Origin of the sequence: Clostridium sp. AUH-JLR23 (assembly GCF_964238065.1) — a bacterium.
Taxonomy (GTDB): Bacteria; Bacillota_I; Bacilli_A; order Erysipelotrichales; family Coprobacillaceae; genus Allocoprobacillus; species Allocoprobacillus merdigallinarum.
Genome location: NZ_CAXSKY010000001.1, coordinates 173,015 through 223,177, shown reverse-complemented (window position 1 = coordinate 223,177; position 50,163 = coordinate 173,015). Strand labels below are relative to the sequence as shown.

The 50,163-nt window shown below is 31.3% G+C and carries 53 protein-coding genes, 1 tRNA gene and 1 other annotated feature (1 of these 55 running past the window's edge); of the genes, 8 read left to right on the top strand and 46 right to left on the bottom strand.

What is annotated here, in order from left to right:
- Positions 1-114: 114 nt before the first annotated feature.
- The 9 genes from ACESR5_RS01190 to ACESR5_RS01150 all read right to left on the bottom strand — a co-directional run bounded on the left by ACESR5_RS01190 (position 115) and on the right by ACESR5_RS01150 (position 9,030).
- Positions 115-191 (bottom strand) — tRNA-Arg (locus ACESR5_RS01190).
- Positions 192-279: 88 nt separating this feature from the next.
- The gene (locus tag ACESR5_RS01185) at positions 280-750 is read right to left on the bottom strand and encodes a metallophosphoesterase (protein ID WP_087244974.1); all 471 of its coding nucleotides are present in this window, start codon (positions 748-750) and stop codon (positions 280-282) included.
- A 34-nt stretch (positions 751-784) separates the two neighbouring features.
- Positions 785-1,669, bottom strand: a complete 885-nt coding sequence (locus ACESR5_RS01180; RefSeq protein ID WP_373153829.1) for a GerMN domain-containing protein — start codon at positions 1,667-1,669, stop codon at positions 785-787.
- A gap of 262 nt (positions 1,670-1,931) precedes the next feature.
- Entirely contained in the window at positions 1,932-2,717 is a 786-nt protein-coding gene (gene murI, locus ACESR5_RS01175) for a glutamate racemase (protein ID WP_373153828.1), read from the bottom strand.
- Positions 2,718-2,719: 2 nt separating this feature from the next.
- Positions 2,720-3,868, bottom strand: coding sequence for a M15 family metallopeptidase (locus ACESR5_RS01170; protein ID WP_373153827.1), 1,149 nt, complete (start codon positions 3,866-3,868; stop codon positions 2,720-2,722).
- 65 nt (positions 3,869-3,933) lie between these two features.
- Positions 3,934-4,137, bottom strand: a complete 204-nt coding sequence (locus ACESR5_RS01165) for a LuxR C-terminal-related transcriptional regulator (RefSeq protein WP_087244970.1) — start codon at positions 4,135-4,137, stop codon at positions 3,934-3,936.
- 33 nt (positions 4,138-4,170) lie between these two features.
- The gene (gene uvrC, locus ACESR5_RS01160; protein ID WP_087297828.1) at positions 4,171-5,943 is read right to left on the bottom strand and encodes an excinuclease ABC subunit UvrC; all 1,773 of its coding nucleotides are present in this window, start codon (positions 5,941-5,943) and stop codon (positions 4,171-4,173) included.
- Positions 5,943-8,252: an endonuclease MutS2 gene (locus ACESR5_RS01155; protein ID WP_373153826.1), complete on the bottom strand. Its 2,310-nt coding sequence runs from the start codon at positions 8,250-8,252 to the stop codon at positions 5,943-5,945. Before ACESR5_RS01155 ends, uvrC begins: the two co-directional genes overlap by 1 nt.
- Before the next feature lie 4 nt (positions 8,253-8,256).
- Positions 8,257-9,030 carry a CvpA family protein gene (locus ACESR5_RS01150; protein ID WP_373153825.1) on the bottom strand — a complete coding sequence of 258 codons (774 nt, stop codon included), beginning with the start codon at positions 9,028-9,030 and terminating at the stop codon, positions 8,257-8,259.
- Between the two features lie 96 nt (positions 9,031-9,126).
- On the opposite strand from ACESR5_RS01150, the gene rnhC reads away from it, so the two are divergent.
- A complete protein-coding gene (rnhC, locus tag ACESR5_RS01145; RefSeq protein WP_087244966.1) occupies positions 9,127-10,035 on the top strand; it encodes a ribonuclease HIII in 909 nt (302 codons plus the stop codon).
- Positions 10,036-10,166: 131 nt separating this feature from the next.
- Here rnhC and ACESR5_RS01140 read toward each other — a convergent pair whose 3' ends face one another.
- From ACESR5_RS01140 to ACESR5_RS01125, 4 genes are all read right to left on the bottom strand, one after another.
- Positions 10,167-10,634, bottom strand: coding sequence for a dCMP deaminase family protein (locus ACESR5_RS01140; RefSeq protein WP_087244965.1), 468 nt, complete (start codon positions 10,632-10,634; stop codon positions 10,167-10,169).
- Positions 10,635-10,636: 2 nt separating this feature from the next.
- The gene (locus tag ACESR5_RS01135; RefSeq protein ID WP_087298180.1) at positions 10,637-11,557 is read right to left on the bottom strand and encodes an RluA family pseudouridine synthase; all 921 of its coding nucleotides are present in this window, start codon (positions 11,555-11,557) and stop codon (positions 10,637-10,639) included.
- Positions 11,533-12,039: a signal peptidase II gene (gene lspA, locus ACESR5_RS01130; protein ID WP_087244963.1), complete on the bottom strand. Its 507-nt coding sequence runs from the start codon at positions 12,037-12,039 to the stop codon at positions 11,533-11,535. The genes ACESR5_RS01135 and lspA overlap by 25 nt, the downstream gene beginning before the upstream one ends.
- A 72-nt stretch (positions 12,040-12,111) precedes the next feature.
- Entirely contained in the window at positions 12,112-12,762 is a 651-nt protein-coding gene (locus ACESR5_RS01125; protein WP_087298179.1) for a hemolysin III family protein, read from the bottom strand.
- Between the two features lie 129 nt (positions 12,763-12,891).
- Here ACESR5_RS01125 and ACESR5_RS01120 point away from each other — a divergent pair, with 129 nt between their 5' ends.
- Positions 12,892-13,446 carry a DUF1836 domain-containing protein gene (locus tag ACESR5_RS01120; protein WP_129738654.1) on the top strand — a complete coding sequence of 185 codons (555 nt, stop codon included), beginning with the start codon at positions 12,892-12,894 and terminating at the stop codon, positions 13,444-13,446.
- A 38-nt stretch (positions 13,447-13,484) separates the two neighbouring features.
- On the opposite strand, the gene ACESR5_RS01115 is transcribed toward ACESR5_RS01120, so the two are convergent.
- The 14 genes from ACESR5_RS01115 to ACESR5_RS01050 all read right to left on the bottom strand — a co-directional run bounded on the left by ACESR5_RS01115 (position 13,485) and on the right by ACESR5_RS01050 (position 27,501).
- The gene (locus ACESR5_RS01115) at positions 13,485-14,132 is read right to left on the bottom strand and encodes a hemolysin III family protein (RefSeq protein WP_087244977.1); all 648 of its coding nucleotides are present in this window, start codon (positions 14,130-14,132) and stop codon (positions 13,485-13,487) included.
- 16 nt (positions 14,133-14,148) lie between these two features.
- The gene (locus ACESR5_RS01110) at positions 14,149-15,906 is read right to left on the bottom strand and encodes a hypothetical protein (protein ID WP_373153822.1); all 1,758 of its coding nucleotides are present in this window, start codon (positions 15,904-15,906) and stop codon (positions 14,149-14,151) included.
- Complete coding sequence (locus ACESR5_RS01105; protein WP_373153821.1) at positions 15,903-16,385, bottom strand: GNAT family N-acetyltransferase; 483 nt, start codon at positions 16,383-16,385, stop codon at positions 15,903-15,905. The genes ACESR5_RS01110 and ACESR5_RS01105 overlap by 4 nt, the downstream gene beginning before the upstream one ends.
- Positions 16,386-16,423: 38 nt before the next feature.
- The gene (locus ACESR5_RS01100; protein WP_373153820.1) at positions 16,424-17,275 is read right to left on the bottom strand and encodes an undecaprenyl-diphosphate phosphatase; all 852 of its coding nucleotides are present in this window, start codon (positions 17,273-17,275) and stop codon (positions 16,424-16,426) included.
- A gap of 251 nt (positions 17,276-17,526) precedes the next feature.
- Complete coding sequence (locus ACESR5_RS01095; RefSeq protein WP_087298174.1) at positions 17,527-17,844, bottom strand: cupin domain-containing protein; 318 nt, start codon at positions 17,842-17,844, stop codon at positions 17,527-17,529.
- Positions 17,845-17,897: 53 nt separating this feature from the next.
- On the bottom strand, positions 17,898-18,323 hold the full coding sequence (locus tag ACESR5_RS01090) for a hypothetical protein (RefSeq protein WP_373153819.1): 426 nt from the start codon (positions 18,321-18,323) through the stop codon (positions 17,898-17,900).
- Positions 18,324-18,718: 395 nt separating this feature from the next.
- Positions 18,719-19,195, bottom strand: coding sequence for a Mov34/MPN/PAD-1 family protein (locus tag ACESR5_RS01085; protein ID WP_204864619.1), 477 nt, complete (start codon positions 19,193-19,195; stop codon positions 18,719-18,721).
- Positions 19,188-21,008: a ThiF family adenylyltransferase gene (locus ACESR5_RS01080; protein WP_204864609.1), complete on the bottom strand. Its 1,821-nt coding sequence runs from the start codon at positions 21,006-21,008 to the stop codon at positions 19,188-19,190. The genes ACESR5_RS01085 and ACESR5_RS01080 overlap by 8 nt, the downstream gene beginning before the upstream one ends.
- Positions 21,009-22,118 (bottom strand): nucleotidyltransferase, encoded by a 1,110-nt coding sequence (locus ACESR5_RS01075; protein ID WP_373153817.1) that lies wholly within the window; start codon positions 22,116-22,118, stop codon positions 21,009-21,011.
- Between the two features lie 13 nt (positions 22,119-22,131).
- A complete protein-coding gene (locus tag ACESR5_RS01070; RefSeq protein WP_373153816.1) occupies positions 22,132-23,523 on the bottom strand; it encodes an SAVED domain-containing protein in 1,392 nt (463 codons plus the stop codon).
- A 68-nt stretch (positions 23,524-23,591) separates the two neighbouring features.
- On the bottom strand, positions 23,592-25,028 hold the full coding sequence (gene rlmD, locus ACESR5_RS01065; RefSeq protein ID WP_373153814.1) for a 23S rRNA (uracil(1939)-C(5))-methyltransferase RlmD: 1,437 nt from the start codon (positions 25,026-25,028) through the stop codon (positions 23,592-23,594).
- A gap of 9 nt (positions 25,029-25,037) precedes the next feature.
- Entirely contained in the window at positions 25,038-26,471 is a 1,434-nt protein-coding gene (pepD, locus tag ACESR5_RS01060) for a beta-Ala-His dipeptidase (protein WP_373153813.1), read from the bottom strand.
- A 51-nt stretch (positions 26,472-26,522) separates the two neighbouring features.
- Entirely contained in the window at positions 26,523-27,248 is a 726-nt protein-coding gene (locus tag ACESR5_RS01055; RefSeq protein ID WP_239386219.1) for a 16S rRNA pseudouridine(516) synthase, read from the bottom strand.
- The gene (locus ACESR5_RS01050; protein ID WP_087244941.1) at positions 27,217-27,501 is read right to left on the bottom strand and encodes a hypothetical protein; all 285 of its coding nucleotides are present in this window, start codon (positions 27,499-27,501) and stop codon (positions 27,217-27,219) included. The genes ACESR5_RS01055 and ACESR5_RS01050 overlap by 32 nt, the downstream gene beginning before the upstream one ends.
- A 106-nt stretch (positions 27,502-27,607) precedes the next feature.
- Between ACESR5_RS01050 and ACESR5_RS01045 the strand changes: the two genes are divergently transcribed.
- Positions 27,608-28,357 (top strand): hypothetical protein, encoded by a 750-nt coding sequence (locus ACESR5_RS01045; RefSeq protein WP_087244940.1) that lies wholly within the window; start codon positions 27,608-27,610, stop codon positions 28,355-28,357.
- A 59-nt stretch (positions 28,358-28,416) separates the two neighbouring features.
- Here ACESR5_RS01045 and ACESR5_RS01040 read toward each other — a convergent pair whose 3' ends face one another.
- The 4 genes from ACESR5_RS01040 to ACESR5_RS01025 all read right to left on the bottom strand — a co-directional run bounded on the left by ACESR5_RS01040 (position 28,417) and on the right by ACESR5_RS01025 (position 32,232).
- Positions 28,417-29,202, bottom strand: a complete 786-nt coding sequence (locus ACESR5_RS01040; RefSeq protein WP_087936234.1) for an ABC transporter ATP-binding protein — start codon at positions 29,200-29,202, stop codon at positions 28,417-28,419.
- Entirely contained in the window at positions 29,196-30,062 is an 867-nt protein-coding gene (locus ACESR5_RS01035; protein WP_129736256.1) for an ABC transporter permease, read from the bottom strand. The genes ACESR5_RS01040 and ACESR5_RS01035 overlap by 7 nt, the downstream gene beginning before the upstream one ends.
- 15 nt (positions 30,063-30,077) lie before the next feature.
- On the bottom strand, positions 30,078-31,052 hold the full coding sequence (locus tag ACESR5_RS01030; RefSeq protein ID WP_087303824.1) for an ABC transporter substrate-binding protein: 975 nt from the start codon (positions 31,050-31,052) through the stop codon (positions 30,078-30,080).
- A gap of 119 nt (positions 31,053-31,171) precedes the next feature.
- Positions 31,172-31,408 (bottom strand) — a binding site (T-box leader).
- 77 nt (positions 31,409-31,485) lie between these two features.
- Positions 31,486-32,232, bottom strand: a complete 747-nt coding sequence (locus ACESR5_RS01025; protein WP_165352210.1) for an A24 family peptidase — start codon at positions 32,230-32,232, stop codon at positions 31,486-31,488.
- Between the two features lie 215 nt (positions 32,233-32,447).
- Here ACESR5_RS01025 and ACESR5_RS01020 point away from each other — a divergent pair, with 215 nt between their 5' ends.
- On the top strand, positions 32,448-33,800 hold the full coding sequence (locus tag ACESR5_RS01020; RefSeq protein ID WP_087245864.1) for an MATE family efflux transporter: 1,353 nt from the start codon (positions 32,448-32,450) through the stop codon (positions 33,798-33,800).
- A gap of 134 nt (positions 33,801-33,934) precedes the next feature.
- Here ACESR5_RS01020 and ACESR5_RS01015 read toward each other — a convergent pair whose 3' ends face one another.
- Positions 33,935-34,201, bottom strand: a complete 267-nt coding sequence (locus ACESR5_RS01015) for a hypothetical protein (RefSeq protein WP_168080521.1) — start codon at positions 34,199-34,201, stop codon at positions 33,935-33,937.
- A 34-nt stretch (positions 34,202-34,235) separates the two neighbouring features.
- The gene (locus tag ACESR5_RS01010) at positions 34,236-35,141 is read right to left on the bottom strand and encodes a hypothetical protein (RefSeq protein WP_373153810.1); all 906 of its coding nucleotides are present in this window, start codon (positions 35,139-35,141) and stop codon (positions 34,236-34,238) included.
- Between the two features lie 138 nt (positions 35,142-35,279).
- On the opposite strand from ACESR5_RS01010, the gene ACESR5_RS01005 reads away from it, so the two are divergent.
- Complete coding sequence (locus ACESR5_RS01005) at positions 35,280-35,876, top strand: LexA family transcriptional regulator (RefSeq protein WP_087245870.1); 597 nt, start codon at positions 35,280-35,282, stop codon at positions 35,874-35,876.
- 74 nt (positions 35,877-35,950) lie between these two features.
- Here the strand turns inward: ACESR5_RS01005 and ACESR5_RS01000 are convergent, their stop codons facing one another.
- Genes ACESR5_RS01000 through ACESR5_RS00985 form a run of 4 tightly spaced genes read right to left on the bottom strand, consistent with a single transcriptional unit; the run spans position 35,951 to position 40,138 of the window.
- Positions 35,951-36,880, bottom strand: a complete 930-nt coding sequence (locus ACESR5_RS01000; protein ID WP_373153808.1) for a GNAT family N-acetyltransferase — start codon at positions 36,878-36,880, stop codon at positions 35,951-35,953.
- 44 nt (positions 36,881-36,924) lie between these two features.
- On the bottom strand, positions 36,925-38,688 hold the full coding sequence (gene dnaK, locus ACESR5_RS00995; RefSeq protein WP_289528176.1) for a molecular chaperone DnaK: 1,764 nt from the start codon (positions 38,686-38,688) through the stop codon (positions 36,925-36,927).
- A gap of 13 nt (positions 38,689-38,701) precedes the next feature.
- Positions 38,702-39,304, bottom strand: a complete 603-nt coding sequence (locus tag ACESR5_RS00990; RefSeq protein WP_087297540.1) for a J domain-containing protein — start codon at positions 39,302-39,304, stop codon at positions 38,702-38,704.
- Positions 39,305-40,138: a DUF5685 family protein gene (locus ACESR5_RS00985; RefSeq protein WP_373153806.1), complete on the bottom strand. Its 834-nt coding sequence runs from the start codon at positions 40,136-40,138 to the stop codon at positions 39,305-39,307.
- A 119-nt stretch (positions 40,139-40,257) separates the two neighbouring features.
- Between ACESR5_RS00985 and ACESR5_RS00980 the strand changes: the two genes are divergently transcribed.
- A complete protein-coding gene (locus ACESR5_RS00980; RefSeq protein WP_373153805.1) occupies positions 40,258-41,571 on the top strand; it encodes a replication-associated recombination protein A in 1,314 nt (437 codons plus the stop codon).
- 15 nt (positions 41,572-41,586) lie between these two features.
- On the opposite strand, the gene ACESR5_RS00975 is transcribed toward ACESR5_RS00980, so the two are convergent.
- Together ACESR5_RS00975 and ACESR5_RS00970 are read right to left on the bottom strand one after the other, a co-directional pair.
- Positions 41,587-42,333 carry a carboxymuconolactone decarboxylase family protein gene (locus ACESR5_RS00975; protein ID WP_087303832.1) on the bottom strand — a complete coding sequence of 249 codons (747 nt, stop codon included), beginning with the start codon at positions 42,331-42,333 and terminating at the stop codon, positions 41,587-41,589.
- Positions 42,334-42,434: 101 nt separating this feature from the next.
- Positions 42,435-43,316 carry a LysR family transcriptional regulator gene (locus ACESR5_RS00970; RefSeq protein WP_373153804.1) on the bottom strand — a complete coding sequence of 294 codons (882 nt, stop codon included), beginning with the start codon at positions 43,314-43,316 and terminating at the stop codon, positions 42,435-42,437.
- A gap of 223 nt (positions 43,317-43,539) precedes the next feature.
- Between ACESR5_RS00970 and ACESR5_RS00965 the strand changes: the two genes are divergently transcribed.
- On the top strand, positions 43,540-43,944 hold the full coding sequence (locus ACESR5_RS00965; protein ID WP_129736282.1) for a MerR family transcriptional regulator: 405 nt from the start codon (positions 43,540-43,542) through the stop codon (positions 43,942-43,944).
- A 56-nt stretch (positions 43,945-44,000) separates the two neighbouring features.
- Here the strand turns inward: ACESR5_RS00965 and ACESR5_RS00960 are convergent, their stop codons facing one another.
- Positions 44,001-44,273, bottom strand: a complete 273-nt coding sequence (locus ACESR5_RS00960; protein WP_087245523.1) for a hypothetical protein — start codon at positions 44,271-44,273, stop codon at positions 44,001-44,003.
- A 149-nt stretch (positions 44,274-44,422) separates the two neighbouring features.
- Between ACESR5_RS00960 and ACESR5_RS00955 the strand changes: the two genes are divergently transcribed.
- On the top strand, positions 44,423-45,112 hold the full coding sequence (locus tag ACESR5_RS00955; RefSeq protein WP_087245525.1) for a YoaK family protein: 690 nt from the start codon (positions 44,423-44,425) through the stop codon (positions 45,110-45,112).
- Between the two features lie 103 nt (positions 45,113-45,215).
- On the opposite strand, the gene ACESR5_RS00950 is transcribed toward ACESR5_RS00955, so the two are convergent.
- The 6 genes from ACESR5_RS00950 to rlmD (ACESR5_RS00925) form a co-directional block, all read right to left on the bottom strand.
- Positions 45,216-45,791: a histidine phosphatase family protein gene (locus ACESR5_RS00950; RefSeq protein ID WP_087245527.1), complete on the bottom strand. Its 576-nt coding sequence runs from the start codon at positions 45,789-45,791 to the stop codon at positions 45,216-45,218.
- Positions 45,791-46,612 carry an MBL fold metallo-hydrolase gene (locus ACESR5_RS00945; protein ID WP_129736285.1) on the bottom strand — a complete coding sequence of 274 codons (822 nt, stop codon included), beginning with the start codon at positions 46,610-46,612 and terminating at the stop codon, positions 45,791-45,793. Before ACESR5_RS00945 ends, ACESR5_RS00950 begins: the two co-directional genes overlap by 1 nt.
- 106 nt (positions 46,613-46,718) lie before the next feature.
- Positions 46,719-47,291, bottom strand: coding sequence for a TetR family transcriptional regulator (locus ACESR5_RS00940; RefSeq protein ID WP_158093985.1), 573 nt, complete (start codon positions 47,289-47,291; stop codon positions 46,719-46,721).
- 17 nt (positions 47,292-47,308) lie between these two features.
- Positions 47,309-47,974 (bottom strand): TrkA family potassium uptake protein, encoded by a 666-nt coding sequence (locus ACESR5_RS00935; protein ID WP_087245533.1) that lies wholly within the window; start codon positions 47,972-47,974, stop codon positions 47,309-47,311.
- A 5-nt stretch (positions 47,975-47,979) separates the two neighbouring features.
- Positions 47,980-49,380 carry a TrkH family potassium uptake protein gene (locus tag ACESR5_RS00930; RefSeq protein ID WP_087245535.1) on the bottom strand — a complete coding sequence of 467 codons (1,401 nt, stop codon included), beginning with the start codon at positions 49,378-49,380 and terminating at the stop codon, positions 47,980-47,982.
- Positions 49,381-49,672: 292 nt separating this feature from the next.
- Positions 49,673-50,163, bottom strand: partial view of a 23S rRNA (uracil(1939)-C(5))-methyltransferase RlmD gene (rlmD, locus tag ACESR5_RS00925; RefSeq protein WP_191492226.1) — the end only. 856 nt of this gene lie beyond the right edge of the window; the window shows 491 of its 1,347 coding nt (coding positions 857-1,347); its start codon lies beyond the right edge, outside the window; its stop codon occupies positions 49,673-49,675.

The window sequence follows — 50,163 nt, the reverse complement described above, 5'->3', positions numbered from 1 at the left end:
GTTTTATTTTAAAGGGCTTTAACACCGTTTTTATGGAGTTAAAATCAATTACCAACATTTAACTGAAGTTAAATTTTAACAAAAAAACCCTGATAAATCAGGGTAGTTTTTAAATGGCGTCCACGGAGGGATTCGAACCCGCGACCGCACGCTTAGAAGGCGTGTGCTCTATCCAGCTGAGCTACGTAGACATCTGTTTTTCGACTGCTCATATATATTAGCATAACATATTATAACATGCAAGACTTTTTTTACTTTTTTATAAAAAAAGATACATTTTTATTTTTGTATCTCTTTCAGTCTAAAATCCAGTTTCCCATTATCAATGAATAATACAGCATAGCTTCTGGCACTCCCTCCACGTGGTAAGGTTGTAGATCCAGGATTAATATAATAGAACGATCCATCTTTTTGAAACATTGGCATGTGCGTATGACCTGATATTAAAACCTGACAATGATTCCTTGTCAGTATATCATTCATAGCTAATTCTCTATTAAAATAGCCAAAATACTGACCATGAGTAATGAAAATAGATACACCTTCTACAACAAGACGTGCCTCTTTAGGTAAATCTAAAGACCAGTCATTATTTCCTTTGACACAGATAAAACCCTCTAATACTCTTAAATCATAAGCCTCGCTATCTCCACAATGAATATAATAGTCCCCATCTTGTTCATGTTCTTTTACATAATCGATCATAGACTGATCTCCGTGGTTATCAGACATAATTACAATTTTTTTCATTTACATCACCTAGACACTATTATACCAAAAAAATCTAAATTTTAATATAATTATAATGAATTTGTGAAGTTTCCTGATTTCTAACACTTTCTCCATTAATGAGAATGTCTACATCCTTGACGTTATCTAAAGATGTTAAAGATAAAATGATAAGTTCTTCTAAAGTCTTATCAATTCTTTCATTGTCTAATAAAAGATTTGAATCTAATTCCAGTGTTAAAACCTGATTATCGAGTGATGCATTTAATAAATGAATTTTACTATTGATATGACTTAAAATAGTTTGAACTTGTTCTTCTAAACTATCAGACTCACTAATACGTAATGTTGTTGGAACATAATAAAGATAATCAGCTATTGTCTTTTCCTGATAAACCATCACAGGTACACTTTGATGTAAGAAAGTTGATGCTTCTTCAAAATTATTCAACCCTAAATCATGTGTTAGATGATTTAATGGAACAGTGCTATTGGGCAAATATGTTACATCTTTTCCATCTATTTGTATTTTAAGTTGATTAACATCATCATAATCAGTGAATACATAAGTCAAAGCTTCAATAATATTTAAAGCATCTTGATTAGAATATAAACAATCATTAAAACTCACTGTTAACATATGATCTTGAAGTTCTACTGATTGAACTTCTAATTGTGAATCAATAACAGGATATAATCCATATGTCTGCAATTGAGACGATTGCATTAAATCAATTTTATTTCTAATATCAGTTTCTAATTCCATTTGATTATGCACATTTAAGCTTACAGGAACAAGATCATGATTAGCATCCTGATATATGAGAGTTTGTAAATATGTTTCACTGACCTGTTTTGAATCATCCATCTGTAAATATATAAAAGAACCAATAGCTAAACAAATAATTGAAACAGACACAATGATAATCTTCTTTTTCATGTTTCCACCTCAAAACAATATATGAAAATATAAAAAAAAGATTCCAATGAATCATATTTCTATAAAAAATATGATCTTTGACTTTCAATCAAGACTATTATGTATATTTCATTATCAAAATCTCAAATAGAATTTATAAAAAACATAAACAACAGAATATATTGCTGTATTTTTTACTTAGTCTTCAATTCCATGTTATACAATAAAGGAAGTAACGTTATTTGTTACTTCCCTGCCATGTTTAAAATAACATCTATAAATTTTATAAATGAAGATGTGAAACAAATAAATCCTGATAATCAAAAAATCCTTGTGAAGATTCTACAAAAGTTTGTGTATCTCCCGTTGTATAAATTGTAATTGTCTGAGGTAATGAAGACGTATTTTCTAGATGATGGTTTTTAAGATATGAAGCCACTTCCTGACAGATAGATGCACTACTGGAAATATAATCAATATCTTCCATCACGTCTTGAAACTGTTTTAATAGAATAGGATAATGTGTACACCCCAAAATTAAAGCATCTATTTTATTTTGATATGGTAACAAATATTCTCCTAAAAGTTCTTGTATTCCATATTTGTATTCACCAGACTCAATGACTGGAACTAAGCGTGGTGTCGCCAATTCATAAACAGTTAATTCAGGATTGTATTGTAAAAGCATTTGACGATACTTATGAGATTGAATTGTTGCCGATGTCGCAATCACCAAGACTCTTTGATGATGACGTGCTAAAAACTCATGTACTGTTGAATGAATGACACCTACGATGGGAATATGTGGATATAATTTCTGTAATTCATCCAAGACATTTGCACTTGTTGTATTACAAGCCAAAACAATCATTTTAACATGTTGCTTTGCAAAATAATCACATATTTGACGTGTATATTCTAAAAGTTGACTTTTCGTTTTATCACCATAAGGACAATGTGCATTATCACCAATATAAATCATATTTTCATGCGGAAACTGTTGACGCATATAGTCTAAAACTGTAAGTCCCCCTACTCCAGAATCAAAGATTCCAATTGGATTATTCATAATTATTCTCCCTTGTTTTGTAATTGATATTCTTCTAATGTTAAATTTGAATCATGCAAAGATTTAGCTAAAGATTTACCAACATATCGATAAATATGAGCATCATAGGCATGATTTGTAATAGAAGCCTTGCGCTGTGGATATCTTAAAATAAAACCATATTCATAAGCATGTTCTTCAAGCCATTTTGACATCTCAGTATTTTCAAATTCCTGATAAGCCAATTCAGATTGTGTAACTTCAATTGTCAATCCTAGCTGCATTTCATTATAACCCACTTCTTTTTCATCTAATGTCTGTGGTGACTGATAAGCACTGCGCAATAAAAAGCCTTTGTATTCTTTGCTTAAATCTGTATAAAGTTTTAATAAAGCATTATATGCATCCTTTTGTAAATACATTGTATAACTTACCCTTGGTATATCCTGTACGAGAAGTAATTCACGTGGCTCATATTTTCCAATATAGTTTTGTTGATTCACTAAGGTATCTAACTTATAAGGTGCAAAAACCATTTGTACTCCTGCTGGTAATGTTGTCGTCATTAAATCAGCTAAAGTCTGCTGATTATAAGCACGTGTTAACATTTCCATAATCTGACTAATCTGATTTAAATCATCATAGCCCATTTCCTGTAAAATAAGGATATATTTCTCGCTATCCTGTACAAATGAATAATCATTTTCCTGATATAATGATTTCATTGATGTGTAGATATCAATATAGTCAAAATTAAAATTGTCAGTATTTAAAAAAGCTTCTTCCAAAACATTATGTACTAATACTTTGGCCTGATCAAAAGCTTGTTGACGATAAAGATAATCTAATCGTGTAGCTAAAGAATTTCCAGTTTCTAGAATATCTGTTATTGTTGAATAACGATGAGTTTCTTTTAAAAGGTTATAATATTGATAATTGACTAATTGAAAATCATCATATTCTATGTAGTCAATAAATAGATCAATTGAAATCTGATTATCTATTAAATATTCCTGTTCGTCATCACTTAAATATTTTTCAATTAAGACACGATTATCATTATTAATGCCATTAAGTCTATAAAATTTATCAAAATGAAGATTAACAACATAAAAAGAACAACCAAACAAAATAATGATTACAAGAAATAAGTGCCATGTTTTTAATTTCATGTCATCACCCTTTCTCGACTATTATAATACATATTGTTATATTTTTAAAGAAAAGAAATTGATTTCTAAAGATCAATTTCTTTCATTTTAATAAGTTCCAAGACAGCCTGGATACGAGACTCAACACCTAGTTTTTGAATCACATTGGAAATATGATTACGAACTGTCTTTTCACTAATATATAATTGTTTTGCAATTTCTTTTGTTGTATAAGATTGTATCAAGAGTGTAAATATCTCTTTTTCACGCTTTGTCAATAAGGAATGCATCATAACCCTCCCACATTAATATATGAGTAAAGGTTATGAGCTGTGCTCATTTGTATGCAAAGATTGAAAAAGTTCTTTCGCAACTTTTTCAGGTAAAACTTCCTGAAGTTCTTCTATAGTTGCTTCTCTCATTCGTTTTACACTTTTAAAATGATGCAACAATTGTTGCTTACGTTTTGGTCCGATTCCTTCAATATCATCTAACGTAGAAGCAAATAAAGATTTAGAACGTACATTTTTATGAAAACTAATAGCATAACGGTGAACTTCATCTTGCATACGTGTCAATAAAAAGAAAAGTTCACTTTTTGGATGAATAGGTATTGGCTGCCCATCCTGGTCCAACAACATGGCCGTCGAATGTTTATCATCTTTAGCTAACCCATAAACAGGTATATTCATTGCTAATGAATCAATAACTTCTTTAGCCGCATGAATTTGTCCTAATCCACCATCTACAATAATCATATCAGGAGGTGTCAGATTTTCCATCAAGACACGGTAATATCTACGATAAATCACTTCTCGCATACTTCCATAATCATCAGGTCCATCAACAGTTTTGATTTTAAATTTACGATAATCCTTTTTAGAAGGAACGCCATCTTTAAAACAAACCATTCCAGCAACTGCATAAGCACCCTGAATATTAGAATTATCAAACAATTCAATAATATGAGGTGTTTTCATATGCAAAAGTTCACCTAACTGTTGGATAGCACCTAAAGTCGCCGCTTCATTTTTTTCCATTAATTGGAATTTCTTTTCTAATGATTCTTTAGCATTTTCAATCGCCATTTGAACAAGAGAAGCCTTATTACCTTTTTGAGGTTTTAGAATTTTACATTCAATAATTTGTGAAAGCAAATCTATATCCATATCCATAGGAACAAGAATTTCCTTTGGTAAGGTATTATTTTGATAAAACGAAACCATAAATTGCTGCAAACTCTCTTGAACATGATCTTCAATAGGTATTAAATTCAAATCACGTGATAACAGTTTACCGTGACGCATAAAAAATAACTGGATGCTTAAATAACCATGATCAACATAATATCCTAAAATATCACGATCAATCTGATCATTAAATTGAACATGCTGTTTAGCTGTCACATAACGAATATGTGAAATTAAATCACGATATTCTTTAGCTTGCTCAAAATTCAATTCCTCACTAGCCTTCATCATTTTTTCAGTTAACTCATTAACTTTTTCTTTGATATCCCCATTAAGAAGTTTAGTAATAGATTTTTTAATATCAACATATATATTCTCATCAACATCTTGAATACATGGCGCCAGACATTGTCCCAATGAATAATAAAGACAAGGTTTTTTAGGAATATGATTACATTTTCTAAGAGGATATAAACGATTTAATAATTTAAAAGTTTCTCTAGCTGCAGTAGCATCTGGAAATGGGCCAAAATGTTTGGCTTTTTTTTCTTTGGCATTTCTAACAATACGTAAGCGAGGATGTGTTTCATTTGTCATTTGAATATAAGGATAATAGGTATTATCCATAAACATTATATTATATTGAGGGGTATAATCTTTAATCAGATTAATTTCTAAAAGCAGTGCTTCTTTTTCACTATCAGTTACAATATAATCAAAATCCTCAATTTCACTTACCAGTTTTGTCGTTTTATAATTATGAACACCAACAAAATAAGAATGAACACGATTTTTTAATTTTTTAGCTTTACCAACATAAATCACAGTTCCCTCTTTATTTTTCATTAAATAACATCCTGGTGATGCAGGTAATAAAGAGAGCTTATTTCTAATAAGATCATTCATTATTCAAAATATACCAGTGTAGCCCCTAATCCACCTTCATTAGGTCCACCATCTCGATATGATACAACGTGTTTGTTCTTATCTAAAATTTTCCTTACTCCTTTTCGAAGTGCACCAGTTCCCATTCCATGTACAATACGGACATGCGGATATCCCATCACCAAAGCATCATCCAAGAATTTATCAACCAATGCCATTGCCTCTTCATATCTTTTGCCAATAATATTGATTTCATAATTTCCTGTTTTAGAAACGGTTGATTTCTTTATTTTTGCTTTTTCAACTTTTTTCACTTTTGTTTGAGGATGTAAATAAAGCACTTCATCTTCATGTAATTTAACATTGAGTCCAGATATAGAAACCATAACCATATGGTTCTTTAAAATTTCCACAATATCCCCTTCTCTGTTCATCTTCAACACACGAACATGATCTCCAATATGCAATTGATGATCCTGTTTATGAACAACCTCCTGATTAACATATTTCATTTGATCTAAATCATGACGTATTTGATTCATTTCATGAGGTTTTAATGTCGATTGTTTTATAATGTTCATCATATCCTGAACTTCTGTTTTGGCTTTATCAATAATTGCATTAGCCTCGTCTTTAGCTTTTTGAATCATTTGATCTTTTTGATTTTCTATCTGACGTAACTGTTTTTCATATTTTTTTTGTAAGATTTGAACTTCTTCTTGAGATTCAATAAGTTGTTTTTCCTTTTGTTCTAAAATATCCTCTTTCATTTGCAGTGTTTCCATTAATCTTTCATGTTCAGACATGGATTCATTTTTAATATTTCGTGCATTTTGAACAATGTTTTTGTCTAAACCTAAAAGTTCTGCAATTTCAATAGCATATGATTGTCCAACACTGTCCAATTTCAAATGATATGTTGGTTTCATTGACTCCACATCAAAAGCAACGGCCGCCATCAATATCTCTGGATGCTCTTTAGCAAATGTTTTGAGTCGACCATAATGGGTAGTGGCTAAAACAAAAGATTTCATATCTACAAAACGTGATAAAATAGCTTCAGCCAGACTTTCTCCTTCTTGAGGATCAGTTCCAGATCCAATTTCATCTAATATAACTAAACTTGATGCAGTTGCATGATGTAAAATATCTATAATTTTCATCATATGACTAGAAAATGTTGAAAGTGACTGCTCAATAGACTGTTCATCCCCCAAATCGACATATATCTGATCAAATAAAGGAATAACAGCTTCACGAGCTGGGACTGGTAGTCCACATAACGCCATAAACGATAATAAACCAGCTGTTTTTAATGTCACTGTTTTTCCACCAGTATTGCTTCCAGTGATTAATAAAATACGATGCTGTTTTAATATAATATCATTCGCAATCACTTTTTCTTGAACAATACATGGATGACGTGCTTCTAAAAAAGACAAAACATTGCCATCTTTTTGGATCGTTGGTCGACAACAATGATAAAGCACACCAAACTGTGCTTTAGCAAAAATAAAATCTAATTCAGTAAGAATCTCTAAATTGAAATGAAAGTGATAATAATGATTTTTAACAAGTTGAGAAAGATAAAAAAGAATACGTTCCACTTCTTCCTTTTCTTGAGCCTCGTATAAACTGATCTGATTGTTCATACTTACAACTTCTGCAGGTTCAATATAAACAGTTTGCCCGGTCGCACTTTGAGCATGAATAAGTCCTTGAATCTGATTTTTATGATGCGACTGAACTGGCAATACCAGCCGATTATTTCTTGATGTCATTTGATCAATAGATAAATAATCCTGACTTTCCTTCACAAGATGTTCCATTCTTGTACGGATTTGTAACTGAGTATGCCTTATCTGTTGACGAATATGAAAAAGCTTAGGACTGGCATGATCATCAACTTGACCATCTGGAGTTATACATTTTCTTATTTCTTCTAATAAACGGGGTTGAGCTACTAAACCAGTATTAAGTTCATTTAAAAAATGAGCTGTTATTTCGCTATTATCAAAATAATTTTGGACATTAATAACACATTCCAGATGAGTTTGGACATGTAACAATTCTTCACCTGTTAATTGACCATCTCTATTAGCTTTTTTTAAACTCAAAGAAATATCACTAAGTCCACCTAATGGTAATCTTCCTTGTCGATCAATAAATTTCATAGCTTCATCAACTTTATCTAACGCCTCATTAACATCATCTTCATCATCAAATATCTGTAATTTTTGAACTTCTTGTTTCCCTAATGATGAAGCACAAAAACGCATAATTTTTTCTTGAATGATGTTCATTTCTAATGTTTCATATATATTCTTCATTTTATCACCCCTTTACTTGAGATAGAACGTCTTGAATCTGTTGTGTTGAATAGTTTGAATCTTCTAATAATTGTGTTAACTGCTGAATTTGTGAAGGATTCAACTGAATGGTCTGATTTTGATGAAATACATAATCTTCAAATAATTGAAGTGCATCTTGTTCATTGATAAAATGAGCATTCATGGCATTCAATGTAAATTCAGCGATAAATTCTTTTGAATAAGTATCCAGACTATTATTATCTTGCATAAGATCACTCATATTCATAACGGTTTGAGTGACATCGGGAATCATATCGACAATGGCATTTGCGATATAGGAATTTTGAATCATTTCTTTTCCATTAGCTACAAATGGAATGAAAAGAAAAACCAGACAGATATAAATAATCAATATTCCTTCAACCACATGACAACATAAACCTAATAAACGATCTGCAAAAGCAGTTAAAGAAAAAGTATGCATAATACCTTTTAATAGTGGTTTTACCAAAACTCCTATGATTTTTTTTATGATCATGAAAACAATAAATAGGATGAAACCAACGACTATACGATTAATTGTAGAACCTATTAGTGAAGCAATAAAATCATGGCTGTCATATTGATAAATTGTCCATATTGATGATAATGGATCACTTAAAAAATAGACCAACAATAAAACGAATAAAAAAGATACAATATCATAAAGCTGAATAATGAATCCTTTTTTATACCCAATAATCGCAGTTATCACTAAAAATATGACACAAATGATGTCTATTGAAAAAAAATCCAAGAAAAACCCTCCTTATAAACGCCGATATTATAACATTTGAAAAATGTTCTGTCAAAATTAACAAAATTATGTTAAAATAATAATGAGGTGATTAACGTGGAACCAATTATTTTAAAAGTTGAACAAATTACATTGGAGAAAATGAAAAAATATTATGATAGTCAAATGGTTCCAGTTGATGACACAAACCTTATATTTAAAGCACATGCTATTGGTTGCGATATTATCGCTAAAGATAATCATACAGTTGAGTTTTCGGGTGCTAATGCTTTTCAGGAAGCCAAACATTGGTCTAAGAAAATAGCGAAACAATTAGCTAATATGACAACGAACATTGAAGATATTTTTCCGTATCATCATATTGGATGTGCTGAAACAGGATCTACTGATTATTTAGGTCCAATTTGTGTTGTATCATGTTATGTACAGGAAAAAGATATTGAGTTATTAAAAGAGCTCAAAATTGATGATATAACAACTTTAAGTAATCGTGAAATTATTCAATGTGCAAAGCTCATTAAAGACAAGCTTATTTATAGTTTATTAATTTTAGATAACTCACATTATAATAAAATGGTAAGTGATGGTTTTAATCAAGCTAATATTAAATCAAAACTCTACAATCAGGCAACTGTGAATGTTATGCAGAAAGTCAAACAAAATGTAAAGGTAAAAGTGATCAATCAATTTGTTTCTCCAAAAACATATTTTAATTATCTGAAAAATGAAGTTATTGTTGTAAAAGATTTAATGTTTGTTTCAGATGCCGAACAAAAATACATGGCTGTATTAGCTGCTGAAATTTTATCAAGATATGCATATTTACAGTATTTTGCAAATATGACAAAGAGTTTAAAAATGAATTTAATCCGTGGATCAAGTTCTCAAGTTGATGTTGTTGCTGCAAAGATTGCTGCTAAATATGGCGAAAATATTTTAACAAAAGTTGTCAAACTCAATTTTACAAACACAAAACGTGTTAAGGCATTATTGAAAGAACAGTAAGAATGGAAATGAACCATTCTTTTTTATTATTACCTTTTGATATTTTATAAAACCAATTTTGAATAAGTTTATAAAATATAAAAACTGAGCTATATTGGAATGATTAAAAACAATATAACTCAGCTTTTTTATTAATCTTTAATCTCTATATCGAAGCGTTGCATTTTTTGATAGGCAACACCTGCAGCATCCAGCATACGCTTTGCAGCACGATCACTAGGTGTATCATTATATTTATCATCTTCGTAAATAATCTTTTGAATACCACTTTGAATAATAGCTTTCACACATTCATGACAAGGAAATAATGATACATAGATACGACATCCCTTGAGATTTTGAATACTATTTAAAATTGCATTCAACTCAGCATGAACAACATATGGATATTTTGTATCATACATATCCCCTTCTCGACTGTTCCAAGGAAATTCCGTATCCTCACATCCCCAAGGCAATCCATTATATCCAACACCTACGATTTTATTTTCAGGACTCACAATACAAGCCCCCACTTGTGTATTAGGATCTTTTGAACGATATGCTGATAATTTTGCAATTCCCATAAAATACTGATCCCAACTAATCACTTTAGACATTTTTATTCCCCCATTTCTTCTCTTAGTTGTGAAAGTTTATTTAAAAAGAAATCTGGTAACTCACTTTCAAAATATAATTCTTCATGTGTTCGTGGATGAATAAATCCTAAAATTTTAGCATGTAAATATTGACCATGACTTGTATCATCACGTCTAAGTCCATATTGTGGATCACCATATACAGGATGTCCAATATATTGCATATGAACACGAATTTGATGTGTACGTCCAGTTTCTAAACGACATTCAACCAAACTCATATCACGAAAACGTTCAATCACTTTAAAATTTGTAATTGCTTCTTTGGCATTTTTATCAGTACAAGTCATTTTCTGGCGATCACGAGGATCACGTCCAATAGGTGCTTCAATTCGTCCGAACTCATGAGGAATCAAACCATGAACCAATGCATAGTAACGTCTTGTAACTGTATGCTCCTGTAACTGCTCACTTAAACTTTGATGTGCCAAATCATTTTTTGCAACCATTAATAAACCACTTGTTTCCTTATCAATACGATGAACAATACCTGGTCGCATCACGCCATTAATGCCTGATAAATCTTGACAATGATATAATAAAGCATTCACAAGAGTTCCTGAATAAATACCTGCTGATGGATGAACAATCATACCACTTGGTTTGTTGACTACAATGACGTCCTGATCTTCATAAACAATATCAAGCGGAATATTCTCTGGTAATATATCTGTATTTTCTGGTTCAGGAATAGATACACAACAAATATCTCCTATTTCGGCTTTATAACTTGATTTAACAATGACATCATTCACAGTCACATTTTGTTGACGAATTAATTGTTGAATCTGTGTTCTTGACATATCTTTCAAATAACCAGACAACAATTTATCCAGTCTTTGACCTTTATGTTCTTCATCTACTGTGATTTTGATAGTTTCCATGCTTTATACTCCTCTATACATATTTCTAAGATGACTAACGCCATACCAATAGTAATCGCCATATCAGCAACATTAAAAATAGGAAAATTATATCCAAAAATAATAAAATCAATAAAATCTCTTACATATCCAAAGGCAATACGATCAATTAAATTGCCAATTGATCCCCCAAAAACAAGTACCAATCCAAAACGTGTCAATTTTTGATAGGGTTCAGATTTGATAAAATAATAAACAATTCCAATCGCAGCAACTATCCATACAATCACGAATAGATTTATTTTACCTGCCAACATTCCCCAGGCTGCCCCTGTATTATGTGTATATGTAAAATAAAAGAAATTATCTATAATGGAATAACTACCTCCTAGAGATAATGTATGATCAACAATGATTTTTGTCACCTGATCTCCAATAACAATGACCAAAAAGGTCAAAACATATAATATCATAGTCTGATATGTTAATTTTAATTTTTTCATTCTTTTATCACCAGTTCCTATTATAAGCAAAAATGACATATAAAGCAAAGAAAAAAAGCATAGATATGCTTTTTATAAAATAAAAATAACAATTGCCAGATAATGAAATACTGAACCCATAATGACAAATATATGGAAAAGTTCATGAAAGCCAAAATCTTTCGTTAAATTAGGTTTTTTAAAAATATAAATAAAAGCACCAATAGAATATGCAATACCACCACAGGCAATTAAGAACAAACAAGGTAAAGGAATACCTCTAAATGATTGAAAATCAAATAAGATAGACCATCCTAAAATCAAATAAATAGCTGTTGCAACTGCACGAGGTGCATTTAACCAACAGATTTTTAAAATAATTCCAATAATAGCAACACTCCACAAAACAGCAAGAAAATAATATGAATGAGGCGCAGGCATACATGCAATAACAACTGGAGTATAAGTTCCAACTATTAATACATAGATCATTGAATGGTCTAATTTTCTTAAAATCGTTTTTATTCTTTGACTGCCACTAAAAAAATGATAAATTGAACTGGCACTATATAAAGCAATCAATGATATGCCAAAAATGATTCCAGCACATAAAACAGCCGGTGACGTATCTTTCTGTATTCCAATAAAAATCATAATCAATAAACCAATGAAAGATAAGCATGCCCCTATAAAATGAGTTTCACTGCTAATAGGATCCATAGCTTTCTGAAACAACTTTCTCACAATATCAACTCCTTTATATGTAGTATTTAATACTACTTTATACATCTATTATATTTTATTTTAATCATTTGTCAACGAGATATTGTTATTTTGTATAAATTCATGTATAGTTATTTATGAGGTGAGTTTATGAACAATGAAAAATTAGATATGATTTTAGATCAGATTGAAAACATGAGTCATTTAAAATCGGAAGATATACCTTCTCTTGATTTGTATATGGATCAGATTATGACTTTATTTGATATTAATCTTGCTGATAATAAGCGACATGATGATGATAAGCTTCTAACCAAAACAATGATTAATAATTATTCTAAAGAAGGATTATTAAAACCTATCAAAGGAAAGAAATATACAAAAAATCATATTTTACAAATGTTACTTATTTATTCACTAAAAAATACTATTTCTATCCAGGAAATCAAAAAGATTTTACAACCTTTCCATGATCATATGGAAGAAATTGAACCCATTTATAATAATTATTTAAACATACAAAAAGAGTTATCTCATGATGTGACAGTTTCTATTCAAAACTTAATTAAAAATCAACACATAGATTTAGATAACTCTTACCAACTTGTTTTCATTTTATTATTAATCTGTTCTTTAAGTAATCAATATAAAATGATTGCCGAAAGAATACTTGATACTTTTTATGAAACAAATGAAGAAAAATAACCCCAAAGACAAGCCAAAGCTCTGTCCTGGGGTTTTTATTACATGAGAAAAACAATTGCTATGAAATGTAAAATACTTGCGCAATTAATGAATAAATGCCAGACAAAATGAAAATATTTTTTATGCTTAGCATAGAAGAAAACACCTACGGAATACATGATTCCACCCATAACAATAAAAAACAAAAACCAGAAAGAAGAATGAATAAGAAATGGAATAAAGATAATGGCTATCCATCCCATGACTAAATAAATAGTCGTAGATAAAACGGGAAAAGATCGTTTCGCAATAGCTTTCAATAAAATTCCAGCTAAAACTGCAGACCATTGAATAACTAAAATTAAAATACCTACCCAGCCTTGAACGACACATAAAGCTACGGGTGTATAACTTCCAGCAATCGCTAAATAGATGCAGATATGATCTAATTTTCTAAAGACATATTTCTGTTTAGAATCATAAGCCATACTATGATATATTGTTGAAATCAAAAACATTAAAAATAAACAAATAACAAAAATAGAAACACCTACACTACGAACAACTCCACCTTTAATATATGAATATACAGCTACAAAAGGCAAGGATAATAAACATAGTAAAGCCATCACACCATGACTGACAGCATTTCCAACCTCTTCGCCAAAAGTTAATTTAAACATATCTTTCATTGTTTTTTCTTTCATTTCCATTAACCCCCTATCAATCAAGAATACCAACCTGTTTTAATAAGAATTGCCCATTGCTTGATTTTGATATGCCTTTTTTGATTTTATAATCAAAATATATGTGTTCATCTTCATAGTATTCATCAAAATGATAATTCTGTTTTTTTAGCTGACCTAGTTCTAAATCATGCGTTGTTAAAAAGGTATAAGCATAAGGTAAGGATAACTTTTCAATCGTTGCTTTTGCTCCGGCAATACGATCCAAAGAGTTTGTTCCTTTAAAAATCTCATCAATAAAACAAATCATTGGTTGTTTCTTATGAGAATATTCAATCATTTCCTTAATACGTAAAAGTTCTCCATAAAAAGTAGAAATACCTTCTTCCACATTATCTTTCACACGCATAGAGGTCATAATATGCATTGGAAAACAGCTCATATTTTTAGCAAAAACAAATCCCCCGGCATATGCTAAAATTAAATTTAAAGCAATAGTTCGCATAAATGTTGTTTTTCCAGACATGTTAGAACCTGTAATCACACATAAAGATTCCTGCATTTCAAAATCATTTCCAACAACATGATAAGGATCAATTAAAGGATGACGCAAATCATGGAATGATAATGTTTTCTGTTTCTGAATATCGGGCAAGACAACATCAAACTGATCCACTTTTAAAATTGCCAAGCTCATTAATGCTTCTATATGCGCTAAACTTTCAAACCATTTTGGAACAGCATGACTATATTGCTTGATCCACTTGGCATATTGATATTGAATATAATAATCAAATAATCCTAAACCATTTAAAAATAAAAAAGCAAAAATATTTTGACGATAGATAACCTTTTGACTTATACGCGAAAGTTGTAAAATAGCCTTTATAGCATCCTCTTGATGCGTTATATTTGATTGTAATGATTTTAGATAAGATGAAGAAAATGAGTTGTTCACAATTTGTGCATAACTCTGTGCATAACTTTCCAAACCTGTGGATAAGTATGCAATTGGTTCAAACATTTCCTGATGATAACGATATTTTAAAAACGTAATACACAATTGTAAAACGACTCCTACTTCCAATATGGCTTGACTATATGGTGTGCCCCATCCAAAACAGACACAAATCAAACTACAGCAGATAATCAAAGGTATAATAAATAAAAATCGTAATAATGTTGGAATGGACTGATTTTGAATATATGCCATCCATTTTTCAATGCCATTCTTTTTTTGTTCTGGAATCATTGAACCTAATGTTTCTAATCGAACAACAAATTCTGGCATATCTGCCAATTCTTTAACTGCTTTTTGACGTTCCATCATTTGATCATAGCTGCTATCCTGAATCAGATAATCTGCTAATTGCTTTTTCCCTTGTTGGGTAAATGCTACACAAATCATCTGATATAATGAATTTTGACCTAAAACATCCAAATCAAGGCTTTTATAGTCCTGATCACTTAAAAAAGCCTCTCCATTCTCTTCGAATTCTTTCCATTTCCCCTCTTTTCTATCAATATGACGCTTATATGTTTTCAAAAGGGATTGGATATAAAGATCTTGTTTTTTATAACGATTATGAATGATAACCACGCCTATAAATCCAATAAAGAAAATTCCTGCTAAAACATAGCCAATGTTTTGCCAATAATATCCCAATAATAACAATACAATCATCACGCAAAAAAAGACAAGTCTTAACACAGCAAACATATTGCAATAACGATGAATATATTGACTCTCTTTTTTTGTATTCATATATTCTTTTTCAAAATCAATAAAACTCATAATACCTCCACAGACTGTTTTTCAAATATTACAACTTCTTCATGACCCCAATATGAACGAGCTATTTCTTTAAAGCCCATAGCTTGCCAAAAAGCCTTTCCGTTTTTATTTTGAGATAAACAAGCTAGCTGTATCGTATATTGAGAATAATTTTGACATAATCTTTGAATAATTCTTTGACCATAATGATGATGCCATAAGCTTTCTTCTATTAGAAACAAACCAATCCATAAATACGACTGATCATGTTTCATAGAAAAACGATAGCCAAGCATATAATCTATATAAGCAATCATTGTTTGATGTTCATATATTTTATAGTGAAAATGATTTCTTTCATCAAACCCTTCAGGACCTAACATATCCTGATTGATATAATCATAAGTTATTTCTTGAACATCCAATGAAAAATACGTTCTTTGACGCAAATAAAACTGATAAAGTTCTTCATCACATGAATGCACTAACTGATACTTCATATTTCCTCCATATAAAGAAAAACACGACAGAAATCGTGTTATCCTAAAAACATAAAATATACAAGAACTATGATACCTAAAACAATACGATACCATCCAAAAACTTTAAAGTCATGTTTTTTAATATAACTCATTAAAAACTTAATAACAAATACAGAAACAACAAAGGCAACAACCATACCAACAATAAGAATTGTTGCTTCCTGCATTGTAAAAGACAGACCAAATTTAACAATCTTTAATAGTGAAGCTCCAAACATAACTGGAATCGCTAAAAAGAATGTAAACTCAGCTGCAACGGTTCTAGATACGCCTAATAATAAAGCTCCTACAATCGTTGCACCTGAACGTGATGTTCCAGGGAAAATCGCTGCAATCAGCTGAAATACACCAATCAGTAAAGCTGTCTGAATTGTAATATTTCGTAATGAATGGATGCGACTATGTTGATGCGCATTTCTATTTTCAATCACAATAAACGCAATCCCAAAAACAATCAATGCTATAGATACTGTCTGATAATTATAGAACATTGCTTCTAGTTGTTCATCAAAGAGTACCCCAACGACTGCTGCTGGAATACAGGCTACTAATATTTTAATCCATAAAACAACCTTATCAACTTTTACATAAGATAATAAACCATCTTTAGCTAATGGATATGGATTGTCTTTTTTTTCAAAAGGAAAAAAATCATTCCAAAACAAAATAACAACAGCCATAATTGCACCTAACTGAATGACAACCTGAAACAAACTATAAAATTCTGGACTTACATCCAATTTAATAAATTCATCAAGTAAAATCATATGTCCTGTACTGCTGATAGGAAGCCATTCTGTCACACCTTCTACAATACCGAACAATATCGCTTTTAATATTTCAATCATTATTAACCCTCCTGATTGATTGTCTACTTGTATTACTATATATGAAATATACTCTTTTGTATATGCTTTTTGATAAAAATAATTATTTTCATCTATCTTTTTCTATAGATTTCGACTCAAAAGTACGACACTTTCAATATGGCTTGATACGATAGGCTGAATGTCCTTGCTATTTTTATGAGCAAGGGAACATATCCACAGCCTTTTTCGTTGTTTAGTCGTTTGTGGAAACATATCCATAAAACTGGAATTTAGCAGTTTGGCGCCGGTGCTTTAACAACAATAAACTCCAGCGTTTCTTCAGAAACATTTTTTAAGTTCATTTTTGTATGGAATGGAACTTTTAATACTGTTCCTGCCTGATATTCATGTGTTTCCTGTTCATTCAAAGTCGCTGATAATGTTCCGCGAACAACTGTAATATACACACTTTTTGCATTTGAAAAATGCTCTGGCAGACATTCACCCTTATTCAAGATCATATGCATATAGTGTATATTTTCATCAATAATTACCTTTTCAACTGTTTTTTCATTTCCTTGTGTTAATTTAAAAATTTGTTCAATCATATTTTTCCGTCTCCCTTTGTGTTTCATCAACTCTGTAAATTCATATTTTCCGCTTACGCTACAGGCGGGTCGAAATCCTCGTCCGTACACTTACGGATGATTCTCTTTGTTTTTTCAATAGGTAGAGGCACATTTTCTTCACTGAAATACTCAATATTCACTACCTCTACAACCGCCTCATGGTTATCCTTACCTGCAGGCACAAGCACGAAGTCACCAATTTCAATGCTATCATCATCTGTCAGATAATAATAACTCTTGTAACCTTCATCAAAAGTAACGCTACAAAAGATGTATTCTGATTTGCGCCGTTTTACTTTGCCATAAACTGATGGGTCAAGTATTTCTCCTAAACCATAGAAACGAATGAAGTCAAACACCGTTTCCGCAAAATCTGCGAAGTCCTCCGGCAGACCATTTTTATCGTAGCTACCCGCAATGGTAGAGCAATTCTTCGTGGTGTTCGACATAGATGTCATAAGCTGACACTACCGGAAAAGGCTTAAAATAAGGCTTTTTTAGGCATTATTTATCTACTCTTGACATCAATACTACACACTCGACGTGCGTACAAATTCAAATTATATCCCCACAAAACTACGGATATCTGGACAATATTTTTACAGTACTAATACCGTTCGTGCAGCCTTTTCCCACAAAATCATGGATGGTATTAATTTTGCACCATACTAATTGTGCAACAGCCTGTGGCACAATTACTTTTTTCCATTACTTCAGTATCATTATCTTCTTCCATCTTTTCCGCTTCTAACGATTGATACTCCTGTTTCAATCCTCGTAATAATTCTTCCCCACTCGACAAGTACAGCTTATACTTTGACACAAAAATCTGCGTCTTATCAAATGGCTAGTGCTACCGCTTATTGAGAATAATTTCTTGCTTATTAACAAATAACCGAGCACTTATATTCCAACTGTCTTGATAACCTCCAACAATAATTAATATAGGTTCTGGACATTTTAGTTTTTGGTCTTGAGATAAAACTATCATTTGATTTTTATCAATATTACTTGGTGCCGACGATGCATTTGGATGATAGTGCCACTCTCCTAAATAATACTGACCTTGGTCCCATGCCAAGTCTAAAATTCTTTTCAATCCATCTATACCCCTATGAAAAGTACACTTTGAATGGCTAGAATTTTTGGGTGGTGGTGTTATTTGCAAAATATTAGCTATTGCTTGGTTGGAAGAATAATTTCCAATTAAAATGCCCCCTGTTTCATAAGGATTAGAAATAGCACAATAATAAAGCATTTGTTCATAAGCCTTTGTGTCGAACTTTACACTATATGATTGATTCTTATCTTGAAAAAGCAAATTATCCATCCTCTCTTTTCTCCACCACCTCATAGCTTTCAAATATCCCATCGCTCTCTTTTTGCTCGTAAATGAGTGAAAGCGTCTTTTGAGATTTTGATATAATGTAATTTTCAATTACCTTCACGGAAGTTGCAGCAGCAATCCAAATATCATCACTTCTTCCAGGAAAAGTCGGATGCCAGCAACCAATTCCATTCCTTGGCAAGTCGTAATCATCATATAAGACTTTTTCTGCCTGTAGGTACGGGGAAATCAAATCATAAAAAGCATTAAAATTAAAAGTGTTACCATTCATCAGTGTAACATATAATCGTTTTGCACCCAATCCAACAGAGACTGAAGCTATAATATGAGTTCTCTTAAAATTAGTACTTTGAAGAATATCAAGTACATTATTTTCCCCAGTACAATCAACAATAACATCATATCTATCCAAATCAATATTTGTTTTAAAAGAGTCATCATTTGAAAGAGTATCATTTATAACTTTAACATTTGCGTGTGGATTTAGGGAGTTAAGATAATTACATACCGATAATTCTTTAAATTCACCAATATTATTTAGATTTAAGATATGGCGGGATAAGTTCCCGACTTCAAATATATCTGAATCTGCAATAGTAATATTATATACTCCTGCTCTTACAAATATTTCTGCGATTGATGCTCCAATGCAACCTGCTCCAATGAGCAATATTCTTTTCCTTAGTAACAGGTCGCTCATTTTACCTCGTTGAGATATTTCGTGTTGGTTCCAATTTTCTGAAACGATCCAATCCAATTTTGCATTTTTAGTGAATACCTCACATCTATCACGCATCCACCATCCCTGTTGATTATTTCTGAATCCTTTTGCTGTCCTTTTGCCATATGATACAGTCGGTAAATACAGAGCTTTCCAAGAAATTATCTCGGGGTCTCCACCAAAAATTCGGGGAACAGGGAAACCAATTAAAAGCAAATGCCGTTTTCCGTCCCGAATTTTTGAGACAATATTTTGAAGGATACACATTATATTAATATGTTGTTTTTCACAGGCAACTAACAATTCGCCAAATGTTTCTGGTGCTTGCCACTCATTAACAACTGGGATCTGATTCATAAGTATCCACGGGGCAATAATTGGAGGTGATATAGTTGTTTTTGAAAGATATTTTCCCCATTCTGTATAATGCTGAATGTTGTTACTTAGCGATTTAAACACCTTAACATAGTATACAAATGGTTTACTTTTATACACATCTAATTCTGCTATTCCATACCGACATTCGACACTCTCCCATTGCATGAAGGTAACCACATCTTCCGAGAAAGCAAATTGCATTTCAAAAATATTGCTCATAGAAAATTCGGGCAGCTCAAACGGCTCGCTTTCTGTAACTAATTTTCCTTTTGCCGCTAACTCGAGCCAACAAATTGCTCGTTTTGCATGATACAACAAGCGTTCATCTACACTATATGGTTCCGATTGATAATTAGGTATTGTATTCACCTCAAGGCATAATGCTCCTTTTCTCCACAATCCGTTTCTTTCAATTTTGGAGTTGTTGGCTTGATGATACAATGTAACCGTTATACTGTTTTCGACGTCTGGATATACTTTAATTTTTCCGTTTGGGTATTCGGATCCAACAACGAAAAACCATTGAGATTTCTGAGGGAAATATGGTGTTTCACATTCAATCACAATACTTAAGTGTAAATACCAAACATTTAATTCATTATCAAATTGCCACTCATCCATTATCTCAACTTGCGATAATGAATCTAAAGCCCTTCGAGCCTGATTTAATTTATCAAGGATTTGTTTTGACTCCATCTATGCAAATCTTCCTTCTGGAATGGCTGCTGATTTTTCAGTACGGGTTGTAAATCCCGTTGAAGAATTAGATTTTGATGGCTTTGGAGCTGGTGGGAATTCATTACCAAATAGCTCTCTCCATTTGCAAACACTATCATATAATTCTTCACAATCAAAAGCTTCACGAGCTATTTTAGCAGCATCACAAACCGTATCGTAGAAATCAGAATATTCTTCATCTGTAATTCGTGCAAAAACATCGTGTTCAGGAACGCCTCTATCAGCTAAAAAAGGTTTATTAGTGTATTGGGAAACGATATTTTCAAGAGTTAATACAACACCTTCGGCAACACTTTTAATATCATCTGGACAACAATCACCAATAAAATGTTCCAACGGATAACTCTTGGGATGTTTCATATCTGGATATTGTGTTTTACGCCACCACTTCAATGCCTTAACAACATTTATATAGTGGGTATTGCAATTCTTGTTTTTTTCAACCGTCCATCGAATTTGCTCAAGTGGATGTGTTTTATCCCATTTTTCCGCTTCACGGTCAGGAATTAGCAATGGTTCGGATTTCCATTGAGGCTGGCTATCTGATCTACAAAATATGTTATATGTACTTTCAAGTAAGGCATTACTAAACGATTTTGTAAGTAACTTTTGTTGAAAATCTTCAATTGTGTATTCTGAAATAATAGCCTCATCTTGAAGTACTCCTGTTTCGCTCTCACTAGGTGCAGAAGTAGGAACGATATCCAAATCAACATAACTTAAACTTATACCAATTGATCTCCCTTGAATTCTATATTTGTCTTTGTAATGCTTTTCTAAAAATGGGACAAATAAATTCAAAGCCTCCTCTGGTGTATACTCTTCAGAGTCTAATTTCGTTACAACAATTACATCGACATCCGATTTGTTGCCGTTTTTAGGTTTTACTGCTGTAGAACGTCGGTAGCTTCCCTGTAAAAAAGTACTAATAATAATCTTAGATAAGGTTTCATCTTCCTCTAATCGTTTTCTTAACGTGGTATGCTCCGTTTTCAAATCATTCACCTGATTATCAGACAAGCGAATATTAGATAAAAAATCTTTAAAATATGACGGTACAGTAGACATAAACGATCCTCCTTTAATTAGTAAAACTTATTGATTGTGAATATGTACAAGAATTCCTTTGCTCAAAATCATATTCATATAGAATACATTTGCCAAATCCAACTGAATTTTGACCTAAGAAAAACATAAATGCATTTGGAGCAGCAGCAAAAATATGTAGTGTTGCACGCCGTTCCACAGTGCTTCTTCTGCCAATAGCGTTATAAACTGAATTAGCTAAAGCAGTTGCATGTGTTCCATCTTCTATCGAAAAATTTGTAGCACCAACATCGCTTGGCGTACAATTAATGATACGTCCAATTGATAGATTGTTTTCTTTTATGAATTTTACCACGTCATCGTAAATGTTGCGAGTGACATTTAATACTAATGCAGAATCATATTGATTCTCATTAAACTTTTCGTGTGAAATATCCCAATTAGTATAGTTCCTTTTAGATGACAGTTTCACATCCCATAATACAGTGCCATTGGTCGACGATTTTTGTATCGGAAATACGTTGATACCTGATTTACTATCAAGAATTCTTCCTACTGCAAAGGCTATAGACGCATGTGTATCTAAAAATATTTGATAGGCATGCTTGTTGCTTGTATTTGTGAGCAAAAATTCCTCCAAATTTCTATAAATATCTTTGTTCCAATCGTATTCACCCTTTATATTGCGACCATCAAACTTATTAATGAATGATATACAACTCTCTGTGTCTTCTTCCAAGTTTTCTGCTCCACGGGTAAAGCTTTTCACACCAATAGATATTCTTTTAGGGGAATACTTATCGGCAACAAGAAGAATGCGTTTTTCCATTTCTTCATCAAAGTCTTTTCTATCAATACCTTTACCATGTGTTGAAGAAATCATCTGGTCATTTACAGTCGCTGAAGCAATAAACCTAATTTGGTCAAACGTCATCATTTGATTGCTATCTGAAATATACTGATGCAACGAATCTCTTACAATTTTTTCTAAAACTTCTATTTCAAACGGCAAAATAAAAAACCGTATTCTCTTATTATCAAACAAATCTGTATCAAACCCATTTAGCGACGATTTTGCTTCTTTATCAAGCACTTTCCCATAATACTTTTCGATTGACTTTATAAATGTGTTGGCGGACTTATCACATTGCCCGATTAAGAATAATTCATATTCAGGACTTTCTATATCCTTTATAAGCTCATCTAGCCATGTTTTGATGTCTGATTTGGTAAAAGTATTTATCGTTGATTTTACTTGTATGCATTTAACAATTTGATTTTGCTGCTCTAATGCTATATCAACCTTATCATTTGATGTTGGAAATTCGACATATATCTTATCCCAGTTACTTTTATCAGTTAAGGCCTCTAATACTGAAGCAAACCCCTGGTATAAAAATCCCCGTGATGCTTCTTTTCCACCCATAATCCTCACCCTTTCCATCATTTATTTGCTTTACTAATCCATGTGATATTCTATAAACAGGCTACCTATTAAATAACCCCAAAATATTTCAAAGCATCTTTAATAGCTTCCACTTTCTCCGCTGTCGGATGTTTTCTCGGATGTTTCAATTCTTCTACTGCATTAGGAGCGTCATACATCGGCAAACCCAAATTTCTCTTTACCTCTGCGATATATGCGGTATGTACCTTGAAACCGTATTTCGCTTCTATGTATTCCTTAATCATCTTATATGTAATTCGCTCTTTCGGCTTGTACGCTTCAGTTCTCTTTGTGATATTATCCAGCGGTACTTTTCCCTCACCTTCACCAAACTCGACTTTTACGTTGATATGTCCATCCGGTTTTTTGTGGGAAAGCAGTACTACCGTCTCCACATGCTCAGTATGTGGAAACATATCAACTGGATAAACATCATGACTTTGATAGCCAATTTTAGCAAACATTTTTAAATCACGTGCCTGCGTTGTTGGATCACACGATACATAGACAACCTGTCTAGGCTGTAAAGTACGAATTGCTTCAATAAAAGTTTTTGTACTCCCAGCACGTGGTGGATCCATAACAACACAATCCACTTTTTGCTTTTGAATAGCCAATTGATGCATAAACTCAGAAGCATCCCCATTAACAAAATGAATATTTGAAATATGATTCATTTTTGCATTGTTAATAGCATCTTTATAAGCTTCTTTGTTGATTTCCACCCCAATAACAGTTTGAACATATTGAGCCAAAAACATTCCAATCGTTCCAATACCACAATAAGTATCTAAAATGGTATCATCCTGATGTAAATTCAATAACGATAAAATGCGACGATAAAGAACTGTACACTGTTCATGATTAATCTGGTAAAATGATTGAGCTGATATTTTAAATGTTAAGCCACATAATTGATCAACAATAAATCCTTTTCCATATAGCACTTTTTCTTGTTTAGATAAAACTACACTTGTTTGTCTACGATTTGTATTTAAAACAACCGATTGAACAGATGGACAGGCTTTTATTAATTCCTGACAAAAATTTTTACTTCCCTTCATGACATGATCTGTTCCAACCAGAACAACGAGTGTCTGATTCGTCATGACTGCCCTACGTATTAAAACATGTCTTAAAAATCCTCTATTTTTCTTTTCATCATATATGGATACACGATATTTTTTGAGAATCTTCTGTATGGTTGATAAAATTTGATGTGTTTCATCATCATGCAACAAACATGATTTCATCGGTACAATGCGATGAGATGTTTCTTCATATAAACCATATTCATATTTTTGATTAAAAGCGACAATGACTTTATTACGATAATAATATGGTTTTTCCATTCCAGCAACATCATGAACGAAATGATGAGGAAATAGTTTTTGACACTTTTCTTTTTTTATAAGCAACTGTTTTTGATAATCCATTCCAATATATTGACAGCTGCCACATTGTTTTTTGATTGAACAATCCATAAAATCCCTCTATAAAGTTGCTAAAAAGGCAACTAAACAATCATAACATCTTAAATAAGAAGCCAAATCTAATTTTTCATCAGGTGTATGAACATTTTCCATATGTGGTCCATAAGTTATAATATCTAAATCAGGAATTTTTTGTTTAAAAATACCCGTTTCTAATCCACCATGTGTTGCTTCTTCTTTTAATGTCTGATTGGCATAGGTTTGATAAAATTCTTTAAACTGTGCTCTAAAGCGTGAATGAGGATCATAATCCCAACCCGGATAATCATTAGATACCTGAATAGAAGCTCCATATAATAAAGCAATTGTTTCCAGTTGTAGACATAACTCATCACGTAAACTTTTTAAAGGTGAACGTAATGAATAATCAATTGTAAAACTATGATCATGTGTACGTATGACCCCCATATTCAATGATAAAGTTGGTAAATGTTCAATTGCCTGTGACATTTCCAGCATTCCATTCAAACCTAAATACATAATTGAAATCATAGCTTCACTATCTTTTGCATTCACACAGACATGACATTCATCACAATGCAATTCCACATAAAATTCAGGATCACTGATTTCTAATTCCTTTCGAATATCTGTTTCATACTGTCCAATATATTGTGCTAATTCTTCATAAGATTGCTGACTTGCAAAAGCAACTGTACACTCTCTAGGAATCGCATTGTTTTTTAATCCTCCTGTAATATCAATCAAACGAATATCCATCCCATTTTTCAATAAATGATATAAAATGCGTCCCGCAATCTTATTAGCATTTCCTCTACCTAAATGAATACATCCACCAGAATGTCCTCCTTTTAAACCTTTCACTTCCAAAACATAAACTGGAGAATGATTATCTTCACCCGTGATTTCTTTGGTAATCAAAACATCATTTCCTCCTGATGATGACACACAAGTTTCCCCTTCTGCTTCATTATCTAAATTAATTAAACGTTTAGCTTTAAGTGATGTTGTATCTAAAGCCATTGCTCCACATAGTCCAACTTCTTCTTGAACAGTAAAGACACATTCCAATGCTGGATGAGATAAACTGTTATCTGTCAACAATGCCAACATATAACATACACCACAACCATCATCAGCTCCTAAAGTTGTCTCATTGGCATGTAAAAAACCATCTTCCACATAAAGCTTTAATGGATCAGTATCAAAATTATGCTGACTTTCTTTATTCTTTTCATTAACCATATCTATATGTGCCTGCAACATGACTGGTTCATGATCTTCATAGCCTTGACTGGCTTCTTTAAACACAATCAAATTATGCATATCATCACGCATATAACGAAGATGATGTTGTTTAGCTAAATCTTCAATATAATCCGCCAATTTTTCTTCATGGTATGAACCATGCGGAATTTGTGAAATTTCTTCAAAATAACGATATATAAGTATATTTGTATCTAATACTGACATTCTATTTTCCTCCAATCTTGTCACAATTATATCAACTTCCCTATCAGATGTCTATGCCAAAGCATTCTGCAATAATTTCATTTCATCTTCATTAAGTTGACGATATTGTCCATATTTCAATTGTTCATCTAAAACAATATGCGCAAATGCTATTCGTTTTAAACTAACAACTTCATTAGACATCGATAAAAACATTTTTTTGATTTGATGATATCTTCCTTCACATATTGTAACGAGGCAATGATAATCATCTTTTATTTCTAGCTCTGCTGGTAAACATTGATATGTCCTATCAATCATCATTCCTTTTTGAAAAGCCTCAACATAGTTTTCCGTTATTGGCAATTTTGTCTGCACTTCATATGTTTTTTCTACATGATTCTGTGGCAATAGAAGCTTTTTAGATAAAGATTTATCATTAGTTAATAACACAAAACCTGTTGTATCTTTATCCAGACGTCCAACACAATAACAATCATCTCGATCTATTAATTCTAATAGACAAGGATATTTCTGGTCATGCGCAGCACATATATATCCCACTGGTTTATTGATCATATAATAAACAAATGGCATTGCCTCAATCACTTTACCTTGAACTCTAATTTTATCCTCTTTACAAACAAGGTAATGTGGATCTTTCACACATTGATCATTAATCATCACATAACCTTTTTTGATCAATGTTTTACATTCTTTCACATTGCCCAATTGGTTTTTCATTAAGATAAGATATAAATATTTTTTAATGGGTATTTCTTCCTCTCCAGCAATCATTGGAACGTACATTTCCATTATTTTTAATAATAACAGGTACCAATGTGCCACGTGAATACTGTGGATTGTCCTTTAAAATATCAGCTAAAGCTGATAAACGTTTATGTCCATCCACACAAATGTAATGTTGATTTTCCTGATTGACAGAAATAGGAAATGAAAAACCAATTCTTAAAACTGATTGATAAAGTGTTTGAGGATATTTTTGATAGTTAAATTCTATCTGTGATATATCTATTTTCATTATACGCATTTTGTTATCTCCTTTATTTTATTGATTATATCATTTTTTTCAAAAAAGCAAAATCTTTATCTATTTCTATTTAAACATGATATAATGTTGGATAGGGAGGTATCTTATGAATATATTATTGAGCCGTATTTTAACCTATTTAAATGGAACCCTTTTTCATGATTATAATTATAAAATTTGTACATTCATTATTTTTCATTACCTTGAAATGGAAGATATGAGTGAAGAAGAATTTTTAAAAAAAGGGTGTTTTAAAAAAGAAGAATTATATTCTTTTATTGCCTTACTAGGCTTTAAAGAATATGAAGAATTTAAGGAAACCTTAGTCAATCATCATCAGACACGTCTTAATCAAATTCGTGTCAGAATGATTGGTGTTGATAGTCGTGAATTCATTGAAAAAATGGATAAAGACTGTAGTGATGATGAAATGCAAAAAATCATAAGTGATATTTGTCAAAAGCTTTATCGTGCCAAAAGAATTGTTGTATTTGGTGCTTTATATCCAATATCTATTGCTATTGAACTACAAACTGACATGATTACATTTGGTAAACCTTTTATTCAATATCATAGTTATGATCCTATTGTTATGGATGAACATGATGTGGCCATTGTTATTAGTGCAACAGGTCGATACTTAGAAGGATTTAAAAAGTCAAAAGCTGATGTACATATTGATAAAGCACAGCAGATTTTAATTACCCAAAATAAAAAATATCTGAGAACAGAAACTTCACCAAATTGTAAAGTTATTTATGTTCCTGGTAAATTTGATAGTATTAATTTTAATTATCAAATTATGACAATTTGTGATTTAATTCGTCTACACTATTTTCAACAATATTACTTATAATACAAAAAGACTGTTACTCAAAACAGCCTTTTTTATATTTTATCCATTTGACTTACTTTTTATTGTAATAAGATATGATCAGTATAATCATGAGTATGTTGAGTATAAAGATGAATCAAGTCTTCCACCGTTAAATTTTGTTTGCGTTTTTCATCAATGAAATCAAGAATTCGCCCTTCACTCATAATAATGATTTTTTGTCCATATTGAATAGCATCTTCCATATTATGAGTAATCATTAATGTTGTCATCTGATTTTTTCTGACAATATTCGCTGTTAAATCTAAGACTGTCTTTGCAGTTTGTGGATCAAGAGCAGCAGTGTGCTCATCTAATAGTAAAAGCTGTGGTTTTGCATATGTTGCCATTAATAAAGACAATGCCTGACGTTGTCCTCCAGAAAGAACACCAACCTTTGTATCCATACGTTTTTCTAATCCTAATCCCAGCTCTTTCAATGCTTCCTTCATTTGTTGGCGTTGTAAGTGAGAAACTGGTTTTAATTTGAAGTAATGTCCCTGACAACCAGCTAATGCTAAATTTTCTTCAATAGTCATAGTAGGTGCTGTTCCTTTTAAAGGATTTTGAAAAAGTCTACCGATGAAGCGTGAACGTTTGTATTCTTTTAAATTTGTAATATCTTGATGATTCAAATAAATATGACCCTGAGCTGGAAGAATCGCTCCACTTATTGTTTGAAACAATGTTGACTTTCCAGCTCCATTACTACCAATAATTGTCACAAAATCCCCTTGTTGAATTTGTAAATTGACATGTGATAAAGCTTTCTTTTCATGAATTGTATCAGGATGAAAAACAACCGATATGTCCTGTAATTCTAACATACTTTTTTCCTCCTTATTTTTAATTTTGTCAAAATCAAAGCCAATACAACTAATAAAGCAGACAACAGTTTTAAATCTGTTGATGGAATCCCCATTTGTAAAGCTAAAGTGAGAATTCCACGATAAATAAATGCACCTATCGTAACTGCTAATAATTGATAATGAATCTGATCTTTTTTTATAAATGCCATTCCAATGATAATACTTGCTAAACCAATGACCATCATTCCTGTGCCACTTTGACTATCCGCAAAGGATTGATGCTGAGCATATATAGCTCCAGACAAAGCCACAAGTCCATTGGATAAAGATAAACCTAAAATTTTCATCAAGTCAGCATTTATAGATGAAGCTTTAACCATATCTTCGTTATCGCCGCATGCGCGCAGCGCTAAACCAAGCTGTGTTTTTAAAAAATAATAAAGAACTCCAAAAATAACAGCTACAAACATGATAATCAATAAAAACTGTGAATATGGTTCGAAATTGGTCAATGGTGTAAATATGGTTGTAGAACCGAACAATGACAAATTAGGTGAATCATTCATAATTTTTAAATTTATAGAATAAAGTCCAGTCATAGTTAAAATTCCTGCAAGTAAAGATGCAATTTTCAACTTTGTTGTTAAAAGCCCAGTCACAAGACCAGCCAGCATTCCTGCAATAAAAGCTGCACATAATGCCAAGTAAGGATGCCCAGAAAGTGTCAAAACAGCACTAACTGCACAACCCAATGTAAAGCTTCCATCAACTGTTAAATCAGGTAAGTTTAAAATCTTATAGCTCAAATATAATCCTAAAGACATAATCGCAAATATACCACCAAGTTCTAATGCTCCAATAATAACTATCATATTCATAACATGACCACCCCTCTACATCATAACCAATGAAGAATCTTGAATGATGTTTTCAGGTAATTCAACATCAATTTGTGTCATGACATCCTGATTCACATAAATCTTTAAATCATCCTTAAAAACCTTAACAGGAATATCACTTACATTTGAACCATTAAGAATTTGATCAACCATATTGGCAGTTTCCCTTCCCAATTCTTCATAGTCAATCCCAACGCTTAAAAATCCACCATCCTGTACCATAGAATCTGCTCCTACATAAAGTGGAACTTGTGACTGAATACATGAATGACTGACAACATTCATAGCACTGGCAATTGTATTGTCATTAGGAGCAAAAACAGCATCACATTGAGTTGCAAGAACATCAATTGCACTTTGAACTTCATTAACATTTGTAATAGTTGCTTCTTTAATTTCAAAACCATGCTTTTGTGCATAATTTTTAGCTTTTTGAATATTTGTTACTGAATTAGCTTCTCCTTTGTTGTAAATAACTCCTAAAGTTTTTAAATTCGGATTTATTTCAAGGGCTTTATCAAGAATCAAATCTACTTGAATCTCGTCACTGGTTCCTGTTATATTTTTATCTGGTTTTTCTAAAGAACTTGTCAGTTTAGCTCCAATTGGATCACTCACTGCTGCAAAAACAACAGGTGTTGTTGAAGAAAGCGATGCAACTGACTGAGCAACAGGGGTTGCTATCGCAACAACGACATCAGGATTTTCTGATGCAAATGTTTGTGTAATACTAGCAGCAATACTATTATCCCCCTGCGCATTTTTAAAAATATATTCAATATTTTGATTATCTTGATAACCTAACTCCTCCATTTGCTTATCAAAAGCATCCTTAATTGTATTTAATGATGTGTGTTCCATATATTGAACAACAGCAACTTTTTTCACAGTTGAGTTATCACCTTGACAACCCATTGTCATTGATAATATACATATTCCTATTAATACGTTTTTTAAAATTTTTTTCATAGTCTTATCTCCTTTATATTGTATTTTATTCATGTTTAACTAGAAAATAAGACACCATCGTTTCATTTTCATAAGAAAGCTCCTTTCTTATTGGCATATAAACAAAAAACACCTGTCCATCAAAGGACAGATGTTATAATCTGCGGTACCACCTTTATTGGTTATAAAAATAACCCACCTCATTAAAATGCCAACACATTTTTGCTTTGTAACGTAAGCTCACGTCGCAGGATACTCGTTACCTTTCCCCTTTGCCCTCATAGGTCCATTTACTTAACTGCCACTATCCAGCTTCCACCATCCTGGACTCTCTTTAAGTACATTTTCAAGTTTTATCTCCTACTCATTGGTTTGTTTATATCAAATTATCACACCTTTATTAAATTGTCAATATTTTTAGATAAAAAATAAATAATATCTATTTTTTTGTTAATTAAATAAACAAATAGCTATAAAAATATAAAATATATTCTCCAAAAAACAAAGAAATAAGAATTCCCACACAAAGAAAACCAGCAAATGCGATATGATGATGGCGATGTGTTTTTTTATAAAAAAGTAAATATGATGCATAGATTCCACCCAATAAAACTGCTATCGTAAAAGCAAGTATAATCTTTATATATCCTAACATAAAGCCATTAACCATCAATAATTTGATATCCCCGCCACCAAAACTATCTGGAATCCAAAAATTGAGTAATAATAATGGCATACTTATAATCAATATACCTATCAAACGTTCCCACAATGAAACATCACTATAAGGCATTAATCCTAATACAATAAATATTTCTAAAATAATCATTTCATCAGGTATAATTTGCCATTGTCTATCTATTAATGAAATGGTTATAAAATCCATTATCAATAAAAAAAGAAGAATAGCCTTTATCACTTGGGATTCATAATAGACAAGTAAGACAAGCAAAAAACCACTCATCATTTCAAAGATAGGATAAAAAAGTGAAATGCGGTGATGACAATATAGACATCTTCCTTTTAACATCACATAACTGACAATAGGTATTAAATCAAACCATTGTAAAGGATGCAAACAATCAAAACAAAAACTTCTTCCTTTTACAATATCCAAACCAAGTGGCAATCGATCTTTACACACTTGAAAAAAACTTCCTATAACAGCACCCAAAATAAAAAACCATACATATAAAAACATCTTCATGTCCCCTTTCATAGATATTTTTATAGTTGGTTTTGTTTCATATTTCGATATTATTCTATCTTAAAATATATTCATTTTCAACAAAAAATATTTGACATTTTTTATTTTTTCTATAAAATATGGAGTGCTGTAAAGCTATAGATTTCTCTATTTCTGATTAATAAATAGAAAATTCTATAGCTTTTTTTACGAAAGGAGAATCTCAAATTATGGAAAAAAGAAATCCAATGGCTTATAAACCTATTTTTCCCCTTTTGATGTCTATGGCCTTTCCGCCAATGATTTCAATGCTTATTCAATCATTATACAATATAGTTGATAGTATTTTTGTGGCTCAGCTTGGTGAAGAAGCTTTAACAGCTGTTTCGTTAATCTACCCCTTACAAAACTTATCATTAGCATTTTCCTGTGGTGTAGGTATTGCTTTAAACGCCATTATTGCAAGACATTTAGGTGCACATAATGATAAAGAAGCATCATTTGTCGCTACTCAAGGCATTGTTATGACACTTTTACATTCCATTCTTTTTGTTGGAATTGGATTATTCCTTATAGAACCTTTTTTAACTCTTTTTACTCAAAATCAGGATGTCATACAATATGGAATCGAATACGGTTTTATTGTTATTACTTTTACATTTTCAACATTTATTCACTTAGCCATCGAAAAAATGTTTCAGGCTTGTGGAAATATGATCATTCCCATGATTATGCAAATGGTTGGAGCAATTGTTAATATTATTTTAGATCCAATACTTATCTTTGGATATTTTGGATTACCTGCTTTAGGTGTAAGTGGTGCAGCTCTAGCAACTATTATTGGACAATTTAGTGCCTGCTTTTTATCAATATATTTATTCTTACGCTATAATTCACATATCCATATTTCATTCCGTCATTTTCGTATTGATTGGCATACATTTAAAAACTTATATTCAATAGCTATTCCATCTGGAGTTATGATGTGTTTACCTTCTGTTTTAGTTTCAGCATTAAATGGTATCCTTGCTCCTGTGTCTCAAACTGCCGTTGCATTCTTTGGTATCTATTATAAACTGCAAACATTCGTTAATATGCCAACAACAGGAGTTGTACAAGGAATGCGTCCAATTATGAGTTATAATTATGGAGCTCATCAAAGAAATCGTATGGATCAGACATTAAAAATGGCAACTCTTACTATTGGAACTATTCTATTATTTGGTACATGTCTATTCTTTATTTTCCCAGCTCAAATTCTTCAAATGTTTAATGCCAATCAAGATATGCTTATGGTTGGAATAACTGGATTACGTATTTTATCATTAAGTTTTATCTGTTCTACATTTGCCATTGTTATGTCTGGAGTTTTTGAATCATTAGGAAAAGGACCTATTTCTTTAATCATTACACTCACAAGACAATTTATCATCATTATCCCATTATCCCTTATTCTTTTACCACTTGTTGGCGTAACTGGTATCTGGTTAACATTTCCTTTATCAGAGCTGATTGCCTCATTCATTGCTTTTCTTTTATATCAAAAAGTTTATAAAAAAATAAAAATAGGAAATGAAAATTAATGATTCATTTCCTTTTCTTTTTACAAAAATTTAATATATGATAATGTTGTACATTTGATTCTTTTCTTACCATTTTTCAATGATATTCAAAATAAAACAAAGTTATAAAAACAAACAGTTTTATATACATAATATTATCCATGTATAATAGCTACAGCTAAATGAACACCTCGTTTAAACTGTATAAATCCATACTCATAAACAAATTCATTCACACAGTTTTCTAATTCTTCAACTTCTTCTTCACTCAGTATTAATTTTCTATTTGTAATACGTTCATGAAATTGATCCATTAAATCAAAATAACGAATATGTATCTGTTCCAGCATCATTTCTTCATCTTGATTTAAAATAATATCCGAAGAATATATATCTTTTAAAACATTATCCATATCACACATAGTTCTCTTCTCCTTACTGAGATGATCATAAGAACTAAACTGTTTTTTCAAACAATGAGCAATTTTTTAATGGCAAATGATTATGCTGTCCAAATATTTTTCTTTTAACATGATGTAAATCCACTTTATTTGGTAATATATATGATTCATCCTGAAAATCTTTAAAATCGCATAACACTATTCTTAATCCAAAATATTGACCCTGATAAGAAAATTCATTTAATAATTTTCCAATAACATACATAATCTCACTATGAATATTTGTATAATTTCTTAATTTCTCTTCTTTTTTATAAAAATTCAACTGCATGTCATAGAATTGAATTTGAATACAACGAATTCCATAGTCTTTTTCTTTAAGTTGCTTTACTAAATTGAAGCTTAGATTTTGTGCTATTATTAAAGCTTCTCTGGCATTCAAAAAAGTATCTTGATTATCTTGACCGAATGATTGAGGAAGGGTATGAACTGTTCTATGTATTTGAGACATTTCATCTCTTTTTTGAGAGCATATATTCTTCCCAAATATTTTTACTGCCTGATAAAAACTTAAAATTCTATATGATTCATAACTGTGCATATAAATCCATTTGGCAAATTCTTGATGAAAACTGAATCCTATATGTATTGAAATACAAAGTTCATCTGCTATTCTTTGCTGAATACTTTTCATAAGTTTGATAGAATCCATACCAAATACATATTGAGATTTTGTTAAATCAAAAAATATATCATTTCTTTCTTCTTCAAAGACATCATTACAATATTCATATAAAATATTTTTTATTTGCTCTTTATAGAAACAATATTCATCCATGTTTCTTTGTTTGTTGATGAGTTCTTGATGAATCAATCTCTTTTTTATAATGAAATTTCTCTTTTTCTCTATTTGATCTATGCATTCTTCAAAACAAATATATCCAATTAAAGTTTTCCACATATTTCTCACTCCTCGTCAATTATTATATATGACCTTGTTGCATATTTCAATATTTTTATGCAACTTATTTTATTATTTTTGATTTTTTCTTTATTTTAGATGTATTTTATACTATAATATGCATATAGGAGGTTGACTATGGAACTCAAAGACATTATTAAGGATTATAAATATAGGCATCAACTTACAAATGATGAAATTGCTCAAAAACTAGGAGTCACGAAATCTACTGTCAGTCGTTGGATTTCAGGAGATGTTAAAAGAATTCAAGATGAAACATTAAAAAGATTAAATGAACTCCTTGGTTATGATATTGAACCCGTTATCAAAGGAAAGTCCATTCATTTAAAACGTCCTATTTTAGGTTATGCAAAAGCCGGATATGATATGTATGGAGAAAATAACTATATGGGTGAAGAAGAAGTCACAGAAGAAGATTTTTATAAGGGAGATTATTTTTTGCAGATTCAAGGTGATTCCATGACTGGATCAGGAATAATGGATGGAGATTTAGCCCTTATTAAACAATGTTCCTATGCCTCAACAGGTGATATTGCAGTTGTCATGATTGGTGGTGAAGAAGTAACAGTGAAGCGTATTATCAAAAAACCAGATATGCTTATTTTGGAAGCCACAAACCCACTTGTTGAAAATAGATATTTTTCTAATGAAGAAGTTGAACAACTTCCTGTTCGTATCATTGGTAAAGTCGTTTATACAAAAACTTATTTTTAAACAAAAAATCTCATTCATGTTTTGAACTCTAAAGCTAATCTAACTTTAAGGGTTCACTCCATTTATGAGATTTTTTATATATCACAAAACATACAAATCAAATGCTTTTCTTCAACAAAATTATTTTTACTATAAAATCCTTCACTTAAAAAACCACGAATTGTCTGTAAAACCATTCTCTCTATATGCAATTTGATACATTCTTTTTTTGTTTGTTGTAATAGATAACTTCCTAAATGTTGCCCATGCAATTCTGGTAAAATGCAGACTTCATCAATCCATAGCTCTTTCTTTTCTAAATAAGTCATTTGACGCCCTAGTATCATACCTATCAACTGATTATCTCGATATAGAACATATCCCAAAGCATATGGTGAAAGTAGCATTTCTTTCAATCGCTGATAAGACTGCTCATAAGTCCACGTTTCATTCCATGGTTCTTGCATAAAACATTGCTGAAATAATATTGAACACTTATTTAAATGATAATATTGCATGGGAATAAAACACATTTCATGACTTTCAAGTTCTAAAAACATATCATACCATGTCACTCCACCATGGATAGATTGAGAAACTCCCAAGCAACTATAACCAAATTGTTTATAAAAATCTATTAACTCTTTTTTACAAGTCAGTACCAAGCCTTTTTTACCTCTTGTAAGAGCCAGATCAATAAAAGCATTCATTAATTTTTGAGCAATCCCACGATGTTGAAAAGTTGGTAAAACAGCTAAACCAAATATACTTTGATATGGATGATTGAAATCATGTAAGGATGTATCTTCATAATATTGATCAATTAAAAAACGTGTTGAAATCATTGCCCCATTGATTAATCCAACAATCTGTCCTTCTATAACGGCTACTAAAAAACAATCAGGAAAAGCAAGAAATCTTTGTTGAAATTGTTGTTTAGTTGCAGCTTCTTGAGCAGGAAAACAAATTCTTTCAATTTCAGCAAGTTTTATTAAATCTTGCTCTTTGGCTAATCTTATTTCCATATATACTTTTTATAAAAAAAGACATTAATGTTTGATCAATGTCTTTATTCACCCATAGAAAGCAAGAATGCTGCACTATCTTCCAATCTTTGTTTTGCTTCTTTAATTTCCTGAAATTGTGCATCTGGGCATGTTTCAAACTGTACTTTTTTTGTTAATTTCTTTAATTGATTCAATTCATTTTTAATTTGTGTCCTTACAGTTTTATCTATTTCTTTATGATGTTTTGCTAAACTGGCTTCTACTCTTGACATTAATGTTTCTAAATCATTTTTAAAAACAAGTCTTTCTTTTGTTTTAGCATCCTGCTGTTCAAATTGTTTAGCTTCATGAATAGCTCTTTCAATATCTTCATCAGACATATGAGAACCATTTTCAATAGTAATACTTTGCATATTTCCACTAGCCAAATCTTTTGCAGAAACACTTACGATACCATTAACATCAATATCAAAAGTGACTTCAATTTGTGGAATTCCACGCATTGCACGCTTAATCTTTTTAAGTTTAAATTTACCTAAACTTTTATTGTCTTTAGCTAAAGGTCTTTCCCCTTGTAAAACATTAATTTCAACTTGTGTCTGGAAATTAGATGATGTTGTAAAAATTTGACTATGACTTGTTGGAATTGGTGTATTTCGATCAATTAATGGAGTTGCAACTCCCCCTACTGTTTCAATAGATAATGTCAATGGTGTCACATCTAATAATAAGACATCATAATTTCCCATTGCAGTCACATCACCAGATAATTTACCACCTTGAATTCCTGCTCCCATAGCGACACATTCATCAGGATTTAATGATTTACTTGGTGTAATTCCAGTAACTTCCTTAATTTTATCTTGAACTGCTGGAATACGTGAAGACCCACCTACAAGAATAATCTTATTCAATTCAGCAGGTAATAAACGTGCATCATTTAACGCATTTTGCATTGGGAGAATTGTTCTTTCAACTAATTCTCTAGTAATACGATTAAATAAATCTCTTGTGATTGTCATTTCTAAATTTTGTGGTCCTGCAGATGTCGTTGTAATAAATGGTAAAGATACAACAGTAGAAGTCATTGAAGATAATTCAATTTTTGCTTTTTCAGCGGCTTCTTTGATACGTTGCATAGCCATTAAATCATTTCTCAATGAAATCCCTGAGCTTTTCTCAAATTCAGTTAAAATATGTTGTGCTAATAATTCATTAAAATCATCACCACCTAGATGATTATCTCCTGATGTTGATAGAACTTCAATCACTCCATTACCAATTTCAATAATAGAAACATCAAAAGTTCCTCCACCCAAGTCAAAAACCATCATTTTTTGCCCATAACTATTTTCTAAACCATATGCCAATGCTGCTGCAGTTGGTTCATTAATAATACGCATAACTTCCAATCCAGCAATTCTTCCAGCATCTTTTGTGGCTTGACGTTGGGCATCATTAAAATAAGCAGGTACTGTAATAACAGCCTGTTTAACTTCTTCTCCTAAATAATTTTCAGCATCTATTTTTAATTTCTGTAAAATCATGGCAGAAATTTCCTGGGGTGTATACTCACGATTGCCAATTTTCTTTTTATAATCAGTTCCCATTTCACGTTTAATAGATGAAATTGTCCCCATTGGATTTGTAACAGCCTGTCGCTTAGCACTTTCCCCTACAAGTCTTTGTCCATCATGTGTGAATGCTACAACACTTGGTGTTGTTTTCGCTCCTTCACTATTAGGAATAATGGTTGTTTTTCCATTTTCAATAAAAGACATACAACTATTTGTTGTTCCTAAATCAATACCAATAATCTTACTCATAAATCATTCTCCTTTAATAACATCTACAACAACAACTCATAAAAATATTAAACATCAATAACGAATAACAGCAATTAGCCATATTAGCATATGGTGACGTATAAGTTTGCTGTGTCTGACGATATTGACCACTTCCAGCCTGCAATTGCTGAACCAAGAAAATATATTGTAAATTACCAGGTTCCATTTGCGCTGCTGTTTGTGCATATTCTAATGCTGTTGCATTATTTCCTATACCATTCATAGCTAAAGCACTGTAATAAAACCATATTGATGAACGATTACGAATCTGTTCCAAAATATGAAGAGCATCCTGATAACGACCAGCTTGAATAAATGCCGCAACATCTTGAAAAGCCGCCTGATCATTACCCTGATATTGATAAGTCGACTGTGAACTTTGACCATATGTTTGATTCGTAAATCCTTTTTTTCGATTATCCATGATCGTTTTATATGCATTTTGTACCTGTTTAAACTTTTCAGTATATTCAGCCTGATGTTCACTATTAATATTAGCATCAGGATGATATTTTTTACTTAATGTTCGATAAGCATGTTTGACTTCATCATCTGATGCATTTGGAGAAATTCCTAATACTTGATATGGATCCATTTACTTCTTATCCTCCATTCTTTTTTGATAACGTAATTCATATTGACTCCAAACACCACTATATATGATATTCCTTAAAATTTCAACATTTTCCTCTATTGGAAGATATTCAAAAGCTTCGGCAGCTCTTGAAATCATCATTTCTAATAAATCATGGCATCTCTCTTCAAAATGTTCATCATGAAAATGAGAAATAAATGGATTATAGTTATTGTCTTTTAGATCTTTTTCAATATCATCATAGGCATCTAGTAAATAAATATATTTACCTAAAAAAAATCCAAATTCCCTCAAATAATCTTGCCAGAGATCATCTTGAAAACAGCAAATTTCAGCCATGACTTTTCCAAAACATCCGGAAATATCATCAATACGAACATCTTCCATTTTTTCATATTCATGAATCTTGTCCAATTGTTTTTCAATCATCTCTATCTTTTGTGGAAATTCTTTTTTTATAGATTGATAACTATGATTCAAAATTTTCTTATAGACCTGTTTTGACATCTTTTGATCATCAATCCAATCATCATCACATTTAAGATATGTTAAAGCAATTGTCATTTTAGCAGCATATTCAACATATTCATTTTGTATTTCTAGATGCTTTTTCAGTGGATGTAAAAAGCATCTACGATAGCTTGATTGATTGTGTGGTTCATATAAACCAGATAATAAAATAGCTAAAAATGTCATATCATAATTTAAAGCTACGCGCCCTTTTAAACCATAATTATCATTCATAGTTCGACATAGCCCACAATAATATGACTGATAGATATCAAAATCTTTAAATTTCATTTCTGGTTTATTGATTACTATATATCCAAACATCATAGTCTCCTTATCATAATAAATCATGATTAGTATAGTGTGAAGATATGAACGAAACATGAACTTATAGAAACTTTATTTTAAAAATGTTAAAATAAAAATGAAAGCTGGTGAATGGTATGAAAATCTCAAAAGAACAGCCTGTTTTAGAACCTTTGGCCAATCGTTTAAGACCTCTGACATTGGACCAATATGTAGGACAAAAACATCTTGTTGGTAAAGGTAAAGTGTTATGGCAATTTATACAAAATGATCAGATTCCTTCTATGATATTCTGGGGTCCTCCAGGAGTTGGAAAAACGACTCTGGCAAAAATTATAGCCCAAACAACAAAAGCACATTTCATTGATTTTAGTGCTGTCAATAGTGGTATTAGAGAAATAAAAAAAGTCATGCAAGATGCCATGGAGACACATCTTCAAGGAATTAAAACCATTGTTTTTATCGATGAAATTCATCGTTTCAATAAAGCACAACAGGATGCTTTTTTACCATATGTAGAACAAGGAAGTATTACTCTCATTGGTGCAACAACTGAAAATCCTTCATTTGAAATCAATTCAGCATTATTATCACGTTGTAAAGTTTTTGTCTTAAATGCTTTAAATGTTGATGATATCATGGAACTTTTGCAACATGCTATTGAAGATCCTAGAGGTTTTGGTCACTTTCATGTTGATATTGATTCTTCCAGTTTATCAATGATCGCTCATTTTGCAAATGGCGATGCTAGAGTTGCTCTTAACACATTAGAAATGGCTTTTTATAATGCTCCTCGTGATCATGATCACATCACTATTACTCCTCAAATTATCGAACAAATGACAAGTCAAAAATCATTACTCTATGATAAAAATGGTGAAGAGCATTATAATTTGATTTCTGCATTACACAAATCAATGCGTAACAGTGATGTCAATGCTGCTATTTACTGGTTAGCCAGAATGCTGGAAGCTGGTGAAGACCCTTTATATATTGCACGACGACTTGTTAGATTTGCAAGTGAAGATATTGGTATGGCTGATAGTAGAGCATTAGAAATTGCTATTGCAGGATATCAGGCTTGTCATTTTATTGGAATGCCTGAATGCAGTGTCCATCTTACTCATGTTGTCACTTATTTATCTTTATCAGTTAAATCTAACGCTCTATATGTCGCTTATGAAGCTGCTAAAAAGGATGCATTAAAAACAATCGCCAAACCAGTTCCCTTACATTTACGCAATGCTCCTACCCGTTTAATGAAAGATTTAAATTATGGTAAAGGTTATCAATATGCACATGATTTTCAAGATAAACTGACAACTATGACTTGCTTACCTGAATCACTTCAAGACAGAGAATATTATCATCCAACAAATCAAGGAAATGAAAAAAAAGTCGCACTGCGACTTCAACAAATTCAACAATGGAAACGTAAACATCAAAAATAAAAGGTCAATGGCCTTTTATTTTTGTGTAACTTCATTAATAATATTGATAGCATTTAAAGTTCTTGGAAAACCAATATAAGGTTGACATTGTGTAATCACATCAATCAACATGTCTCTACTATTTCCAACTTGTATATTAGCCATAGTATGAGCACGCAACTGATTTTCACAGCCACCTAAAGTTGCCAACATAACAAAAGTTAACATTTCTCTTATTTTTAAATCAAGCCCCTGACGTGTATAAAAATCTCCAAAACAATGTGCAGATAAATAATCTTGAATATGTTTTAATTCTTGAGGTGCATGATCATGATTAGCTTGAATATTCTCACGACCAAACGCTTCACTTTGAACATCAAATCCAGCCTGGAATCTTGTTTCTTCTTCTACTGTTGATTGATCTTCCAAAGGTAATTCAATTTGATTTTCAACAAAAACATCATGAACAGCATCAAGAGCTTCTTTCACTTTGCCTACACCAATATATGGAGTACATTGATAAATGGCTTCTTTCATTTCAACTGGAGTCACATTAGCCTTTAAAGCTGCATAAACATGTTCTTTTAAAGATTCTAAAGTCATATTCGTTGTATTAACAACAATTAAAATCAATTCTCTAAGACGCAAATCAAGATTACCATGCTGATAAACATCACCATAAATATAATGAATCATCATTTCCTCGTATGCTAAGTCATGAGGACAAAAATGATTTTTATGCAATGACTGATATAATTCTTTTGCTTTTTCAATATCTCTCATAAATAAATTTTCCTCCTTGATAATTTTATTTTAAAACTTTAAAAATAACCTGTCTAATACTTATTATGTATTTGTAGCCATACTTTTTAAGCATGAAATATTTATTTATGAAAATATGTATAAAGTTCTTGAATAAAACGCGTCGCTGTAGCCGAAAAAACTTGATGTTTTTTCCATACAATAACCGCTCCAGTTTCATAGGCTGGTTTTAAAGGAACAAAACGAACCAATGATTGATTTGACATATATACAATTTTGTCTAGACACAACGCATATCCTAACCCTTTCTCTACTAAAATAGCAGCATTATATATCAAATCATAAGTCGCAACAATATTTAAATCACTAATATCCAATCCCATCCAATGTGCCAGTTCATTTTGGACAATTAAACGATGTCCTATAAGGAGTGGTAATTTTTGTATATCTTCAGGTGTTACATACTCTTTTTTAGCGATTTCGCTATTTAAAGGTGCAATAATACCCCATGCTTCTTTATATTTTAAACGTACAAAATCATATTTTTCAATATCAACTGGTTCTGTAAGTAACCCTATATCTAAAAATCCCTGATCAATTTTCTGTTTAACATCATCAGCATTGCCACTATACAAATGATATTGAATATGCGGAAAGCGACGATGAAAATCCATCATAAATTCTCCTAACTGATGCATAGCATTAATTTCTCCTGCACCAACAAAAATCTCCCCTGCTATTAATTCATCAGCCGCTAAAAATTCCTTTTCAGTTTTATCAGCTAAATCAATAATTTCTTCTGCTCTTCTTCTTAACAACATACCTGCATCTGTTAAGGTAACCTTATTTTTTCCCCTAATTAATAATTGCGTATTCAATTCTTCTTCTAATTGTATAAGCTGTCTTGATAAAGTCGGTTGTGTAATATGCAATACTGCTGCTGCACGTGTAATATTTTCTTCTCTTGCAACTGTTAAAAAATATCTCAATATTCTAATTTCCATGATAAGCCCCCTTTTTACTATTGTACTAAAAAAAATAACTTTTTTATACCTTTTCTTTTGATGGATAACTACGCAAATGATTTCAATTGACTTTATTGACTTTATTGGCTTTATAACACAGGAGAAAGTATCAAAAAATCATTTCATACTTTCTTATGTTATAAAGATATATTGCATTTTATACTCAAAAACATTATGATAAAAAACAAGGAGATGAAAACATATGAATTATTCTATCAGTGATGTTTCTAAAATCATGAATTTACCTGTTTCCACTTTAAGATATTATGATAAAGAAGGGTTGCTTCCTTATATTGAACGTAAAGATTCCGGTTATCGTATTTTTAAAGAGGATGATATTCGTATGCTTGAAATTATTGAATGCTTTAAAAACACGGGTATGTCTATCAAAGAAATAAAGCATTTCATCGAATTAGTCAAACAAGGCGATATTTCTTTACAACAACGTTATGAATTGTTTGTAGAACGTAAAAAAACTGTTGAAAAACAAATGCAAGATTTACAAAAACAACTTGATTTAATTGATTATAAATGTGAATATTATCAAAAAGCGCTCAAAGCTTATAATCAAAATAAACATCATAGTGATGAAAACAAATCACTATGATGTTTTTTCACATAAAAAAGCTGATAACATTTCATTTACCAGCTTTCCTTATGCTTTTATATAGATATACGATCTTGTTCATAACGCCTTAAACTTTTTATAATTTCCTCAGTTGCCTGCTGTGGACTATTTTTTAAAAATCCATCTTTAAATTCATAACTGATATTTATAGAATCATCAGGAATTTGATCAATATACTCATTAGAAAAACCAATTTTCCAACATTTGTTTTCACGATAAGCATATAATGTCATATCATTAACATCATTGACATCATGAAACAATTGCTTTACGAGTTTATATAAAGCATATGGTGAAATATAATACACCTAACCTCGCCTCTTTTCATATTTCTATTATATAAAATAAAAGCCCTTTCAACAATAAAAAACTTAAATTTTTTTTATTTTTTATCAATATATATTGTCAAATAGATGTCGAGTGATATAATAAAAAAGCATTTAAGGGAGTGTTATCAATGAAAAAAGATCATCAAGATGCTATTCTTCATTTTTTGATGGCTATGATAGGTGGTTTCTTAGGTGGATATGCTATTTTTGCTAGAATGAATATTTTTGGATCTGCACAAACTGCTAATTTAATTGAACTGATCAAAAATATATTTGGAGCTAATTATGTGGAATCTTTAATGCGAATAGGTGCCCTTCTTATATATATTCTAGCAATAATGATTGCCACAGTTTTAACATATAAATCTCAATGGAATCTTAAACACCTTGTTTTATATCTTGAAATGATATGTATTGTTATATTGGGATTTATTCCTGAAGACATACCGCCAATCATTGCTTTGTATCCTTGTTTTTTTGTTACAGCATTTCAATGGTGTATTTTCAAAGGCGCTATGGGATATACAAGTTCTACTATTTTTTCAACCAATAATATCAAACAGACTGTTGTATCATTGACAGAATATTTTTTAATACAGGACACCACAATCAAACAAGAAAAACTCAAAAAAGGTTGTTTTTTTGGTGGCACTTTATTATGTTTTCATTGTGGTGTTGCTTTGTCGTATCTTCTATGGTCCATTTTTTCTTTAGCAGCCATTTGGTTTTTAATGATTCCTGTTTCCATTAATTTAGGATATTTAATATATATTGAAAAATATGCTTATCCAATTCAACATATAGAAAAGATGATTTGACACCAAATCATCTTTTTTCATATCTATCACTATTACCTATATTCAATGAAACCTCAATATATATTTTTTACTGTTATTTCAACTTAAATTCATCATAGAGTTCTTATGACTTATCGTCTTGTCTAATCACATTTTTTAAATAAAATTGATGATTGTCATATTCATATACAAAAATACAACAATTTCCAAATCCTTTTTTTAATTCTTCTGTTGGATCTTGCCATGCTCTTAAAAAATTAAAACAGGCGCCACCATGACTTACTGCCAAAACAGAATAATGATCTTCTTTCTCCATAATCGCAGTTAATGTATCAACCATTCTCTCTTTTAAAGTATTATTAGATTCACCACCAAATTGCAAATAATAGGTTTCACATTTTTGAGGATCATTTTCTGCCAAATAATCATGTTCTCCTTCTAGTAAGCCATAATTATTTTCTTTAAGTCCTTTACATCGCTGATATGGCATGGACGTTATTAATTCTAATGTATCACAACATCTTTCACTTGTTGAACTATAAGCATGATCAAAATGAATCTGATGTTCCTCAAACCATTTTTTTGCTAAAAGGGCTTGTTGAATTCCTTTCGATGTCAATGGAGAATCACACCATCCTTGAATCTTATGAAGAACATTAAACAAGGTTTCACCATGACGCATGAGGTATAATGTTTTCATTAATGTTCACCCTTTAAAACAAATGCTTCACCTGGAGCCAACACATGTATTCTATCAGGATTGATGACTCTTTGGTATAAATCTTCAGGATTACCATTAAATGGTGTCATATCTGGAGCATCAACACTACCCCAATGTATACAAATCAAATGAGCTTGAGGGTATGTATTAGCCAATTGAATTGCTCCATCCAAAGTAATATGCCAATCATTATCAGCAAAATCAAATAATATGACATCTGGTTCAGGCATATGCAAATGTTCATCTAATAAACGTGAATCACCAGGTAACCAAATTGTTCCATCAGGCGTTTTTAACCAATAACCACAATAATCTTTCTCTTCCCAATAACGATATTGCCATTTTTTCGAACCATTTTGCCAGTTATGTTGTGCTCGTGTTAATTGAACAGATAAATCCTGTACTTGAAAAACATCATCAATATCATGCTTTTCAGTTTGAAATCCCTCTTCATTCATAACATCTGCAACATAATTAGGAGCATAATATTTTTGACAAACATTTTGTACATGACGGCAAGTAGGTCGAGAAAAATGATCATTATCTATATGAGTAATCAATATACCATCTAATTGTGGGACATCCTGTGATAAAATAGGCACTTCATACAACAAAGGAATATCAAATCCTTCTAATACTGGGTCAATCATAACATTTGTCTGATAACTGTGTATCATAATGCCTGCACCACCTAGCCAATAAATACGTGTTTCCTGGTCACTATAAAAGGCTTCCTTTGTTATAGGAATGGAAACAGGAGCAACCGCCTGCCCTTTATTATTCTTAACTATATTTCTCATCAAAAAATCTCCTTTCTTTTATACTTTTATTTTAGTATAAAAAGAAGGAGATTTCTATTTATATATTTTTTGTTTTGTCTAAAAATGGACATTTCTATGAATTTGTCTATTTCTGATAAGGATGAATTGAATTGTCACTATCTTGAAATAATTTATCCATGCCTAGTCCTCGCATCTCAACAATCATTTGAACAATCTCTTCACATGGAACTGGCATATCAGAAAGAATCCAAGATAATGTCATACTGCTAGATGCATGAGCATGATAGATTGTTGCAAACCTTAAAGCATCTGGCATAGGTTCTTTGCCATAAAGCTCCTGATGCCACTTTAAATCAAAAGCTTGACAATGATCAACAATATAATCCTTTAAACAGTTCTGCCCTTCCATTTGACACGCCTGTTTCATAAACCAGTGATATTTTTTTATATTTTCAAAAGTCACTAATAGTGAATCATGAAAATCAATATTCATATTCTGATCATGAAAATCAGGAACAATAAATGTATCATAAACATAGCAAATCAAATCATTCTTATCTTTAAAATGATTATAAAATGTTTGTCTGCTGACACCTGTTTCTTTTAAAATTTGAGATACTGTCAAAGATTCTAAAGGCTTTTTTTGAGTCAATTCTAACAAAGCTGTTCCTAATATTCTTTTTACATCAATAGACATATATTCACCTGCCAACATTAAACAATTAAATAATCAAATCTTTCAATTTTTTCAGTTTCAGCGACCATTAAGAAATGATCATTTACACGTAAGACATGTTCCGGATTAACATAAAGTTCAATTTTCTGTGTTTCCATATCACGTTGTCCTAAAATATTGATTCCATATTTTTTTCTTAAATCTAAAGAAGATAACGTATGTCCAACCCATGCCTGTGGTACTTTCATTTCCACTAAGCTATAATTTTCATCAAGTTCAACCAAATCAGTTATGTTCTTTCTAAGCAATGTTCGTGCGAGTCTTTCTCCCATTTCTTTTTCAGGACGAATAATACGATCAGCACCAATTTTTTCTAAGATAGATTTAAATCTTTTATTCTTAGCTTTTGCGATAATATATGGAATACCAATTTCTTTTAAATTCAAAACACCTAAAAGACTTTCTTCTAAATGATTACCAATAGCAACAATACCAACATCAAATTCTTCGATTCCTAAATCAATCAAAAAATCTTTATCAGTAATATCTCCAATAACTGCCTTTGTAGCAAATTCTGAAACTCTTTGTACACATTCAGGGCATTTATCTACTGCCACAACCTCACAACCATACTGTGATAATGTTTTGGTAATTGTTGAACCAAAAACACCTAACCCTAATACTACAACTTGTTTACTTTTCATTTTCCCTATCCTATCAGAACATCACCAACTGGATAAACGATGTCCTTTCCTTTCTTTTGTTTATATTTCTTTGCAAAGACTAATACCATTGTCATTGGCCCAATACGTCCAATATACATTAATATAATAATAACTATTTTTCCTATGACAGTCAAAGTTGGTGTGAGTGATGCAGATAAACCAACTGTTCCAAATGCTGAGAAGACTTCAAAGATTAAATCAATAAAATCTGCACCTTCATTCATCGACAATATAAATAATCCCAACGAACAAACAAAGAAACTTAATATAGCAATAGTCAATGAACGTTTCACGACCTGATCATCAATACGACGTTTAAACATTGTGACAACTTCATAACCATTCTGTAAAGAATGTAAATACATTAATGCAATGACTAAAGTAGCTGTTTTTATTCCCCCAGCTGTTCCTGCTGGTGAACCACCAATAAACATGAGAATAGACATAAATAATTTTGTCGAATCATGTAAAGAGGCCATATCAACAGAAGCAAATCCAGCAGTTCTCGTTGTCGTAGACTGGAAGAAACTTGCTAAAATTTTATCACCCCATGGCAATGGTCCTAATGTTCCTGGATTATTATATTCAAGGAATAAAATGACTAATGTTCCCCCTAGCAATAATGAGACTGTTGCTAAAAGAACAATTTTTGTATGAAGAGATAATGATGAGAAAAATGTCTTTATCCTAAAAAATTTAAAATTTTCTTTATAGTGACGCCAAGACATTCTTAAATCAATCCAAACAACAAATCCCAAACCTCCAGCAATAATCAAACCAGCAATCGTCAAGTTCATTAGAACATTTGTTTGATAAGGAATCAAAGAATTAGGACCAAGAATATCAAAACCAGCATTACAGAAAGCTGAAATTGAATGCCAGAATCCATAATAAATTCCTTTCACAAGACCAAATTCAGGAACAAAAACAATACATAATAATAATGCGCCAACAATTTCAAAAAAAGCTGTATATTTAATAACTCTTTTAATATAAACGCCAATGGCAGCCATAGAATTCTGATTTAATGCTTCCTGCATAATAATTTTATTTGTATATGTTAACCTTTTCCTTAAAGCATAAATGAACATATTCAATAAGGTCAAGAATCCCAATCCACCAATTTGAATAAGCAAAATAATAATAAGTTGTCCAATGAGTGTATATTGATCAGCGACAACAACTGGCACCAAGCCAGTTACACAAGTCGCTGATGTTGCAATAAACAAATGATCAATGTATGGAGCAACTGCTCCTTGATTTGAAAATGGACAAGCCAATAACAAAGAACCTACCAGTATTACCATAAAAAAGCTAAAAGCAATACGTCGCATAGGTGAAAAGACTTTCTTTTTCTTTGATTTATGAAAATCAACCGTTTCCATCTTTCTCCTCCATAAATATTAACATTTGATATAAAATATCATATATTTTTATAAAACAATTATAAAATAATCTATTTCAACACATATCTTTTCCTATATGACAACTCCCTTCAAATCTGTTTATAAAAAAACAGATTCCTAAAAGAATCTGTCAAGATATTTTATTTTACACATATAAAGTAAAACTCTCGAATAAATAAAGCGTATTAGCTTTATGACAGACTCCACCACTTATTCGACCTCCATTGTAACACAGTTAACTTTTTTGTCAACCAAAACAATAGGTTTTATCTTATTTTGTAAGAAGCACAATATTTTCGATATGAAAGCTTTGTGGAAACATATCAACAGGCTGACATTTCACAGCATGGTATCCATGTTGTTGCAAGATATCAATATCTCTTGCCTGAGTTGCCACATCACATGAAATATATACAATTTTATCAGGAGATAATAACAATAGCTGATTCAAAAATAATTGAGAACATCCTTTTCTAGGTGGATCGACAATCACAGCATCAATTTGTTTATGCTTTGTCGCAAAATCAACCATAAATTCACCAGCATCCTGACAATAAAATTCAACATTATCAATATGATTTCTTTTTGCATTTTCTTTAGCATCAATAATTGCCTGTTCAACAATTTCAACACCATAAACCTTATGAACATATTGAGCTAATGATAAAGATATTGTTCCAATCCCACAATAAGCATCTATCACTTCATCAGTTGGTTGTAAATTGGCATATTCAATAGCTTTTTGATATAGGACTTCCACCT

What these genes read in the sequence shown, in the direction of transcription:
- ACESR5_RS01035 (WP_129736256.1), bottom strand. Translation starts at nt 30,062, where the DNA reads ATGAATATGATAGTTATTATTGGAGCATTAGAACTTGGTGGTATATTT.
- ACESR5_RS00965 (WP_129736282.1), top strand. Translation starts at nt 43,540, where the DNA reads ATGAATTATTCTATCAGTGATGTTTCTAAAATCATGAATTTACCTGTT.
- dnaK (WP_289528176.1), bottom strand. Translation starts at nt 38,688, where the DNA reads ATGAGTAAGATTATTGGTATTGATTTAGGAACAACAAATAGTTGTATG.
- ACESR5_RS01185 (WP_087244974.1), bottom strand. Translation starts at nt 750, where the DNA reads ATGAAAAAAATTGTAATTATGTCTGATAACCACGGAGATCAGTCTATG.
- ACESR5_RS00975 (WP_087303832.1), bottom strand. Translation starts at nt 42,333, where the DNA reads ATGAGAGATATTGAAAAAGCAAAAGAATTATATCAGTCATTGCATAAA.
- ACESR5_RS01155 (WP_373153826.1), bottom strand. Translation starts at nt 8,252, where the DNA reads ATGAAGAATATATATGAAACATTAGAAATGAACATCATTCAAGAAAAA.
- lspA (WP_087244963.1), bottom strand. Translation starts at nt 12,039, where the DNA reads ATGAAAAAATTAAAATTAACATATCAGACTATGATATTATATGTTTTG.
- ACESR5_RS00955 (WP_087245525.1), top strand. Translation starts at nt 44,423, where the DNA reads ATGAAAAAAGATCATCAAGATGCTATTCTTCATTTTTTGATGGCTATG.
- ACESR5_RS01005 (WP_087245870.1), top strand. Translation starts at nt 35,280, where the DNA reads ATGGAACTCAAAGACATTATTAAGGATTATAAATATAGGCATCAACTT.
- ACESR5_RS00980 (WP_373153805.1), top strand. Translation starts at nt 40,258, where the DNA reads ATGAAAATCTCAAAAGAACAGCCTGTTTTAGAACCTTTGGCCAATCGT.
- ACESR5_RS01140 (WP_087244965.1), bottom strand. Translation starts at nt 10,634, where the DNA reads ATGTCTAAAGTGATTAGTTGGGATCAGTATTTTATGGGAATTGCAAAA.
- ACESR5_RS00950 (WP_087245527.1), bottom strand. Translation starts at nt 45,791, where the DNA reads ATGAAAACATTATACCTCATGCGTCATGGTGAAACCTTGTTTAATGTT.
- ACESR5_RS01165 (WP_087244970.1), bottom strand. Translation starts at nt 4,137, where the DNA reads ATGCATTCCTTATTGACAAAGCGTGAAAAAGAGATATTTACACTCTTG.
- ACESR5_RS01110 (WP_373153822.1), bottom strand. Translation starts at nt 15,906, where the DNA reads ATGAGTTTTATTGATTTTGAAAAAGAATATATGAATACAAAAAAAGAG.
- ACESR5_RS01120 (WP_129738654.1), top strand. Translation starts at nt 12,892, where the DNA reads ATGAACAATGAAAAATTAGATATGATTTTAGATCAGATTGAAAACATG.
- ACESR5_RS01010 (WP_373153810.1), bottom strand. Translation starts at nt 35,141, where the DNA reads ATGTGGAAAACTTTAATTGGATATATTTGTTTTGAAGAATGCATAGAT.
- ACESR5_RS01180 (WP_373153829.1), bottom strand. Translation starts at nt 1,669, where the DNA reads ATGAAAAAGAAGATTATCATTGTGTCTGTTTCAATTATTTGTTTAGCT.
- ACESR5_RS00970 (WP_373153804.1), bottom strand. Translation starts at nt 43,316, where the DNA reads ATGGAAATTAGAATATTGAGATATTTTTTAACAGTTGCAAGAGAAGAA.
- murI (WP_373153828.1), bottom strand. Translation starts at nt 2,717, where the DNA reads ATGAATAATCCAATTGGAATCTTTGATTCTGGAGTAGGGGGACTTACA.
- ACESR5_RS01070 (WP_373153816.1), bottom strand. Translation starts at nt 23,523, where the DNA reads ATGGGTGGAAAAGAAGCATCACGGGGATTTTTATACCAGGGGTTTGCT.
- ACESR5_RS01000 (WP_373153808.1), bottom strand. Translation starts at nt 36,880, where the DNA reads ATGGAAATAAGATTAGCCAAAGAGCAAGATTTAATAAAACTTGCTGAA.
- ACESR5_RS01040 (WP_087936234.1), bottom strand. Translation starts at nt 29,202, where the DNA reads ATGTTAGAATTACAGGACATATCGGTTGTTTTTCATCCTGATACAATT.
- ACESR5_RS01075 (WP_373153817.1), bottom strand. Translation starts at nt 22,118, where the DNA reads ATGTCTACTGTACCGTCATATTTTAAAGATTTTTTATCTAATATTCGC.
- ACESR5_RS01055 (WP_239386219.1), bottom strand. Translation starts at nt 27,248, where the DNA reads ATGATTGCTGGAGAGGAAGAAATACCCATTAAAAAATATTTATATCTT.
- ACESR5_RS01115 (WP_087244977.1), bottom strand. Translation starts at nt 14,132, where the DNA reads ATGAAAGAAAAAACAATGAAAGATATGTTTAAATTAACTTTTGGCGAA.
- ACESR5_RS01170 (WP_373153827.1), bottom strand. Translation starts at nt 3,868, where the DNA reads ATGAAATTAAAAACATGGCACTTATTTCTTGTAATCATTATTTTGTTT.
- ACESR5_RS01085 (WP_204864619.1), bottom strand. Translation starts at nt 19,195, where the DNA reads ATGGATAATTTGCTTTTTCAAGATAAGAATCAATCATATAGTGTAAAG.
- ACESR5_RS01095 (WP_087298174.1), bottom strand. Translation starts at nt 17,844, where the DNA reads ATGATTGAACAAATTTTTAAATTAACACAAGGAAATGAAAAAACAGTT.
- ACESR5_RS00940 (WP_158093985.1), bottom strand. Translation starts at nt 47,291, where the DNA reads ATGTCTATTGATGTAAAAAGAATATTAGGAACAGCTTTGTTAGAATTG.
- ACESR5_RS01045 (WP_087244940.1), top strand. Translation starts at nt 27,608, where the DNA reads ATGAATATATTATTGAGCCGTATTTTAACCTATTTAAATGGAACCCTT.
- ACESR5_RS00990 (WP_087297540.1), bottom strand. Translation starts at nt 39,304, where the DNA reads ATGGATCCATATCAAGTATTAGGAATTTCTCCAAATGCATCAGATGAT.
- ACESR5_RS00945 (WP_129736285.1), bottom strand. Translation starts at nt 46,612, where the DNA reads ATGAGAAATATAGTTAAGAATAATAAAGGGCAGGCGGTTGCTCCTGTT.
- ACESR5_RS01025 (WP_165352210.1), bottom strand. Translation starts at nt 32,232, where the DNA reads ATGTTTTTATATGTATGGTTTTTTATTTTGGGTGCTGTTATAGGAAGT.
- ACESR5_RS01090 (WP_373153819.1), bottom strand. Translation starts at nt 18,323, where the DNA reads ATGACATCTATGTCGAACACCACGAAGAATTGCTCTACCATTGCGGGT.
- ACESR5_RS01135 (WP_087298180.1), bottom strand. Translation starts at nt 11,557, where the DNA reads ATGGAAACTATCAAAATCACAGTAGATGAAGAACATAAAGGTCAAAGA.
- ACESR5_RS01105 (WP_373153821.1), bottom strand. Translation starts at nt 16,385, where the DNA reads ATGAAGTATCAGTTAGTGCATTCATGTGATGAAGAACTTTATCAGTTT.
- ACESR5_RS01050 (WP_087244941.1), bottom strand. Translation starts at nt 27,501, where the DNA reads ATGCGTATAATGAAAATAGATATATCACAGATAGAATTTAACTATCAA.
- ACESR5_RS01080 (WP_204864609.1), bottom strand. Translation starts at nt 21,008, where the DNA reads ATGGAGTCAAAACAAATCCTTGATAAATTAAATCAGGCTCGAAGGGCT.
- pepD (WP_373153813.1), bottom strand. Translation starts at nt 26,471, where the DNA reads ATGTCAGTATTAGATACAAATATACTTATATATCGTTATTTTGAAGAA.
- uvrC (WP_087297828.1), bottom strand. Translation starts at nt 5,943, where the DNA reads ATGAATGATCTTATTAGAAATAAGCTCTCTTTATTACCTGCATCACCA.
- ACESR5_RS01020 (WP_087245864.1), top strand. Translation starts at nt 32,448, where the DNA reads ATGGAAAAAAGAAATCCAATGGCTTATAAACCTATTTTTCCCCTTTTG.
- ACESR5_RS00985 (WP_373153806.1), bottom strand. Translation starts at nt 40,138, where the DNA reads ATGTTTGGATATATAGTAATCAATAAACCAGAAATGAAATTTAAAGAT.
- ACESR5_RS01030 (WP_087303824.1), bottom strand. Translation starts at nt 31,052, where the DNA reads ATGAAAAAAATTTTAAAAAACGTATTAATAGGAATATGTATATTATCA.
- ACESR5_RS01015 (WP_168080521.1), bottom strand. Translation starts at nt 34,201, where the DNA reads ATGTGTGATATGGATAATGTTTTAAAAGATATATATTCTTCGGATATT.
- ACESR5_RS01100 (WP_373153820.1), bottom strand. Translation starts at nt 17,275, where the DNA reads ATGATTGAAATATTAAAAGCGATATTGTTCGGTATTGTAGAAGGTGTG.
- ACESR5_RS00935 (WP_087245533.1), bottom strand. Translation starts at nt 47,974, where the DNA reads ATGAAAAGTAAACAAGTTGTAGTATTAGGGTTAGGTGTTTTTGGTTCA.
- rlmD (WP_373153814.1), bottom strand. Translation starts at nt 25,028, where the DNA reads ATGGATTGTTCAATCAAAAAACAATGTGGCAGCTGTCAATATATTGGA.
- ACESR5_RS00930 (WP_087245535.1), bottom strand. Translation starts at nt 49,380, where the DNA reads ATGGAAACGGTTGATTTTCATAAATCAAAGAAAAAGAAAGTCTTTTCA.